This is a genomic window from Nocardioides nanhaiensis, from assembly GCF_039542785.1.
GTDB lineage: Bacteria > Actinomycetota > Actinomycetes > Propionibacteriales > Nocardioidaceae > Nocardioides > Nocardioides nanhaiensis.
In genome coordinates, this window is record NZ_BAABIM010000004.1 from 396,276 (window position 1) to 453,571 (window position 57,296).

At 74.5% G+C, this 57,296-nt stretch carries 50 protein-coding genes (2 of these 50 cut by a window edge); 19 read left to right on the forward strand and 31 right to left on the reverse strand.

Annotation, left to right across the window (positions count from 1 at the left end; translation table 11 throughout):
- Nucleotides 1-11, forward strand: the 3' end of a protein-coding gene (locus ABD948_RS18900) for a methyltransferase domain-containing protein (protein ID WP_345268954.1). 1,060 nt of this gene lie to the left of the window's left edge; only the last 11 of its 1,071 coding nucleotides appear in the window; the start codon falls outside the window, past its left edge; the stop codon is at nucleotides 9-11.
- Nucleotides 12-23: 12 nt separating this feature from the next.
- Here the strand turns inward: ABD948_RS18900 and ftsY are convergent, their stop codons facing one another.
- From ftsY to ABD948_RS19000, 20 genes are all read right to left on the reverse strand, one after another.
- Nucleotides 24-1,214 (reverse strand): signal recognition particle-docking protein FtsY, encoded by a 1,191-nt coding sequence (gene ftsY / locus ABD948_RS18905; protein WP_345268963.1) that lies wholly within the window; start codon nucleotides 1,212-1,214, stop codon nucleotides 24-26.
- 93 nt (nucleotides 1,215-1,307) lie between these two features.
- Complete coding sequence (locus ABD948_RS18910; protein ID WP_345268984.1) at nucleotides 1,308-2,669, reverse strand: TrpB-like pyridoxal phosphate-dependent enzyme; 1,362 nt, start codon at nucleotides 2,667-2,669, stop codon at nucleotides 1,308-1,310.
- Between the two features lie 100 nt (nucleotides 2,670-2,769).
- Complete coding sequence (locus ABD948_RS18915; protein WP_345269004.1) at nucleotides 2,770-2,973, reverse strand: hypothetical protein; 204 nt, start codon at nucleotides 2,971-2,973, stop codon at nucleotides 2,770-2,772.
- A gap of 153 nt (nucleotides 2,974-3,126) precedes the next feature.
- Nucleotides 3,127-4,158, reverse strand: a complete 1,032-nt coding sequence (locus ABD948_RS18920) for a class I SAM-dependent methyltransferase (protein ID WP_345269034.1) — start codon at nucleotides 4,156-4,158, stop codon at nucleotides 3,127-3,129.
- A 19-nt stretch (nucleotides 4,159-4,177) separates the two neighbouring features.
- Entirely contained in the window at nucleotides 4,178-4,645 is a 468-nt protein-coding gene (locus ABD948_RS18925) for an acyl-CoA thioesterase (RefSeq protein WP_345269046.1), read from the reverse strand.
- A complete protein-coding gene (gene smc, locus ABD948_RS18930) occupies nucleotides 4,642-8,211 on the reverse strand; it encodes a chromosome segregation protein SMC (protein ID WP_345269059.1) in 3,570 nt (1,189 codons plus the stop codon). The genes ABD948_RS18925 and smc overlap by 4 nt, the downstream gene beginning before the upstream one ends.
- Nucleotides 8,212-8,372: 161 nt before the next feature.
- Entirely contained in the window at nucleotides 8,373-10,025 is a 1,653-nt protein-coding gene (locus ABD948_RS18935) for a copper resistance CopC/CopD family protein (RefSeq protein ID WP_345269080.1), read from the reverse strand.
- Nucleotides 10,026-10,048: 23 nt separating this feature from the next.
- Nucleotides 10,049-10,795, reverse strand: a complete 747-nt coding sequence (locus ABD948_RS18940) for a YcnI family copper-binding membrane protein (RefSeq protein ID WP_345269083.1) — start codon at nucleotides 10,793-10,795, stop codon at nucleotides 10,049-10,051.
- Nucleotides 10,796-10,887: 92 nt separating this feature from the next.
- Entirely contained in the window at nucleotides 10,888-11,460 is a 573-nt protein-coding gene (locus ABD948_RS18945; protein ID WP_345269088.1) for a hypothetical protein, read from the reverse strand.
- Between the two features lie 43 nt (nucleotides 11,461-11,503).
- Nucleotides 11,504-12,709, reverse strand: a complete 1,206-nt coding sequence (rodA, locus tag ABD948_RS18950) for a rod shape-determining protein RodA (RefSeq protein WP_345269093.1) — start codon at nucleotides 12,707-12,709, stop codon at nucleotides 11,504-11,506.
- Nucleotides 12,709-14,868 carry a penicillin-binding protein 2 gene (gene mrdA / locus ABD948_RS18955; RefSeq protein ID WP_345269100.1) on the reverse strand — a complete coding sequence of 720 codons (2,160 nt, stop codon included), beginning with the start codon at nucleotides 14,866-14,868 and terminating at the stop codon, nucleotides 12,709-12,711. Before mrdA ends, rodA begins: the two co-directional genes overlap by 1 nt.
- A complete protein-coding gene (gene mreD, locus ABD948_RS18960) occupies nucleotides 14,865-15,407 on the reverse strand; it encodes a rod shape-determining protein MreD (RefSeq protein WP_345269110.1) in 543 nt (180 codons plus the stop codon). The genes mrdA and mreD overlap by 4 nt, the downstream gene beginning before the upstream one ends.
- Nucleotides 15,404-16,372, reverse strand: coding sequence for a rod shape-determining protein MreC (gene mreC / locus ABD948_RS18965; protein ID WP_345269121.1), 969 nt, complete (start codon nucleotides 16,370-16,372; stop codon nucleotides 15,404-15,406). The genes mreD and mreC overlap by 4 nt, the downstream gene beginning before the upstream one ends.
- Complete coding sequence (locus ABD948_RS18970) at nucleotides 16,372-17,400, reverse strand: rod shape-determining protein (protein WP_345269136.1); 1,029 nt, start codon at nucleotides 17,398-17,400, stop codon at nucleotides 16,372-16,374. Before ABD948_RS18970 ends, mreC begins: the two co-directional genes overlap by 1 nt.
- A 249-nt stretch (nucleotides 17,401-17,649) precedes the next feature.
- The gene (locus ABD948_RS18975) at nucleotides 17,650-18,099 is read right to left on the reverse strand and encodes a hypothetical protein (protein WP_345269158.1); all 450 of its coding nucleotides are present in this window, start codon (nucleotides 18,097-18,099) and stop codon (nucleotides 17,650-17,652) included.
- A 128-nt stretch (nucleotides 18,100-18,227) separates the two neighbouring features.
- On the reverse strand, nucleotides 18,228-19,991 hold the full coding sequence (locus ABD948_RS18980) for an alpha/beta hydrolase (RefSeq protein WP_345269164.1): 1,764 nt from the start codon (nucleotides 19,989-19,991) through the stop codon (nucleotides 18,228-18,230).
- Nucleotides 19,988-20,287 carry a hypothetical protein gene (locus ABD948_RS18985; RefSeq protein ID WP_345269171.1) on the reverse strand — a complete coding sequence of 100 codons (300 nt, stop codon included), beginning with the start codon at nucleotides 20,285-20,287 and terminating at the stop codon, nucleotides 19,988-19,990. Before ABD948_RS18985 ends, ABD948_RS18980 begins: the two co-directional genes overlap by 4 nt.
- Nucleotides 20,287-20,835, reverse strand: coding sequence for a hypothetical protein (locus ABD948_RS18990; RefSeq protein ID WP_345269176.1), 549 nt, complete (start codon nucleotides 20,833-20,835; stop codon nucleotides 20,287-20,289). The genes ABD948_RS18985 and ABD948_RS18990 overlap by 1 nt, the downstream gene beginning before the upstream one ends.
- A gap of 86 nt (nucleotides 20,836-20,921) precedes the next feature.
- Nucleotides 20,922-21,329: a nucleoside-diphosphate kinase gene (ndk, locus tag ABD948_RS18995; RefSeq protein ID WP_345269182.1), complete on the reverse strand. Its 408-nt coding sequence runs from the start codon at nucleotides 21,327-21,329 to the stop codon at nucleotides 20,922-20,924.
- Between the two features lie 10 nt (nucleotides 21,330-21,339).
- Nucleotides 21,340-22,050 carry a pyridoxamine 5'-phosphate oxidase family protein gene (locus ABD948_RS19000; RefSeq protein WP_345269188.1) on the reverse strand — a complete coding sequence of 237 codons (711 nt, stop codon included), beginning with the start codon at nucleotides 22,048-22,050 and terminating at the stop codon, nucleotides 21,340-21,342.
- Nucleotides 22,051-22,139: 89 nt separating this feature from the next.
- Between ABD948_RS19000 and ABD948_RS19005 the strand changes: the two genes are divergently transcribed.
- Nucleotides 22,140-23,513, forward strand: a complete 1,374-nt coding sequence (locus ABD948_RS19005) for an aminotransferase-like domain-containing protein (protein ID WP_345269196.1) — start codon at nucleotides 22,140-22,142, stop codon at nucleotides 23,511-23,513.
- Here ABD948_RS19005 and ABD948_RS19010 read toward each other — a convergent pair.
- From ABD948_RS19010 to folC, 5 genes are all read right to left on the reverse strand, one after another.
- Nucleotides 23,492-24,802: a hypothetical protein gene (locus ABD948_RS19010; RefSeq protein WP_345269204.1), complete on the reverse strand. Its 1,311-nt coding sequence runs from the start codon at nucleotides 24,800-24,802 to the stop codon at nucleotides 23,492-23,494. The genes ABD948_RS19005 and ABD948_RS19010 overlap by 22 nt on opposite strands.
- Nucleotides 24,799-25,320: a hypothetical protein gene (locus tag ABD948_RS19015; RefSeq protein WP_345269215.1), complete on the reverse strand. Its 522-nt coding sequence runs from the start codon at nucleotides 25,318-25,320 to the stop codon at nucleotides 24,799-24,801. The genes ABD948_RS19010 and ABD948_RS19015 overlap by 4 nt, the downstream gene beginning before the upstream one ends.
- 108 nt (nucleotides 25,321-25,428) lie before the next feature.
- Nucleotides 25,429-26,193, reverse strand: a complete 765-nt coding sequence (locus tag ABD948_RS19020; RefSeq protein ID WP_345269219.1) for a hypothetical protein — start codon at nucleotides 26,191-26,193, stop codon at nucleotides 25,429-25,431.
- Nucleotides 26,190-26,669 (reverse strand): DUF4233 domain-containing protein, encoded by a 480-nt coding sequence (locus tag ABD948_RS19025; RefSeq protein ID WP_345269226.1) that lies wholly within the window; start codon nucleotides 26,667-26,669, stop codon nucleotides 26,190-26,192. The genes ABD948_RS19020 and ABD948_RS19025 overlap by 4 nt, the downstream gene beginning before the upstream one ends.
- Nucleotides 26,666-28,051 carry a bifunctional tetrahydrofolate synthase/dihydrofolate synthase gene (gene folC / locus ABD948_RS19030; RefSeq protein ID WP_345269231.1) on the reverse strand — a complete coding sequence of 462 codons (1,386 nt, stop codon included), beginning with the start codon at nucleotides 28,049-28,051 and terminating at the stop codon, nucleotides 26,666-26,668. Before folC ends, ABD948_RS19025 begins: the two co-directional genes overlap by 4 nt.
- 139 nt (nucleotides 28,052-28,190) lie before the next feature.
- On the opposite strand from folC, the gene ABD948_RS19035 reads away from it, so the two are divergent.
- Together ABD948_RS19035 and valS are read left to right on the forward strand one after the other, a co-directional pair.
- Entirely contained in the window at nucleotides 28,191-29,288 is a 1,098-nt protein-coding gene (locus ABD948_RS19035; RefSeq protein ID WP_345269236.1) for an NAD(P)-dependent alcohol dehydrogenase, read from the forward strand.
- A 49-nt stretch (nucleotides 29,289-29,337) separates the two neighbouring features.
- Nucleotides 29,338-31,947: a valine--tRNA ligase gene (valS, locus tag ABD948_RS19040; protein WP_345269244.1), complete on the forward strand. Its 2,610-nt coding sequence runs from the start codon at nucleotides 29,338-29,340 to the stop codon at nucleotides 31,945-31,947.
- A 21-nt stretch (nucleotides 31,948-31,968) separates the two neighbouring features.
- Here the strand turns inward: valS and ABD948_RS19045 are convergent, their stop codons facing one another.
- The 5 genes from ABD948_RS19045 to ABD948_RS19065 all read right to left on the reverse strand — a co-directional run bounded on the left by ABD948_RS19045 (nucleotide 31,969) and on the right by ABD948_RS19065 (nucleotide 36,893).
- On the reverse strand, nucleotides 31,969-32,658 hold the full coding sequence (locus ABD948_RS19045) for an ICP22 family protein (RefSeq protein ID WP_345269249.1): 690 nt from the start codon (nucleotides 32,656-32,658) through the stop codon (nucleotides 31,969-31,971).
- Between the two features lie 205 nt (nucleotides 32,659-32,863).
- Nucleotides 32,864-34,156 (reverse strand): ATP-dependent Clp protease ATP-binding subunit ClpX, encoded by a 1,293-nt coding sequence (gene clpX, locus ABD948_RS19050; RefSeq protein ID WP_345269255.1) that lies wholly within the window; start codon nucleotides 34,154-34,156, stop codon nucleotides 32,864-32,866.
- 155 nt (nucleotides 34,157-34,311) lie between these two features.
- Entirely contained in the window at nucleotides 34,312-34,920 is a 609-nt protein-coding gene (locus tag ABD948_RS19055; protein WP_345269262.1) for an ATP-dependent Clp protease proteolytic subunit, read from the reverse strand.
- A gap of 7 nt (nucleotides 34,921-34,927) precedes the next feature.
- Nucleotides 34,928-35,536 (reverse strand): ATP-dependent Clp protease proteolytic subunit, encoded by a 609-nt coding sequence (locus ABD948_RS19060; protein ID WP_345270427.1) that lies wholly within the window; start codon nucleotides 35,534-35,536, stop codon nucleotides 34,928-34,930.
- A 133-nt stretch (nucleotides 35,537-35,669) separates the two neighbouring features.
- A complete protein-coding gene (locus tag ABD948_RS19065) occupies nucleotides 35,670-36,893 on the reverse strand; it encodes an esterase/lipase family protein (RefSeq protein ID WP_345269269.1) in 1,224 nt (407 codons plus the stop codon).
- A gap of 142 nt (nucleotides 36,894-37,035) precedes the next feature.
- On the opposite strand from ABD948_RS19065, the gene ABD948_RS19070 reads away from it, so the two are divergent.
- From ABD948_RS19070 to ABD948_RS19140, 15 genes are all read left to right on the forward strand, one after another.
- Complete coding sequence (locus tag ABD948_RS19070; protein WP_345269274.1) at nucleotides 37,036-37,878, forward strand: hypothetical protein; 843 nt, start codon at nucleotides 37,036-37,038, stop codon at nucleotides 37,876-37,878.
- A gap of 58 nt (nucleotides 37,879-37,936) precedes the next feature.
- Nucleotides 37,937-38,206, forward strand: coding sequence for a hypothetical protein (locus ABD948_RS19075; protein WP_345269279.1), 270 nt, complete (start codon nucleotides 37,937-37,939; stop codon nucleotides 38,204-38,206).
- Between the two features lie 254 nt (nucleotides 38,207-38,460).
- The gene (locus ABD948_RS19080; RefSeq protein WP_345269285.1) at nucleotides 38,461-40,176 is read left to right on the forward strand and encodes a peptidoglycan-binding domain-containing protein; all 1,716 of its coding nucleotides are present in this window, start codon (nucleotides 38,461-38,463) and stop codon (nucleotides 40,174-40,176) included.
- A 71-nt stretch (nucleotides 40,177-40,247) separates the two neighbouring features.
- Entirely contained in the window at nucleotides 40,248-40,511 is a 264-nt protein-coding gene (locus ABD948_RS19085) for a hypothetical protein (protein ID WP_345269291.1), read from the forward strand.
- Between the two features lie 140 nt (nucleotides 40,512-40,651).
- Complete coding sequence (locus tag ABD948_RS19090; RefSeq protein WP_345269304.1) at nucleotides 40,652-44,911, forward strand: type VII secretion EssC family protein; 4,260 nt, start codon at nucleotides 40,652-40,654, stop codon at nucleotides 44,909-44,911.
- A gap of 159 nt (nucleotides 44,912-45,070) precedes the next feature.
- Complete coding sequence (locus tag ABD948_RS19095) at nucleotides 45,071-47,647, forward strand: hypothetical protein (protein WP_345269314.1); 2,577 nt, start codon at nucleotides 45,071-45,073, stop codon at nucleotides 47,645-47,647.
- Nucleotides 47,648-47,667: 20 nt separating this feature from the next.
- Nucleotides 47,668-48,654, forward strand: a complete 987-nt coding sequence (locus ABD948_RS19100) for an AAA family ATPase (RefSeq protein WP_345269319.1) — start codon at nucleotides 47,668-47,670, stop codon at nucleotides 48,652-48,654.
- Between the two features lie 5 nt (nucleotides 48,655-48,659).
- Nucleotides 48,660-49,871 carry a DUF58 domain-containing protein gene (locus tag ABD948_RS19105; RefSeq protein ID WP_345269323.1) on the forward strand — a complete coding sequence of 404 codons (1,212 nt, stop codon included), beginning with the start codon at nucleotides 48,660-48,662 and terminating at the stop codon, nucleotides 49,869-49,871.
- On the forward strand, nucleotides 49,868-52,069 hold the full coding sequence (locus ABD948_RS19110) for a transglutaminase TgpA family protein (protein ID WP_345269332.1): 2,202 nt from the start codon (nucleotides 49,868-49,870) through the stop codon (nucleotides 52,067-52,069). Before ABD948_RS19105 ends, ABD948_RS19110 begins: the two co-directional genes overlap by 4 nt.
- Before the next feature lie 125 nt (nucleotides 52,070-52,194).
- The gene (locus ABD948_RS19115) at nucleotides 52,195-52,737 is read left to right on the forward strand and encodes a dihydrofolate reductase family protein (protein ID WP_425576645.1); all 543 of its coding nucleotides are present in this window, start codon (nucleotides 52,195-52,197) and stop codon (nucleotides 52,735-52,737) included.
- 19 nt (nucleotides 52,738-52,756) lie between these two features.
- On the forward strand, nucleotides 52,757-53,290 hold the full coding sequence (locus ABD948_RS19120; protein WP_345269348.1) for a maleylpyruvate isomerase N-terminal domain-containing protein: 534 nt from the start codon (nucleotides 52,757-52,759) through the stop codon (nucleotides 53,288-53,290).
- A gap of 95 nt (nucleotides 53,291-53,385) precedes the next feature.
- A complete protein-coding gene (locus tag ABD948_RS19125) occupies nucleotides 53,386-53,574 on the forward strand; it encodes a hypothetical protein (RefSeq protein WP_345269354.1) in 189 nt (62 codons plus the stop codon).
- A gap of 142 nt (nucleotides 53,575-53,716) precedes the next feature.
- A complete protein-coding gene (locus tag ABD948_RS19130; protein ID WP_345269359.1) occupies nucleotides 53,717-53,962 on the forward strand; it encodes a hypothetical protein in 246 nt (81 codons plus the stop codon).
- Nucleotides 53,963-54,459: 497 nt separating this feature from the next.
- A complete protein-coding gene (locus tag ABD948_RS19135; protein ID WP_345269364.1) occupies nucleotides 54,460-54,765 on the forward strand; it encodes a hypothetical protein in 306 nt (101 codons plus the stop codon).
- Nucleotides 54,766-55,020: 255 nt separating this feature from the next.
- Nucleotides 55,021-56,445: an HNH endonuclease gene (locus ABD948_RS19140; protein ID WP_345269372.1), complete on the forward strand. Its 1,425-nt coding sequence runs from the start codon at nucleotides 55,021-55,023 to the stop codon at nucleotides 56,443-56,445.
- A gap of 1 nt (nucleotide 56,446) precedes the next feature.
- Here the strand turns inward: ABD948_RS19140 and ABD948_RS19145 are convergent, their stop codons facing one another.
- On the reverse strand, nucleotides 56,447-57,296 hold the final stretch of the coding sequence (locus ABD948_RS19145) for a serine/threonine-protein kinase (RefSeq protein WP_345269383.1). It continues 869 nt past the right edge of the window; the window shows 850 of its 1,719 coding nt (coding positions 870-1,719); its start codon lies beyond the right edge, outside the window; its stop codon occupies nucleotides 56,447-56,449.

The window sequence follows — 57,296 nt, forward strand, 5'->3', positions numbered from 1 at the left end:
TGCGCCGGTAGCCCGGCGCGGGCTCAACCGAGCAGCGCGTCGACGAACGCCTCGGGCGTGAAGGGCGCCAGGTCGTCGGGCCCCTCGCCCAGGCCCACCAGCTTCACCGGCACGCCCAGCTCGCGCTGCACCGCCACCACGATGCCGCCCTTGGCGGAGCCGTCGAGCTTGGTGAGCACGATGCCGGTCACGTCGACGACCTCGCTGAAGACGCGCGCCTGGATCATCCCGTTCTGGCCGGTGGTGGCGTCGAGCACCAGCAGCACCTCGGTGACCGGGGCCTGCTTCTCGACGACGCGCTTGACCTTGCCGAGCTCGTCCATCAGCCCGGCCTTGTTCTGCAGGCGGCCGGCGGTGTCGACGATGACGGTGTCGACTCCCTGCTCGACCCCGGTGCGGACCGCCTCGAAGGCGACGCTGGCGGGGTCGGAGCCCTCGGCGCCGCGGACGACGTCGACCCCGACCCGCTCACCCCAGGTGGCCAGCTGGTCGACGGCGGCGGCGCGGAAGGTGTCGGCAGCGCCGAGCGTGACCGCCCGGTCCTCGGCCACCAGGATGCGGGCGATCTTGCCGACGGTGGTGGTCTTGCCGGCGCCGTTGACGCCCACCACGAGCACGACGCCCGGGGCGCCGTCGGCACCGCTGACCTGGAGGCGGCGGTCCATGCCGGCGTCGACCAGCGTCACCAGCTCCTCGCGCAGGACGCTGCGCACGTCGGCGCCGGCGCCCTCGACGCGCAGGCGGGTGCGCAGCTGCTCGACCAGCTCCTGGGTGGGCTTCACGCCCACGTCGGCGGCCAGCAGGGTGTCCTCGATGGACTCCCAGGTGTCCTCGTCGAGCCGGTCACGGCTCAGCAGGGCCAGGAGGCCCTTGCCCAGCCCACCCTGGGAGCCGGCCAGTCGCTGTCGCAGCCGCTGCAGGCGTGACGCCGTGCCCTCGGGCCGCTCCAGGGTCGGGGCGGCCGGCTCGGCCGGTGCGGTCGGCGCCTCGGGCTCCGGCGCTTGCGGGGCCGGGACGGGCGGCAGCGTCGTCGGCGGCGTCGTCGTGGGGGGCTCGAGCAGGTCGGTGCCCGCACCACCGGTGGGCGCATCCCGCTGCTCCACCTCGCCGACGGCGCCGCCGCGCTTGCCACGCAGCGTGCCCGCCACCAGTCCGACACCGCCCAGCACCACGAGCGCCGCGATGCCGATGACCAGGTACAACCACTCACCCATGGAGCCCATCCAACCAGGGCCCACCGCGCCCACCGAACCGGCGTCGACGCCTCCGGCTCAGCGGGCGCGGCCCCGAGGCCAGGTCGCTGCGGGTCAGAGCGTGGGGACGGCGTCCAGCGCGGTGCGCAGGTCCTCGTCGGAGAGCCCGAGGTCGGTCATGGTGCCGGCCAGGTAGGCCTCGTAGGCGCCCATGTCGAGGTGGCCGTGGCCGCACAGCGCCGTGAGGATCACCTTGGACTCGCCGGTCTCCTTGCACCGCTCGGCCTCGCGGATGGCAGCCGCGATGGCGTGGGTGGGCTCGGGCGCGGGGACGATGCCCTGGGTGCGGGCGAACATCAGGGCCGCACGGAAGCACTCGAGCTGCCCGATCGACTCGGCCTCGGCGTAGCCCTGCTCGTAGACGTGGGAGACCAGCGGCGCCATGCCGTGGTAGCGCAGCCCGCCCGCGTGGATCGGGTCGGGGATGAAGCCGTGGCCCAGGGTGTGCATCTTCATCAGCGGGGTCAGGCCCACGGTGTCGCCGAAGTCGTAGCGGTACTCACCGCGCGTCAGCGACGGCGCCGCGGCCGGCTCGACGCAGCGGATCGTGGGGTCCATCCGCCCCGCCAGCTTCTCGCGCAGGAACGGGAAGACCAGCCCGCCGAAGTTGGAGCCACCGCCCGTGCAGCCCACCAGCACGTCGGGCTGCACCTCGGCCATCTCCATCTGGCGCAGCGCCTCCTCGCCGATCACGGTCTGGTGCAGCAGCACGTGGTTGAGCACGCTGCCCAGCGCGTAGCGGGTGTCCTCGCGGGCGACGGCGGCCTCGACGGCCTCGGAGATCGCGATGCCCAGCGAGCCCGGTGAGTCGGGGTCGGCGGCCAGGATCCCGCGGCCCGCCTCGGTGAGGTCGGAGGGGCTCGGGTGCAGCGTGGCGCCGTAGATCTCCATCATCGTGCGCCGCGCTGGCTTCTGGTCGTAGCTGCTGCGCACCTGCCAGACCTCGCACTCCATCCCGTACTGGGCGGTGGCGAAGGCCAGCGAGGTGCCCCACTGCCCGGCACCGGTCTCCGTGGTGAGGCGCGTGATGCCCTCGGCGTGGTTGTACCAGGCCTGCGGCACCGCGGTGTTGGGCTTGTGCGAGCCGGCCGGGCTCACGCCCTCGTACTTGAAGAAGATCTTCGCCGGGGTGTCGAGCAGCTTCTCCAGCCGCCGCGCGCGCACCAGCGGCGAGGGACGCCAGATGCGGTAGACGTCGAGCACCCCGCCCGGGATGTCGATCCACCGCTCGGTGGTGACCTCCTGCTCGATGAGCGCCATCGGGAACAGCGGCGCGAGATCCTCGGGACCCACCGGCTGGTGGGTGCCGGGGTGCAGCGGCGGGGGCGGCGGCTCGGGCAGGTCGGCCACCACGTTGTACCACTGCGTCGGGACCTGGGTCTCGTCGAGCAGGAAGGTGGAGCGTTCCTCGGCCATCGGGTCTCCTCGCGGGCGCAGCGGTGACGACGCCGGACGGCGCCGTTGCCCCATCCTGCTGACCCGGGGGCGGCGTGGCTACGCCTCGCCCACCCTGCGGTCAGGCGTCGACGCGCTCCTGCTCCTCGCGCGGGTCCGCGTGGGTCTCGTCGAGGGTCTGGAAGCGCTGCGCGGCGCGACCGAGCGCCTCGCCGAGCCACGGGGCGCCGGGCGTCTGCTCGCCCCGGGCCGGGTAGGCCACGTAGACCGCGATGACGCCGCAGACGACAAGGATGAACAACATCGAGACGACCAGGAAGACCATGGCGAGACCCTCCGAGAGGCAGGCTGGAAGCGGGTGGAACGAGACGGGGTGACCGGCCGGGACCGGTGAATCACCACGGTGTCATACGCATCCAAAGCCACCAATTCCCGGCGGCCGCAAGGCTCTCGGTCACCCCGGGGGGGACCAGCCGGGTCAGCCGCTGCGCAGGCGCTGCCGCAGCTCGCGGCGCACCCGGCCGGCGACCCGGCGGTGCAGCGGACGCGGCGCGCCCGGCGGTGCCGGCACGGGGCCCACACCGGACCCGCGCAGCTGCTCCAGCTCACGCGCCAGCCGGCGCGCCTCGCGGCGGTGGGTCACCAGCTCCCCGCGCAGGAAGAGCATCTCCCCGAGCATCGCGTCCAGGGTGCGGGTGAGCGACGTCGGCGCCAGGTCGAGGGGGGCCGGCTGCGGCGCCCGCTCCCCGGCGGGCACCGCGCGCACGATCCACACCAGCTCGTCGGGGTTCGTGTGCAACCACGTGGCCATCGCCTCACCCAGCAGCGAGCGCGGGGTGACCCGCTGCAGCGCGAGGCCGCTCTCGGCCAGGCGGTCGTCGAAGTCGTCGCCGTAGAACCGCACGTGATCGGCCTGGCCGAAGCGCTCCAGGCGCACCTCGACGGGCGCGTCCGGGTCCTCGTCGGTAAGGGTGCCGGCGCGGTGCGGCACCTGCAGCAGCCCGAGGCCCCCCGGGCTCAGCACGCGCGCGATCTCGCGCATGGCGGCACGGTCGTCGGGGATGTGCTCGAGCACGTGGTAGCAGACCAGCAGGTCGACGGAGTCGTCCGGCAGCGGCACCTCGGTGAGGCTCCCGAGGACGTCGACCAACCGGTTGTCGGCGCCGAGGTCCAGGCGCAGGTGGCGCCGCGGCTCGAGCCCCGCCAGCAGCGGTGACGTCTCCGGCGAGGGCGCCACCTCCAGGAGCGTGCCGAGGTCCTCGAGCACCGGCTCGAGCACGCTCAGCAGGAGCGCGAAGAACCGGTGGCGCTCCAGGCTGCGGCACTTCGGGCACGACGCGTCGGGTCGCCCGCCCGGCCCGGGCTTGAACTCCTTGCGCACCACCTGGTGGCAGATGCTGCAGTACCGGCGCGGGTAGTCGCCCAGGGTCGGGTCGACCGCCGGCTGCTCGCCCTCGGCGGCGCTCGGGCCGGAGGTCTGCTCGGTGGACGGCGTGGCGGGGATCCTCATGGGCTCCTCAGTCAGTCTGTCAGTCGGTCTGCCCGGGGCGCAGCAGTGGCGTGAGCGCCGATCGAACCACATCCGGCACCGGGGTCACGGGGCGGGCAGGGTCGGTGTTGTCGACGTAGACGTGCACGAAGCGACCCTCCGCGGCTGCCTCCTCCCCCGCCTCGCCGGAGCCACCCTGGAACAGGCCGACCCGGTAGGTGACCGAGGAGGTGCCCAGCCGGTCGACCACCAGCCCGAGGTCGACGGGGCGCGGGTAGCCGATCTCGCGGAAGTAGCGGCACCCCACCTCGGCCACCACCCCGACGGCGGGCAGGGTGCGGATGTCGGTGCCGCAGGCCTCGGCCAGGTGGGCGTTGACGGCGGTGTCGATCAGCTCGAAGTAGACGGCGTTGTTCATGTGGCCGTACACGTCGTCGTCGGCCCAGCGGGTGGTGGCCTGGCGCCACACCACGTAGTCGGCGCGAGTGGGGCGCGGATCCCTGCTCATGCGGGCTGGGTCTCGCGCAGGCGCTGGCTGATGACGGCGCTCACGCCGTCGCCGCGCATGGTGACGCCGTAGAGCGCGTCCCCGACCTCCATCGTGCGCTTCTGGTGGGTGATCACGAGCAGCTGCGAGCTCTCGCGCAGCTCCTCGTAGATCTGCAGCAGCCGGCCCAGGTTGGTGTCGTCGAGCGCGGCCTCGACCTCGTCGAGGATGTAGAAGGGCGAGGGCCGTGCCTTGAACAGCGCCACCAGGAACGCGACGGCGACCAGCGACCGCTCGCCGCCCGAGAGCAGCGAGAGCCGCTTGACCTTCTTGCCCGGCGGGCGTGCCTCCACCTCGACGCCCGTGTTGAGCATGTCGCCGGGCTCGGTGAGCACCAGGCGGCCCTCACCTCCCGGGAAGAGCCGGGCGAAGGTGGCGTCGAAGGCGGCCGAGACGTCGGCGTAGGCCTCGGTGAAGACCTGCTCGACGCGGGTGTCGACCTCACGGACGATGTCGAGCAGGTCCTTGCGGGTGCGGCGCAGGTCCTCGAGCTGCTCGGTGAGAAACTTGTGCCGCTCCTCCATCGCCGAGAACTCCTCGAGCGCGAGCGGGTTGACCCGCCCCAGCTGGGCCAGCGCCCGCTCGGCGCGGCGCAGCCGCTTCTGCTGCTCCTCGCGCACGTAGGGCACCGGCGCGGGCTCCTCCTCGCCCTCGGCGACCGGCGCGGTGGAGGGCACCGGCTGGTCGGGTCCGTAGTCGGCCACCAGCCCGTCGGCGTCCAGGCCGAGCTCCTCGAGCGCCTTCTGCTCCAGCTGCTCGATGCGCATGCGCTGCTGCGCGCGGGCCAGCTCGTCGCGGTGGGCGCTGCCCACCAGCTCGTCGAGCTCGCGACCGAGGTCGCGCAGCCGGGCGCGGACGGCCATCAGCTCCTGCTCGCGGCCACGGCGTGAGGCCTCGACGGCCTCGCGGGCCTCGGTGGCGCGGTGGATGCTGACCTCGAGGCTGGCGAGCACGTGCCCGACCGCGGTCTCGACCGCCTCGGCGGCGCGCCCCTCGCGCAGCAGCCGCTCGCGCCGCTGCGCCGCCTGCGCGCGGGCGGTGCGCTCCTGGGCGGCGCTGCGACGCAGCTGGTCCACGCGCCCGTGCAGGGCGCGAGCGCGCTCCTCGCTGGTGCGCAGCGCCAGGCGCGCGTCGGTCTCGCCCTGCCGGGCCGCCTTGGCCTGGTCGGCCAGCTGCTCGCGGGCCGCAGTGTCGGGCTCCTCCTCGGGTGCCTGCTCGGCGCTGGCCAGCCGCTGCTCGAGCTCGGCCAGGCCGGCGAGCGCTTCGTCGCGCGCCGTCTCGGCGGCCGCGATCGCGGTGGTGAGCCTCTCGGCCTCGCCGCGCGCGGCGCGGGCCTGCGCGTGGTGCTGGCCCAGCTCCTCGGCGACGGCGGCCAGGGTGGCGTCGGACTCGTGCAGCTTGGCGAGCGCGACGTCGGCGCGCTGCTGGGCGGCCAGCCGCTCGGCCTCCAGGCGCGAGGTGTCGAAGGCCAGCCGCTCGCCCGCGGCCACCACCTCGGCGAGCGCCTGGGCGGCCTCGTCGACGGCGGCCTGGATCTCGATCAGGCTCTGCTGGGCGTTCGAGCCACCGGCGGCCGCGTGCGCACCGAGCACGTCGCCCTCGCGGGTGACGGCGGTCAGGCGTGGCTCGGCGGTGCTCACCGCGCGCGCCTGCGCGAGGTCCTCGACCAGGACGACGCCACCCAGGACCCGCGCCAGGGCGGGTCGCAGTGGCTCGGGGCACTCGACGACGTCGAGCGCGGTGCGCGCGCCCGGCACCGCGGCGGGCGGCGCGGGCCAGCCCAGGCCGGTCTCGGCGGGGTCGGGGGCGCCCGCCAGCAGCAGCCCGGCACGGCCGAGGTCGCCGGTCTTGAGGTGCTCGATGGCGCCGAGCGCGGCCTCGGTGCCCTGGACGGCGACCGCGTCGGCGGCGGAGCCCAGCGCCGCGGCCACCGCGGTCTCCCACCCCGGCTCGACGGCGACCAGCGCCGCCACGGAGCCGAGCAGGCCCGAGACCTCGTCGGAGGCGGCGAGCAGCGCGCCGGCGCCGTCCTTGCGGTTCAGACCCATCTCGAGGGCGTCCTTGCGAGCCCCCAGCGAGGAGCGCTCGCGGTCGAGCTGCTGGGCCTCCTCGCGTGCCTTGGCCAGGCGCTCCTCGAGGTCCTCCAGCGCCGCGGAGGCGGCCTCGTGCTCGGCGTCGAGGCCCTCCTCGCCGGCGTCGAGGCCGGCCACGGTGGTCTCGAGCGCGGTGAACTCGCGCTGGGCGCGGTCGGCGCGCGTGACGGCCTCCTCGCGGGCGACGGCGAGGCGCCCCAGCTCGTCCTCGGCCGCGCGGGAGCGGGAGCGCAGCGCGCCCACCTGGCCCTGCAGCCGGGCCAGTCCCTCGCGCCGGTCCGCGGCGGCCCGCAGCAGCGCGGCCACCCGGCGGTCCTCCTCGGCGGCGGCGTCCTCGGCGGCCCGGCGCCCGGCCACCGCCTGCTCCAGGGCGGTGCGCTGCGCCTCGACCTCGGCGGCGATCGCCTCCTCCTGCACGCGCACGCGCTCGGCCTGCGCCTCGAGCTCCTCGGGGTCGCGCCCCTGGGGAGCCTGGGCCTCGGCGACGCCGGCGGCGTTGCGCACCCGCTCGGCGGCCAGCCCGCGCGTGCCGCGCAGCCGCTCGCGCAGACCCCCCAGCGCGTACTGGGTGTCCTGGGCGCGGCTGAGCGCCGGGAGGTCCTCGCGCAGCGCGGCCTCGAGCCGCGACTCCTGCTCCCGTGCCTGCGCCAGCGCGGCCTCGACCTCGGCGCGGCGCTCCAGCAGCACCGACTCGTCGGCCAGCTCCTGCTCGAGCGCGGTGCGCGCGGTGACCAGGTCCTCGGCCAGGAGCCGGGCCCGGGCGTCGCGGACGTCGGCCTGCACGGTGGCCGCCTGCCGCGCCACCTCGGCCTGGCGCCCCAGCGGCTTGAGCTGGCGGCGGATCTCGGTGAGCAGGTCGTTGAGGCGGGTCAGGTTGCCCTCGCACGCGTCGAGCTTGCGCAGCGCCTTCTCCTTGCGCTTGCGGTGCTTGAGCACCCCGGCGGCCTCTTCGATGAAGCCGCGGCGGTCCTCGGGGGTGGCGTGCAGGATGGTGTCGAGCTGGCCCTGCCCGACGATCACGTGCATCTCGCGGCCGATGCCGGAGTCGCTCAGCAGCTCCTGCACGTCGAGCAGGCGGCAGGCGGTGCCGTTGATGGCGTACTCGGAGCCGCCGCTGCGGAACATGGTGCGGCTGATCGTGACCTCGGCGTACTCGATGGGCAGCGCGCCGTCGGAGTTGTCGATGGTGAGCAGCACCTCGGCGCGGCCCAGCGGCGGGCGGCCGGAGGTGCCGGCGAAGATGACGTCGTCCATCTTGCCGCCGCGCAGCGACTTGGCGCTCGCCTCGCCCATCACCCAGGCCAGCGCGTCGACCACGTTGGACTTGCCCGAGCCGTTCGGCCCCACGATGCAGGTGATGCCGGGCTCGAGCTGGAGCGTGGTGGCCGACGCGAAGGACTTGAAGCCCTTGAGGGTCAGGCTCTTGAGGTACACCGGGCGTCTCCCAACGAGGGTCTGCGACAACAGGCTGCCGACACGGGTCGACGGCGCCGGGGAGGCAGGCGCTCGGCGAGCGCCGGCCACGGGGAAGCCGAGCGCGGCTCACCCTACCGGGCGCCACCCCCGGGGCGGCGCACCCGCGGCATCCGCGCGCGCTACCGCGCCGTCAGGGTCAGGATGGTGACGGGGTTGTCGAACTCGGTGGCCCGCAGGCTCACCTGCGCCTCCCACTCCCCGGCGGTGGGCAGCACCAGCTCGGCGCTGTAGGTGCCGGCGCCCACGGGGCGCAGCGGCACCAGCCCGAGGTCGACCTCGCCGTTGCCCACCGAGACCTCCGGCGCGGAGAAGACCTCGAGCGGCTCGCCCGTGGCGTCCTGCACCTGGAGCAGGAGGGTGTTGGGGCCTTGGCGGCCGGGGCTCAGCGAGGCCAGCACCTGGTACTCCCCCGCCGTGGCCTGCTCGACGCCGGCGTCCGCGGGGGCCGCTGTGCCCGCCGCCGCCTCGGGGCGCGGCGAGGTGTTGACCAGGAAGCCGGTGAGCGCCACCGCGACGACCAGCAGCCCGGCCTCACCGCGGACGGCCGTGCGCACCACACCGGTGGCCCGCTGCTGCTCGGCGTGGCCGACGGCGGCGCGGGTGCGTGGCAGCAGCCGCCACCGGTTGAACCCCGCCAGCACCGCCACGAGCGCCACGACGCCCACCTTGACCAGCAGCACGCGGCCGTAGGCGGTGCCGGTGAGCGCCGACCAGGAGCCCAGGATCCGCCATCCCAGGAGCGAGCCCGTCACGGCCACGAGACCCAGGGCACCGGCGGCCCAGCCGGAGAAGCGGGCCAGCACCGCGGCGGCGTCGGCCGGACGGCCGGCCAGTGCGGGCAGCGTCAGCGCCAGCGCCACGAGGCCACCGAGCCAGGTCGCGCCCGCCGTCAGGTGGACCACGTCGGTCGCGACCAGGAGCGGCACCGGATCGAACGCCCGCGTGTGACCCACGAGTGCCGGCGCCGCGAGCGCCAGACCCGCTGCGGCCAGCCGCAGCGGTGCGGGCCGCGCCAGCAGCGCGACGAGCAGACCGGCGACCACGACCCCGGTCACGAGGAGGTCCTCGGCGAGCAGTCCGAGGTCGGGCGCCTCGCCCAGCAGGGCCAGCGGCCCGGCCCCCTGCTGGTAGGCCCCGACGACGGGCACCCGCAGCACCCAGGCCACGACCGCCACCGCGGTGGCCAGTCGCAGCACGCCGGCGAGCCGGCCGGACGCCGTCGCGGGGAGCCGCACCGACCCCAGCAGGCGGGTCGTGAACAGCACCAGCCCCGCGGCCAGCAGCAGCCCGAGGTAGGCGAGCCCGGAGACCACACCCAGCGCGACCGACGTCGAGGTGGGCGGCGAGGCGTCGAGGTCGACGCCGGGCGCCACCACCGTCTCGCTCGGCGCGCCCACGGAGAAGGAGAGCGATCCCGCGATGGGGTGCCCGTCGGCGGAGACCACGCGGTAGGTCACCACGTAGGTGCCGTCCTCGAGGTCGGGCAGGACCGCGACCAGCTCCTCACCCGACCCGGAGGCCTCGACCTCCACCGACTCGCCGGCGGCGTCGAACATCGCCACGGCGTCCGAGGTCAGCGACACGGCCTCGTCGAAGGTGAAGGTGACCTGCTCGGGCGCGGTGGGCAGCACCTCGCCCTCGGCGGGGTCGGTGCCGATCAGCGTGGCGTGCGCCGACGCCGGACCGGCGGCCACCGTGAGCAGGGTGAGCAGGGCCACCACCCCCGCCACGAGGGCGAGGGTGGTGGCCAGTGCGCGGCGGGCGTGGGGCACCAGTGGTTTCCGGCGGGTCCGGGTCAGGCGCGCCGGGTCCGGAGCAGCGCCATCATGGCCAGGACGAGCGCGGCCAGCCCCGCCACGAGACCGGCGATGCCCAGCACCACGCCGTTGTTGCCCTCCTCGTCGTCCACGGCGACCGGGCGTCCGGTCTGCCCGACCTGCTCCCCGGTCGACTCACTGGTCGCGGAGGTCGCGGCCGCGGTCTCGGCGCCGGCCTCGGTGACGGTCATGGTCGGGGCGGGACGCTCGAGCTCGTCGGGGTCCTGGCCCTCGGCCGCCAGCTCGGTCCAGCCGGTCTCGCCCTCGGTGCAGCGCTGCACCACCGGCCAGGCCAGGGTCTCGCCGGCCGCCTCCTCCGGCAGCTGGAGCGAGAGCTCCATCGCCGCGCGGTAGCCGTCGGGCACGGGGGTGTCGGCGGTGTAGACGATCTGGGCCACCCGCTCGGTGTACTCGCCGCCGTGGCCGTCGGAGACCGGCTCGGCCAGCTGCTCCATCTGCTTCTCGACCGTCCAGCCGGCCAGCTCGGTGGGAGCCACCGAGATGACGGGCTCGGGCACCTGGATGGCGAGCTCGCGGGTCGGCGAGCCCTCGCAACCGTGACCGAAGGCGAAGGTCAGGACCTCGTAGGAGCCGGCCTCGGTGCCGGAGGGGGTCACGGTCACGTGGGCGGAGGCCGGGCCGGCCACCACGGCGGAGAGTGCCGTCAGCGTGAGTGCGGCACCTGCCACGGGCAGGGTGCGCAGGGTCGTTCGTCGTGCGGTCATGGGTGTGTCCTCGTCTGTGCGTGTCTGTGTGTGCGCAGGGTGCGCAGGAGTACCCGGCGAGGTCGCCGGGATGGGTGGGTCGGCGTGCGTCGTCAGAGCGACGCGACCGCCACCGGTGGACCGCGCAGCGGGGAGACGAGCAGGGGACGCTGTTGGAGCCTGACGACGACCCGGCGTGCCGCGGGCGGCGCCGAGGGCACCGCCGGCGGGGGCAGCAGCGCGGCGTCGGCCACCTCGACGACGACCCGCACCACGCGGGCGCGCAGGTCCCAGGCCACGGCCGTGACGACGGCGCCGGCCAGGTGCGCGAGCAGCATCGGCAGGTCGAGGCCCGCGACCGCGCCCGACCCCGCGGCGTGCGTCGCGTGGGCAGCGTGGGCAGCGTGCTCGCCGGCCGCGAGCGTGTGCATCCAGGCGTGCAGCAGCAGCTGGGCCGCCACCAGCAGCGGCAGGGCCACCGCCAGTCGCACCCGGCCGCGCAGCACCGCGACGCCGCAGACCGTCATCAGCACGGCGACGGCGGCCAGCCACCCCGCCCCCGGCAGACTGCCGCCCGCCAGGGAGTGGGCCAGGACCACCACGAGCAAGGTCTCGGCCGTGCAGCGCGCCGAGCGCCACCACGCGCCGGGGCGCGCCAGCTCGCGCACCGAGACTCCCGAGACCACGGGCAGCACTATGCCAGGAGCGGACCCGAGAACCGCAACGACGTCAGCGACGCACCAGCACCCGCTCGGGGGCCAGCCGGGAGGCGGGGGCGGTCAGGCTGCGCAGGTGGATGTTCTGCAGCAGACCGACGGCGAGCAGGCCGGCGAACATCGAGCTGCCACCGTAGGAGACGAAGGGCAGCGGCACGCCGGTGACCGGCATGATGCCCAGGCACATGCCGATGTTCTGGAAGGCCTGGAAGCCGAACCAGCAGGCGATGCCGGCGGCGGCGACGCGGCCGAAGAGGTCGTCGGTGCGACTGGCGATGCGCAGCGCACGCCACAGCACCACGCCGAGCAGCGCGATCAGCAGCCCGGCTCCCACCAGGCCGAGCTCCTCGCCGGCCACGGTGAACACGAAGTCGGTGTGCTGCTCGGGCACGAAGCCCGACCGGGTCTGCGAGCCGTCGAAGAGCCCCTGGCCGAACCAGCCGCCGTTGCCGACGGCGATGCGGGCCTGCTCCACGTTGTAGCCCGCGCCGCGGGGGTCGAGGTCGGGGTTGGTGAAGGCCAGGAAGCGGTCCACCTGGTAGGCCTTGAGGAAGCCGCTGGCCACGGCGGCGCCCGCGGCGGCCACCCCGCCCCCGGCCAGCAGCAGCAACCAGCGCCGCGGTGTGCCGGCGGCGGCCAGCACACCGAAGACCGTGGCGGTGAGCACCAGCATCGTGCCGAGGTCGGGCTGCAGCAGGATCAAGGTGGCGGGCACGGCGGCGACCGCGAGCATCGAGACCACCTCGCCGGGGCCGACGTCGGTGCGCCAGCGCCCCTCGGAGCGCTCGGCCAGCACCAGCGCCATGCCGATCACCGCGGCCAGCTTGGCGAACTCCGAGGGCTGCAGCGAGAGCCCACCCAGCATCAGCCAGGAGCGCGAGCCGTTGACGGTCGTGCCCATCACCAGCACGAGCACGAGCCCGACCACGGACGCCACGTAGACGATCGGCGCGAGCAGGCGCACCCAGCGGTGGTCGGTGGCGAGCACCCCCACCAGCAGGCCGAGACCGAGACCCACGTTGACGACCTGCTTCCACAGGTACGCCTGCGGGTCCCCGCCGGTCAGGTCCTCCCGCGTGGACGTGGCCGACCAGACCAGCAGCGTGCCCAGCAGGCACAGGCCCAGCACGGCACCGAGCAGCAGCCAGTCCAGACGGCGCCAGTCGACGGCGGCGAGGCCCCCGGCGGGGCGTCGTCCGGGGGCACGGGTGGTGACCATCAGCGGTCCTCCTGCGACGACTCGTCCTCGGAGCGGGCCGGCGGCAGGATCGAGCCGTCGCGGCGGAACTGGGGCAGCTCGCGCGGCGGCGTCGTGCCGGGGATCGCGGCGGCGTCGGGCACGACCTGCTCACCCTCGATGCCGTACAGCGCCTCGTAGATCGCGCGGATGCCCGGGCCCGAGGTGCCCGAGCCGGTGCCGCCCTGGCTGACCATCATCACGACCACGTAGTCGTCGCTGTAGGAGGCCACCCACGAGGTCGACTGCTTGCCGTACACCTCGGCCGAGCCCGTCTTGCTGCGCACCCGCACCTGCTCGAGCGGGAAGCCACCCAGGCGCCACGACATCGTGCCGACACTGCTCACGTTCATCAGCGCGGAGTCGATGTAGTCGATGACCGACGCCGGCAGGTCGAGCGTGCCGCTGGCCTTCGGGGCGATCCGGCGGATCACGGTGCCGTCGGGCGCCACCACGGCCTTGCCGATGCGCGGCTCGTAGAGCGTGCCGCCGTTGGCGATCGCGCCGTAGGCGCGGGCCAGCTGCAGCGGGGTGACGATCGTGTCGCCCTGACCGATGGAGAAGTTGACGGCGTCGCCGGCGCGGTAGGCGAAGCCCTCGATGCAGAACTCGCCCGCGAAGGTGTAGACGAAGTCGCTCAGCCCGGCGTTGTCCGGGTGGTCGCGCGGCTTGTCGGCGATACCGCAGTAGTAGTCCTTCTGCGACTCGTAGTAGGCGCGCTTCCAGCGCCGGTCGGCGATCCGCCCCGGCGCCTCGCCGGGCAGGTCGATGCCGGTCTCGGAGCCGAAGCCGAACTCCTTGGCCTCGGCCACGAGCGGGTCGGGGGCGTCGACGTCGTCGACGTCGGAGCCCAGGCGCGACCAGAAGTCGTAGCCGATCCGGTAGAAGAAGGTGTTGCAGCTGACCTCGAGCGCCTTGGCGAAGGTGATGTAGCCGTAGGCGCCGGACTCGTAGTTCTTGAAGTCGCGGTTGCCCACCCGGAAGGCCGAGGAGCAGTCGAGCATCGTGTCGGTGCTGTAGCCGTGGGTGAGCGCCGCGGCGGTCATGAACGGCTTCCAGGTCGAGCCGGGAGCGAACTGCCCCTGGGTGGCACGACCGAGCAGCGGGGTGCCGGCGCGCTCGGAGTAGAGCCGGGCCAGCTCCTTCTCGCCGATGCCGCCGACCCACACCCCCGGGTCGTACGTGGGCTGGCTGGCCATCGCGACGACCCGCCCGGTGTCGGCCTCGAGCACCACCGCGGCGCCGGAGTCGGCCTCGTAGTTGCGGCCCGTGACGGTGTCGCGGGTGGCGCGGGCGGTCTCGATGGCCAGCGCCAGCTGCTCCTCGACGACGCTCTGCACGCGGGCGTCGATCGAGGTGACGAGCGTGTCGCCGGGCTGGCTGCGCACCTCGCCGTCGTCGCCGAGCACCCGACCCATGGAGTCGACGGCGACCTCGCGGTAGCCCGGCATGCCGCGCAACCACTGGTCGTACTGCTGCTCGACACCGGCACGCCCCACCACCGAGGCGCCGTTGACCGAGCGGTCCCCGGCCTCCTCGGCGCTGTCCAGCTCGGTCTCGGTGACCGGGCTGAGGTAGCCGAGCACGTGCGCGGCGTTGATGCCGAACGGCTGGGGGTAGGCGCGCACGCTGCGCCGGTCGACCACCACGGCCGGGAAGTCCTCGGGCTGCTCGAGGATGCGCAGCGCCACCGACTGGCGCACGTCCTGGGCCACCGGCACGGGCTGGAAGGGCGAGCCGTTCCAGCAGGTGCCGGCCACGCTCCCCTCCTCGCCGCAGGTGACCAGGCGTCGCTCGATGCGCGGCAGCCGGACCCCGACCTCCTCGGAGACCCGCTTCAGCAGGCGGGTGCGGTCACGGTCCTCGAGCCGGTCCAGGACGCCGCGGTCGACCGAGACCACCCACGAGAGGCGGTTGGTGACCAGCGGGCGGCCCTGGTCGTCGACGATCAGGCCGCGGTCGGGCTGGACGACGACCTCGCGCACCGACTGCGCGGCCGCGCGGGCCGCGTACTCCTCGCCGCTGGCGACCTGCAGGTAGTAGAGGCGCACCAGCAGCGTGGCGAACAGCGAGAAGACCAGGGCCTGCACCACCACGATCCGCAGCCGGCTGCGGCGCGCGGCCGCGCCGTCGGCGCTCATCCGGCCCGCTCCGGCTCGAGCCGCCCGAGCGCGCGCGTGACCAGCGGGATCACCAGGGGTGCGAGCAGCAGGTCCCACACGAGCGCCACCAGCACGACGGTCAGCAGGTCGGGCACCGCCATCGGCGGGTCGCGCAGCACGATGCCGCTGAGCGCGAACACCGAGGTGCCGAGGAAGGAGCAGGCCGCCACCGTGGCCAGCACCAGCAGGGTCGGGGTGCGCCCGTCGGGCCCGCGGCCCAGGTCGGGGGTGCGCGAGTCCTGCGCCACGCGGCCGGCCACGTAGCCCACCACCAGCAGCGCCAGGGCCCAGCGACCCGCGACGTGGTCGGCGGGCGGGGTGAGGTCGAGGAGCACGCCGCCGGCGAAGCCGACGACCATGCCCACCTGGGGGCCGCGGGCCAGGCCGGCGGCCACGGCCACGAGGAGGACGACGTCGGGCACGACGCCGCGCCAGGCCAGCTCGGGGAAGACCGAGACCTGCAGCACCACGGCCACCGCGAGGGCCAGGCCGAGCACCACGCCTCGCGCCGCCGTCATCGCAACTTCCCATCGGGCTCGATGACGGCGCGGTCGCTGGTGCTGCCCGAGGGCACCACCACGCCGACGATGTCGAGGGCGGTCATGTCGACGAAGGGCTCGACCTCGACCCGCTGGGTCTGGTCGCGCAGGCTGGTGAAGACCGCCGTCACGCGGCCCACCGGGATGTCGGCCACGTAGGGCGCACCGCCCTCGCTCCCCCACGTGACGACGTCGTCGCCGCGGCGGGGGCGGACGCCGCCGTCGACCAGCTCGAGGTCGAGTCCGGCCTGCTCGCCCGCGCCGCCGCGGCCGGTGAGCATGCCCACCTCCATGCTCTGCCCCATCCGGGCACCGACGGTGGAGTCGGCGTCGGTGATGAGCAGGACGGTGGCGGTGGTGCGGGTGACGCGCAGCACGCGGCCCACGAGGCCCTCGGGGGCGACGACGGTCTGGTCGGGGCTGAGGCCGGCGTCGGAGCCGGCGTCGATGGTGATCGTGGAGGAGAAGTCCTGGGCAGCACCCATCCCGACGACGCGCGCGGGCACCAGGGCGTAGCCGAGCGAGCCGGCCCGGGTCATCAGGTCCTCGTACTCGGCCAGCCGGTTGCGGTCGAGGTCGCTGGTGCGCTCCAGGGTGCGCAGCTCGGCGTTCTCGGCCTCGAGAGCGGTGATCTGCTCCTCGAGCGCGCTGCGGCTGCGGAAGAACTCGGGCACGGCGGCGACGGGGCGCACCAGCGCGGAGGCGCCGGCCTGGGCCGGGCCGAGCACCTCGCCCACCACGGCGCGGGCGGGGTCGAGCACGGGGTCGGTGGCGTCGTTGGCGTCGAGCGCCATCATCGTGGCGCAGGCCAGGACCAGGGCGGCCACCAGCCCGCGCGGGGGGCGACCGGGCGTGCGGTCCTCGGGGCCGGAGCCGAGAGGTCGCCGGCCGGGCCGGCCGGGTCGGGGATCACCGGTGCGGGGGGCGCGCTCGAGCAGGGCCATCAACGACCCCTCCGGTCGGTCACGAGCACCTGCTGCAGCGCCTCGAACTCCTCCACGCAGCGTCCGGCACCCTGGGCCACCGAGGTCAGCGGCGACTCGGCGACGTGCACGGGCATCCCGGTCTCGTGGCGCAGCCGCTCGTCGAGACCGCGCAGCAGGGCGCCGCCGCCGGTGAGCACGATGCCGCGGTCCATGATGTCGCCGGCGAGCTCGGGCGGGGTCTGGTCCAGCGTGCTGCGGACGGCGTCGACGATGGCGTGCAGCGGCTCCTCGAGCGCCTGGCGCACCTCGGCCGCGCTGACCTCGAGCGTGCGGGGCAGCCCGGAGACCAGGTCGCGGCCGCGCACCTCGGCGGTGGGCTCCTGCGCCGTCGGCCAGGCGCTGCCGAGGGTCATCTTGACCTCCTCGGCGGTGCGCTCGCCCAGCATCAGGGCGTGCTCCTTCTTCATCCACGCCACGATCGCGGCGTCCAGCTCGTCGCCGGCGGTGCGGATGGAGAGCGAGGTGACGATGCCGCCCAGGGAGATGACGGCGACCTCGGTGGTACCGCCCCCGACGTCGACCACCATGTTGCCGGTGGCGCGGTGCACGGGCAGGCCGGCGCCGATCGCGGCGGCCATGGGCTCCTCGACGATGTACACGCGGCGCGCGCCGGCCTGGTAGCCGGCCTCCTTGACCGCGCGCTGCTCCACCGGCGTGATGCCGCTGGGCACGCAGATGACCATGCGGGGCTTGGCCAGGTACCGGCGGCGGTGCACCCGCTGGATGAAGAAGCGCAGCATCTGCTCGGTGGCGTCGAAGTCGGCGATGACGCCGTCCTTGAGCGGCCGGATCGCGGAGATCCCGTCGGGGGTGCGCCCGATCATCCGCTTGGCCTCGTGCCCGACGGCCAGCACCTCACCGGTCGAGTCGTCGATGGCCACCACGCTCGGCTCGTCGAGGAGGACCCCGCGCCGGCGCACGTAGACCAGGGTGTTCGCGGTGCCCAGGTCGACCGCCATGTCACGGCCGATGACGCTGTTCGCCATGGGGTAGCCCTCGCGTGCTCGTGCTCGCGCGCTCGGGGAAGGGTGGTGCGGCACGACGCGCGCGCGAGGCCGCCGTGTGCTGGAAGGCTAGGTTCCAGCGGCCCCCGCACGGCGCAGGCACGCCGTGACGGGTGTGTCGGGTGTGGTTCGTGGGGTTTCTGGGATCTGCGGCGTTCCCCCGTACTCGTGGGAACACCCAACTTCGCGACCACACGCCTCACGCGGCCGTCCGCACCGAGGAGCGGCCCCTCAGCCGGTGCGGCCCTCCCAGGCGTCGCGGTCCTCGGCGGGCACCTCCACGCAGGGCCCGGCGAGGTCGAGCAGCAGGTAGCGGCCCTGGGCGGGCAGCTCGGAGAACCGGACGTCGACACCGCCCGACGTCGGACCGCCCAGGGTGCGGCCGCCCGGCCGCTCCCCCGGCTCCGCAGCCACGCCGGCCGCGTCGAGCACCGGCCCCACCGCGCCGAGCAGCGAGGCGGGCGCTGCGGCGCCGGCGTCGACGCGCACGGAGAGCACGTACCGGAAGTCGCGGTGCCCCTCGGGGAAGACGGCCGTGCACCCCTCGAAGCGACCGGCGGGCTCGCCCGCCGCGCCGTCGACGGCGCTGGCCGCGCCCGCCGCCAGCTCGACGCCGAGGGCGCGCACCGACTCCCGCTGCGACTCCAGCCTCACCCGGGCATCGGGCGCATCACTGCTCATCTCGCCACCTCCCCCACCATCCTCGCCCGCCGCGCCGCAGGCGACCAGGACAGCCGGCGCAGCCAGGACAGCCACGGCGGCCATGACGCAGAGCAGCCCCGCCACGCGACCCGGCCGGGCCATCGGCCTCACCGGGTGGTCGTCGTCGTGGGCTCGCGGTCGCGCTCGGGGTCCTGGACGCCGGAGTGCCACGGGTCGGTCCTGGGCTCGGCGAGCTGCACCTGGTCGTAGTTGCCGTTGACCACCTGGCTGATGTTGTGCAGCGACTCCGAGCCGTGCTCGAAGTACAGCGAGTGCTGGTCGAACCAGGGCACCGAGCCGCGGGAGGGGTCCTCGGCCTGGAAGCGCTGCCCGCCGAAGTCGTCCTCGGTCGGGTCGTCGCCCAGGCCCCCGCCGCCCAGGGTCTCCAGGTGCACCGCCCCGTGGTTGCCGAGCATCGCGATCGGGTCGCGGCTGTTGGCGCCGGCCCACACGTGGTCGGGGTCGATGCCGGTGTCGCTCACGTGGTCGGTGTCGCCGCCGACGCCGGGGCTGCCCACGAACACCAGGTCGTCGGTGTCGAGGTCGTGCCCCTCGGCGGCGTGGCCGGTGGTGGTGGAGCCGTAGCTGTGGCCCACCGTGGTCAGGTGCGCGGGGTCGTCCTCGCGGGTGGCGCGCAGCCCGTCCACGGTGTCGGCCAGCCGCTCGCCGCCCTCCTGTGCCGCCGCCTCGGTGGCCACCCCGGCGCCGTCCCAGCCCTCACCGGTCCACGGCAGGTTGTCGGGCGCGTCGTAGCCGATCCAGAACATCGTGGCGTTGCTCTGGCTGGGGTCCAGGTAGCGGCTGGACTCGTACAGGGTGGCGGCACGGTCGGCCTGGTAGGGCGCGCTCTGACCGTCGGTGCCGAAGCCGGGCACGACGACGGCCACGTTGTCGGCGGTGTCGAGGTCGCCGGCCGAGATCGCCACCGCCCCGTCGCCGTCGAAGGCACCGGGGTCGTAGAGGTAGAGCTGCGGCGTGATCGGCTCGCCGGTCACCGGATCGGTGCGCCCCCCGATCGCCTCCCGGGCCCGGTCGGCTGCCCGGGCGTTCTCAAGCAGCTGCCGCTCGGCGTCGGTCAGCAGCCCACGCTCCTCCAGCAGCGCCCCGTCGGCGAGGTCGCGGTCGAGCGCCACGGAGTTGGCGGCGTTCCGGTCGGCGGCGGGGATGCCGTCGCGGTTGCCGACGGCGCCGGGCGCGGCGACGAACAGTGCCAGCTGCTGCTCGCGGGTCAGGCCCTCCCACCAGTCGCTGACCCGCTCGGGGGACGCTCCGGAGGGCGGCATCGTCGAGAGCGCCACGTCTGCGGGATCCTCCGCGGCGCCCCAGGTCTGCTCCACCTGCTCGGCGGTCGTCGACGCCTCGAAGGCCGCCACCATCGCGCGCTCCTCGGCGGCGACGTCGCCGGTCCAGGCGGTGGCGTCCTCCTCCCAGGTGCGCACCGCGCGGCCGATCCGCTCGCAGTCCTGCGCCAACCGGTCGACCTCGGCCGGGTCGGTCGGCGGCGTCGCGGCCTGCTCGCGCAGCAGCGCCACCTGCATCACCAGGTGACGACGTCGCTCGTCGAGGTCGGTGCGCCGCTCGCGCAGCGCCTCGAGCTCCCCGGCGTGCTGCTCGACCCGACGACCGACCGACCGCAGCGCCAGGCTCATCGCGTCGGCCCGCTCTCCCTGCGGCGCCACCTCGGCGTGGTAGGCCACCGCCGTGTCGCCGGTCCAGCCCGGCAGCCGGGCGTCGCCGGCCGCGAAGCTGCCCAGGTCGTCGACCTGTGCGGAGGCGGCGAGCAGCTGCCCGGCGCACTCGCGCACACCACCGGGGTCGGCCACCAGCGCCGGCAGCGTCGCAGGCATCGGGGGCAGCAGGATCGTGGTCATCGCACCTCCTGCACGAAGGGCCGCAGGGCCTCGACGTCGCCGCGCGCGTCACCGTCGGCGGCCACCACGTCGGCGATCACGGCACGCAACCCGTCGGCGCGAGCCTCGGCGCCGCGACCCAGCGCGTCGCAGTGCTGCTCCCACGCCTCGGCGAAGCGTCGGGCGGCACCGCGGACGCCGGTGGCGAAGCCGGCCAGCGGCGCCCCGGCCACCTGGTCCGCCGCGGCCGCGAGGTCGAGGTGCTGCTCGTCCCAGCGGCGCGAGAGCCGGCCGACCTCCTCCGGCACGACCTCCATCAGCGCACCTCCCCCGCCACCCACCGGCGGGCGGCCTCAACCCCGACGGTGAGCGGCGGCCCGGTCAGCACGACCAGCACGAGGCCGCTCGCCGGAGGAGCCGCGTGGGTGAGGCTGAGGTCGACGTCGTCGAGCACGCCGGTCACCCGGCCGACGGCGCCCGGCTCGCCCGCCACCCGGGCAGCCCAGCCCAGACGGCTCAGCGCGCTGGCCAGTCGATGCACGAGGTCGGGCTCGGCCTCGCTCGTGCCCCGCAGCCGCACCAGCCCGCGCACCTGCGCCTCGGTGCCGCCGAAGGCGGGCGCGGCGGCCGCCACCGGCGCCAGGTCCGGCACCAGCGGAGCCAGGGCGGAGCGCACCCGCGCCTGCGCCAGCTCGACGGCGGCCAGGCGCGCCCGGACCTCGGCGTCGTCACCCTCGGTGGCCCGGTGGGTGGGCGCCGGCTCCTCGGGCGGCAGCAGCACGACGTCGACGTCGGGGTGCCGGCGTCGCAACGCCGCGAAGAGCGGGTCGGACGAGGTCTCGTCGTCGGTGCGCAGCAGCCTCATGACGAGAGAGCCTTGCCGGGCTCACGGGATCCGAAACCCGGGGCCTCACGGCCTGTGGAGGACGGCCCGTCAGGCCGCCCCCCACCTCACAGGTCGGGGAACCAGATGCCGATCTCGCGCTCGGCGGACTCCGTGGAGTCCGAGCCGTGCACCAGGTTCTCGCGGTTGGAGAGCGCCAGGTCGCCGCGGATGGTGCCGGGCGCGGCCTTGCGGCCGTCGGTGGCACCGTTGAGCGACCGCACGACCTCGATCGCCTCGTCACCCTCGAGCACCAGCGCCACCAGCGGCCCGCTGGTCACGAAGTCGCGCAGCGGCGGGTAGAAGTCGCGCTCGACGTGCTCGGCGTAGTGGGTGTCGGCCAGCTCCGCGTCCACGTGGCGCAGCTGCATCGCCACGAGCGTGAGTCCCTTGGCCTCGAAGCGCGCCAGCACCTGGCCCACCAGGCCGCGGCGGACGGTGTCGGGCTTGAGCAGGACCAGGGTGCGCTGGGTCATGGCGCGCACCCTACCCAGCCCGCTCCCCCGCCCTCGCGCGCAGGCGCTCCACGTGGGCGACGACGTCGTCCGGGACAGGAGCGACCGCGTCCGTCGCGGCCTCGACCTCCCCGACCATCCGGTGCAGCGGCACGGTGCCCGCCCAGCCGCCCGCTGCCACGTCCTCGGGCTCGTCGACCGGTCCGCCGGCGCGGGTCTTGAGCGAGGCCTCGGCCAGCGGCACCGCCAGCAGCGCCGTGGCCGCCAGCTCGCGCCGGGTGGGCGCGCGCAGCGTGGCGGCCCGCCCGGGCACCACGTGGTCGACGGTCAGGTCGAGGGCGTGCGCCCGCTCGCGCCCCTCGGTCACCGCCCGCGCCCGGCCGATCACCACGGCGCAGCGGTAGTTCATCGAGTGGTGGAAGCCCGAGCGCGCCAGGACCAGGCCGTCCACCTCGGTGACCGTGACGCACACCGTCGCTCCGGCGGCCGCGCCGAGCCAGCCGGCCGCCGCGGAGGCGTGCACGTAGAGCGTGCCGCCCTCGTCCGGACCCTCGGGGTCGACCGCGAACGCCACCGGCAGCACCACCGGGTGGTCGCCGACGACGACGCCGAGGTGGGCCACCGGCGCCTCGGTGAGCAGCTGCAGCAGCGCGGCACGGCCACCGGGACCGCCGTGCATCCGGTGGCGCGAGCGGGTGGCGGTGGTGCGGGGCGTGGGCGAGAGGGGGGCGTCGGTGGTCACGGCTCTACCCTGGTGGCCGAGTGGCCTGCCGGCACGGGCCACTTCGGCTTCACTTCACCCAGCCACTTTCGGACCGCCGAGGAGCCCTCGTGCCCACCCTGCCGCTGACGCTCCAGCGGGGAGCAGCGCCGCTGACCGCGCAGCTCGCCGACCAGGTCCGGGAGCTGTGCGCGTCGGGCGCGCTGTCCGCCGGGCACCGGATGCCGAGCACCCGCGCGCTCGCCGCCGAGCTCGGGGTCTCGCGCTCCGTCGTCGAGCAGGCCTACGACCAGCTGGTCGCGGAGGCCTGGCTCGAGGGTCGGCGCGGGGCCGGCACCTTCGTCGCAGCGACGGCGGGGATCCGGCCCCGCTCGAGCGGGCCGGGAGCGCCCCCGCGATCGGCCCGCACCGCCCCCGCGGGACCCGTCGTCCGGCTCGACGCCGGCACGCCCTGGATCGACCCCCGGCACGCCGCGGGCTGGCGCCGGGCCTGGCGTGAGGTCTCCACCGCCACCGCGCCGCGCGGCTACGACGACCCGCGCGGCCTCCCGGCGCTGCGCGTCGCGCTGGCCGACCGGCTGGCCCGCACCCGCGGGCTGGTGGTCGACCCCGAGGAGCTCGTGGTCACGTGCGGCACCACCGACGGGCTGCGCCACCTGCTCGGCGCCGTGCCGCCGGGCCCGGTGGGCGTCGAGGACCCCGGGTACCGCGCGGCGGTCGAGACCGCCCGCGCCCAGGGCCGACCGGTGCGCGACCTGCCGGCGACACTGCCGCTCGGCGAGGAGCAGCTGCACGGGCTGTCGGCGGTCTACACGACGCCGGCCCACCAGCACCCGCTCGGGCGCGTGATGGGCGCCGCCGAGCGGACGACGCTGCTCGGCGCCGCGGCGACCACGGGAGCCGTCGTCGTCGAGGACGACTACGACTCCGAGTTCCGCTACGACGTGGCCCCGGTGCCCGCGCTGGCGGCCCTGGACCGCGAGCACGTGGCGTACCTGGGCACGGCCGCCAAGTCGGTCGCGCCCAGCCTGCGGCTGGGCTGGCTGGTGCCGCCGCCCGCCCTCGGCCCGGCCGTCGAGCGCCGTCGGGCGATCACCCACGACGCCGCACCCTGGCCCGTGCAGCGCGCGTTCCTCGCGCTGCTGCGCGAGGGCTACCTGGACCGGGTGGTGCGCAGCGCACGCCGGGTCTACGCCGAGCGAGCACCGCGCGTGGCCGCGGCGCTGGCCCCTCACGCCGAGGCCGCGGGCCCGAGCGCCGGCATGTACTCCACCTGGCTGATGCCGCACGACCGGGCGGTCGCCGCCCGCGAGTCGGCGCTCGCGGGCGGCTACCAGGTCAACCTGCTGGCCGACTACTGCCGCAGCTCACCGCTGACCGGTCTGGTCGTCGGGTTCGGCGGCGTCACCGACACCGAGCTCGACACCGCCCTGGCGCTGCTGGTCCGGGGGCTCGAGCAGGCTCAGGCACCGAAGAGCAGGTAGAGGCCCCCGAAGGTGTAGAGCACCATCACCGCGAGCAGCCCCAGCTGCCCGGTCACGTGCAGCCGCGCGGGCAGCAGCCGCAGCGCCCGGTCGTGCGCCGCGATCACCCCCACCACGTGGCCCAGCACGATCGCCAGCACCTTGACCGTCGCCAGGAAGGTCGGGTGCTCGGAGAGCCAGTAGTTGATCTGCAGGTCCGCGGTGCCGAACAGGTTCGCCCCGGTGACCATCGGGTCGCTCATCTGGGCCAGCGTCCGCTGCCCCACCTCGACGAAGAAGGTGAGGTAGTGGGCCACCATGTAGCCCACGACGATCGGCACCACCGAGTGCGCCATCCGTCGCGGCACCAGCCGCCGGTCCTCCACCTCGCGCGGCAGGAACCCGGTCGCCAGCGTGAAGACCGCCCCCACGAGGACCGCGAACCCCAGCAGCATGCCGGTGTCCACCAGGGTGGGCTGCGAGATGGTCTGGCTGAACCGGACCCAGGTGGGTGACTCCCGGTAGGAGTCCCAGGCGGTGCTGCCCAGCAGCACCGCCACGGTGGCCACCAGCCCGGGGGCCGGCTCGATCCGGGTCAGGTTCCGCAGCGGGCTGGTCACGACCAGCCGGCCCTGCTCGTCGCGGCCCCAGACCGAGAGGTGCGCCAGCAGCGTGCTGTACACCTCGAACGGGTCGGCGCGCTCGAGCCATCGGTCGCCGAACAGGGCGCCCCCCACCAGCATCGCGGCGAGGTAGATCACGAACCACAGCCGCACCGGGCCCAGGTAGGTCGAGAGCGGGTAGACCAGCTCGAGCCAGACGAACGCGAAGAGCCCCACGGCCGCGGGCCAGTAGCCCACCCACCGCGGCAGCTCCAGGACGCCCCGGCCGGGGTCGGAGCCGGTCAGGCGCGCCACCACCAGGTGCAGGGTGCGTGCCGGGCTGATCGCCCGGTAGAACCGCCCGAACAGCAGCGAGGCGGGCACGATGCCCACCCACAGCCACACGTAGAACACCCCGAAGGTCGGGTTGCTCAGCAGGTCCGGGCCGAGCACCGCGGCGTAGGCGGTGTAGCCGAAGACGAGCAGCCCCAGCACCCGCAGGGTGATCGCGAACGCGGCGCCGTCGAGCACCGCGGCGAACCGCTCGGGGACGAGCGCCCGGCGGGTGCCGTCCTCGAGCACCGAGCGCCGCCACGCCAGCAGCAGCACCGCGAAGGAGACCACCAGGGCGGCGGTGCCGCCCAGGATCGCGAAGTTGGCCGGGATCGGCAGGTCGGACCCGCCGCCCAGCCCGTGGGCGTAGGTCACCGGACCGTCAGCAGCGCGATGACGGCGCCGCTCTCGTGCTCCTCGATCTCCACCGAGCCCGGGGTCTCGATGACCAGCTCGCTCTCGGTGTTGCCGGCCTCGAAGTCGACGTACTGCTCGGGCTTGGCGTGCACGTGCAGCTCACCGGCGCGGTCGGAGGAGATGTTGAGGGTCAGCGGCTGGCCCACCTCGACCTCGAGGGTCTCGGCGTTGGGGGTGACCTGGTCGCCCTCGACCGAGATGTCGATGCTCGGGCCGGCCGGCTCGGCGGGCTCGCTGGTGTCGGTCTCACCGGCCGACTCGCTGGTCGACTCACTGGCCGACCCGCTGGGGGTCGGACTGGCCGACTCACTGGCCGAGGCACTCGGCGAGCTCTCGGTCGCCGAGCCGGCGGTGTCGTCGTCGGAGCCGCAGGCGCTCAGCGCGAGCACGAGGGCGGCCACGGCAGCGGGGGCCGCCAGGCGGCGGGAACGGGTGGAGCTGGATCGGCTGGAACGGCTGGAACGGGTCGTGCGCATGGGTGGATCTCCCTCGTCGGGTCGGTCGGGTGGGGTCTGGTCGGGTGCGGCACCTGGCCGCTCGTGCCGACGCGCTGCCCGCACCCGGGTGGACCCGGGACGGGGGCGTCAGGCGAGCGCGACCACCGGCGGCCCGCGGCGCGCCAGCGCACCGAGCAGCGGCGCCGGGAGCGCCGCGCGGGGACGGGTGCGGGGGCGGGGCCGGTGCACCGGTACGAGCGCCGGGCGCCCGTGCAGGCGCGCGAACGCCACCAGCATCGCCAGCACCGCGACGGCGGTGGTGCCCAGCAGGCACACCAGCGACCACAGCGCGCGCTCACCGGCGGCCAGCCACAGGGCGACGCCGGCCGCGGCCACCAGGTGCGCGATCGCCATCAGGGCGTGCGGCCCGGTGAGGTCGGCCACCACGTGGCCCACCACGTCGTCGAGCCACGCCGGCGTGGCCGATGTGGTGGCGTCGCCGCCGGCCCCGGGAGTGGTGACCTCGTAGAGGTCGCGCAGCGAGCCGCGGCGGGCACCGGCGTCGGCGAGGGTCGAGGTCGGCAGCGCCGCTGCCGCCATGCCCTCGGACGCCGTGAGGGGGCCGCCCGTGCCCTGACCGCGGTGCCCGGCCAGCGCGGTGAGCACCACGTGCACCGCCGCCTGGCCGCCGGCCACCAGCAGCACCAGCCGCCTGGTCGAGGCGGGCCCGGCCAGCGCGGCGGCGTGCAGCAGGGTCAGTCCCGCCGCCAGCACGAGGAGCACCGCCGGCGCCGGGAGCAGGCCACCGGCGGCCACGTGGGTGCCGGCCCCGAAGCCGGCCACCACCGCGGTGAGCACGAGGGCGCGCAGCAGCCGGACGGCGGCGCCGGCGCGCAGCGGAGCGGTGGTCACGGCCTCACGTCCGCCTGGCCGCCCGCCTGGTCGGGCCCGTCGTCCGTCGCGGGCTGGGACTCGGGGTGGGGACCCTCCCCCGACTCGTAGGCCGCCCAGGCGGCGGCGCGTTCGCGCTCGATCTTGCGACCCAGGAAGTCGGCGGTGCCCCACAGCAGCGCGAAGATGCCGCCGAGCACGAACATGATCGGCAGCACCAGGCCCAGGCCGATCGCCCAGGCCTGCAGCAGCCACCCCAGCTGGTAACCCCACTCGGCGCGCAGCAGGCCGGCCACCAGCAGGCAGGCCACCATCAGCCCCAGACCGACGGCGAGGGCGGCACCGGTGCTCACCTCGGTGAGCGTGATCATCACCGGGGTGGTGAGACCGAGCGTGATCGCCTCGAGCGAGAGCACCGCGGCGCACATGCCGCGGCGCGGCGAGCGCTCGGCAGGGCGCGGGGCCGGGGCGGGGGGCGGGGCGGCGGCGTCGGTCATCGCCCGCCTCCCAGCAGGCCACGGGCCTCCCCGACGGTCACCACCGAGCCGGTCACGAGCACCGCTCCCGAGCCGAGCGGGTCCCCGTAGGCCTCGCCGGCCTCGGCCAGGCCGGTCGCCTCGTCGAGCGCGTCGGCCAGGCGGGGCGCGACGCTGACGCGGTCCTCGCCGTAGATCTCGCGGGCCACCTCGGCCAGCCGCTCGGCCGGCATCGCGCGCGTCGTCGAGCTCTGGGTGCAGACCACGTGGCGCAGGTGGGGCTCGAAGGCCGCGAGCACCCCGTCGGCGTCCTTGTCGCCCATCACCCCGATCACCCCGATCAGCGGGGAGAACTGGAAGGAGTCCTCCAGCGCGGCGGCGGTGGCGCGGGCGCCGGCGGGGTTGTGGGCGGCGTCGAGCACGATCGTCGGGCTGCGCCGCACCACCTCGAGGCGGCCCGGCGAGCTGGTCTCGGCGAAGGCGGCCCGCACCAGCTCGTCGTCGAGGGGCTGGTCGCCGGCGAAGGCCTCCACCGCGGCCAGTGCCACGGCGGCGTTCTGCGCCTGGTGGGCGCCGTAGAGCGGCAGGAACAGCTCCTCGTAGGTGGCGCGCAGCCCCTGCAGCGTGAGCACCTGACCCCCGACGGCGGCAGCGCGGCGCAGCACGCCGAACTCGACGCCCTCGCGGGCGACGGCGGCGCCGACCTCCTTGGCCCGCGCGGTCAGCACCGTGGCTGCTGCCGGCTCCTGGCTGGCCAGCACGGCGGTGCAGCCCGGCTTGAGGATGCCGGCCTTCTCGGCGGCGATCGCCTCGATGGTCTCGCCCAGGTAGACGGCGTGGTCGAGCGCCACGGGCAGCACCACCGCGACGGTGGCGTCGACGACGTTGGTGGCGTCCCAGGAGCCGCCCATCCCGACCTCGACGACGGCGACGTCGACGGGCGCGTCGGCGAAGGCCGCGTAGGCCATGCCCACGACCGTCTCGAAGAAGGACAGCGGGTGCTCGGAGGCGGCGTCGACCAGGTGGGTGTAGGGCGCGACGTCGTTGAAGGCCCGCACGAAGGCCTCGTCGTCCAGCGGCGCGCCGTCGATGCTGATCCGCTCGGTGATCGACTCCACGTGCGGGGAGGTGAAGCGACCGGTGCGCAGGTCGAGCGCGCGCAGCAGGGCGTCGATCATGCGCGCGGTGGAGGTCTTGCCGTTGGTGCCGGTGAGGTGGATGACGGGGTAGCTGCGCTGCGGGTCCCCGAGCACCTCGGTGAACGCGCGGATGCGGTCGAGCGAGGGCTCCAGGCGGGTCTCCGGCCAGCGCGAGAGCAGCGCGTCCTCCACCTCGGCCAGCGTCTGGGCCAGGCGGGGTGCGTCGGGCGCGCCGTTCTCGGGGCTCGCGGAGTTCTGGGTCATCACTCCCGAGTCTAGGGAGGTCGCGGCGTCGAGCCGACTCCGCGCGGGTGTGACGCGCACCCCGGCACGGGTCTGGAACGCGTTCTAGTTTACCTCTAGGGTCCGGGGATGGCACTCGTGAGCACCCGGTGAGGACCCGATGAGGACGCAGGCGGCCGTGGTGGAGCACCAGGGCGGCGACTTCGTGCTCACCGAGGTGGAGATGGAGCCGCCGCGCGAGGACGAGGTGCTCGTGCGGATGGTGGCCACCGGTCTGTGCCACACCGACCTGACGCTGCGCGGCTTCCTGCCCGAGGAGATGTTCCCGACCGTGCTCGGCCACGAGGGCGCGGGGGTCGTGGAGGCCGTCGGCGCGGCGGTCGGGGGGATCGCCGTCGGCGACCACGTGGTGATGAGCTTCCGCTCCTGCCGCGCCTGCTCCCGCTGCACCGCCGGCGAGGTGGGCTACTGCGAGTCCTCGCTGCTGCTCAACTACATGGGCATGCGCATGGACGGCTCCACCTACCTCAGCCGCGACGGCGCCCCGCTGTTCGGCAGCTTCTTCGGCCAGTCCAGCCTGGCCCGGCACGCCCTCGCCTACGCCGACAACTGCGTGGTGGTCGACCCCGCGCTCGACCTCGCGCTGCTGGCCCCGTTCGGCTGTGGCTACCAGACGGGGGTCGGCACCGTCCTCAACGTCCTCCGGCCCACCCCGACCGACTCGCTGGTGGTCTACGGCGCGGGCGCGGTGGGCCTCGCCGCCGTCGCCGCGGCGCAGTCGGTCGGCACCGGCACGCTCGTCGCCGTCGACCTGCAACCGTCACGGCTCGCCGAGGCCGAGCGCCTGGGGGCCGTGCCGCTGGACGTCACCGGGCTCGGTGCCGAGGAGGTCGTGCAGGCCGTCCGCGACCTGACCGCCGGCGGGGCCAGCTGCGCGATCGACACGACCGCCGTGCCGAGCGTCGTCCGGCAGGGCATGCAGGCGCTCGCGACGCGAGGCACCCTGGTGGCGCTCGGGCTCGGAGCGGAGGAGTACCCGGTCGACGCCACCGACCTGCTGCAGGGCGGCAAGCGGCTGATGAGCAGCCTCGAGGGCGACTCCGACCCGCAGACGATGGTGCCGCGGATGATCGAGATGCGCGCGCACGGCCTGCTCGACCTCGACCCGCTCGTGGCCACCTACGACGCCCTCGACATCGGCACCGCCGTCGCGGACGTGGAGGCCGCCCGGGCGATCAAGCCCGTCCTGGTCTGGTGACCGCGGAACTGGTGTGAGCGAGCACGGTCGCGACTCCTAGGATTCAGCCATGACCGAGACCACTTCGCAGGCCACCGACCCGACGAGCACGCCCGAGCGTGCCGTCGCGGTACCGGAGAAGCCCGCGCTCGAGGGTCTCGAGGCGACCTGGGCGCAGCGCTGGAAGGAGCAGGGCACCTACGCCTTCGACCGCAGCCGACCGCGGGCCGAGGTGTACTCCATCGACACCCCGCCGCCGACCGTCAGCGGCAGCCTGCACGTGGGCCACGTCTTCTCCTACACCCACACCGACCTGATCGCGCGCTTCCAGCGGATGCGTGGCAAGACCGTCTTCTACCCGATGGGCTGGGACGACAACGGCCTGCCGACCGAGCGTCGGGTGCAGAACTACTTCGGCGTCCGCTGCGACCCGAGCCTGCCCTACGACGCCGACTTCACCCCGCCGGAGAAGCCGGACCCCAAGAAGCAGGTGCCGATCAGCCGACCCAACTTCGTGGAGCTGTGCGAGCGGCTGGTCGAGGAGGACGAGCAGGTCTTCGAGTCGCTGTGGCGCACGCTGGGCCTCTCAGTCGACTGGAGCCAGACCTACACGACCATCGGTCCGAAGGCCCAGGCCGTCAGCCAGCGCGCCTTCCTGCGCAACGTCGCCCGCGGCGAGGCCTACCTGCAGGAGGCCCCCACCCTGTGGGACGTCACCTTCCAGACCGCCGTGGCCCAGGCCGAGCTGGAGGCGCGCGACTACCCCGGCGCCTACCACCGGGTCGCCTACCGTCGCGCCGACGGCACCGCGGTGCACGTCGAGACCACCCGCCCCGAGCTGATCGCCAGCGTGGTCGCGCTGATCGCGCACCCCGACGACGAGCGCTACCAGCCGCTCTTCGGGACCACCGTGAGCAGTCCGGTCTTCGGCGTCGAGGTGCCGGTGCTCGCGCACCCGGCCGCCGAGATGGACAAGGGCGCCGGCATCGCCATGTGCTGCACCTTCGGCGACCTGACCGACGTCACCTGGTGGCGCGAGCTCGACCTGCCGGTGCGCACCGTCATCGGCCGCGACGGCCGCTTCACCCGCGAGACGCCCGAGTGGCTGGCCGGCGAGCAGGCCGCGACCGCGTACGCCGAGCTGGCCGGCAAGACCGTCTTCTCGGCCCGCGAGGCCATGGTCGCCGCGCTGCGCGAGAGCGGTGATCTCGACGGCGAGCCGAAGGCCATCCAGCGCAAGGCCAACTTCTACGAGAAGGGCGACAAGCCGCTCGAGATCGTGGCCACGCGCCAGTGGTACATCCGCAACGGCGGCCGGGACACCGCGCTGCGCACCGAGATGCTCGAGCGCGGCGGCGAGATCCGCTGGCTGCCCGCCCACATGCGCCACCGCTACGACAACTGGGTCGGGGGCCTCAACGGTGACTGGCTGATCTCCCGCCAGCGCTTCTTCGGCATCCCGTTCCCGGCCTGGTACCCGCTCGACGACGACGGCGAGCCCGACTACGCCCACCCGCTGCTGCCCTCCGAGGTCGAGCTGCCCGTGGACCCCTCCACCCAGGCCCCCCGCGGCTACACCGAGGACCAGCGCGGCAAGCCGGGCGGCTTCCTGGGCGACCCCGACGTCATGGACACCTGGGCCACCTCCTCGCTGACCCCGCAGATCGCGGGCGGCTGGGAGACCGACGACGACCTGTGGCAGCGGGTCTTCCCGATGGACCTGGCCACCCAGGCCCACGACATCATCCGCACCTGGCTCTTCTCGCGCGTCGTGCGCGCGCACTACGAGAACGGCGTCGTGCCGTGGTCGCACGCGCTGATCTCGGGCTTCATCGTCGACCCCGACCGCAAGAAGATGTCGAAGTCCAAGGGCAACGTCGTCGTCCCCAACGAGATCCTCGACAAGTACGGCGCCGACGCCGTGCGCTGGCGCGCCGCCATCGCCCGCCCGGGCCTGGACTCCCCCTTCGACGAGACCCAGATGAAGGTGGGGCGCCGCCTCGCGCTCAAGGTGCTCAACGTCGCCAAGTTCGTGCTCGGCAACGTGGGCGCCACCCGGCCCGACGCCGTCGCCGTCAGCGCGCCGGTGGACTGCGCCCTGCTCGGCCGGCTGCGCGGCGTCATCGCCAAGTCCACCGACGCCTTCGAGGCCTACGACTACACCACCGCGCTCGAGACCACCGAGAAGTTCTTCTGGGAGTTCTGCGACGACTACGTGGAGCTGGTCAAGGAGCGCGCCTACGACCCCGAGGGCGGCGCCGGCACCGAGTCCGCCCAGGCGACGCTCGCGCTGACCCTCGACGTGCTCACCCGGCTGCTCGCGCCGTTCCTGCCCTACGCCACCGAGGAGGTCTGGTCGTGGTGGCACGAGGGCTCGGTGCACCGCGCCCCGTGGCCGCAGGTCACCGAGCTCGGCTCGGCCGCCGCTGCCGACCCCGCCGCCGTCGCAGCGGTGGCCACCGTGCTGACCCGGGTCCGAGGTGCGAAGTCCCAGGCCAAGGTCTCGATGCGCGCCGAGGTGGCGCAGGTCGAGGTCCGGGGGCCGCAGAAGCTGCTCGACGCCGTCGCCGACGCCGAGAGCGACCTGCGGTCCGCGGGCAAGATCGTGGGTGACCTCGTGCTCACGCCCGACGAGACCGTGGGCGAGCTCGCGGTGGAGACCCGGTTGGTCGAGGCCTGAGCCGGCCCGGGGCCCGGGCTGTCAGCGACAGGGCTGCAGCGCGCGTCGCGGCGGGTGCCGCCGCGCCCGCTCGCGGCACAGCGGCTCCGCCGACGGGGGCTGCGCGCCCGGCGTGAGGGGCGTGGCCGGCGGTGACGGAAGCGTCGACGTCGGGTCAGGGACCACCGGCACCGGGACGGGCGGGCTGACGGCGGTCAGGCCGCGCCCGGGCAGGTCGGGACGCTCACCCTGCTCGGGCTCGAGCCCCTCGTGGGTGCTGGGGCCCTGGGTCGGCGGCCCGCTCTCGGGCAGCGCCTCCGTGCCGTCACCGGCGGGGCCGTCGGGCTGCTCGCCGGAGGGCGCGGAGCCCCAGGCCAGCAGCGGCGCCGAGCCCGTGCCCGGCTGCGGCACGGCGGTGCCGTCGTCGGTGGAGGGCGAACCCGACGGGGACCCGGTGGCGGCCGACCCCGACGACGTGTCGAGCTCGTCGTCGCGGTCGACCGACGGGGCGGAGTCGTCCCGAGACGCGTCGACGTCGTGGGTGGCCCGCTCCTCGGGGGTCGTGGGCTGCGTGGAGCCGGGGGTCTCGCTACCTGCGACGCCGGGCGAGCGCGCGCCCAGCACGAGGTCGCGATCACCGGCGTCGACCCGCATGGAGTCCACCACGACCAGGGTGCAGATCATCGCGACCAGCACGAAGACCAGCAGGGGTGCTTTCTGGTTGCGGCTCACACGCTCACGGCGCCTCTCGTCGTCCGGCCCGGCCCCGAGCGGACCGACGTCCCGCCGCTGGAGGGCGTCGGTGCCGATGATTGTTCCGTCTCGCCCCCGCCGGGGCGACCGCCCGGTCGGAGAATGACTACCAAACGGCTCGTTGTGACTAGCCGTACTAGTCACCGTGCCGACAAGGGCACGGGTGACGCAGGACGAGCCTGGGTCAGGCGGACTTCTTCTTCTTGACCTCGGGCTCGCGCGGCACGAGCGTCGGGGCCACCTCGTGGAGCACGGTGTCGTCGGTGACGATGACCTTGGCGACGTCTCCGCGCGAGGGCACCTCGTACATCACGTGGAGGAGCACCTCCTCGATGATCGCGCGCAGGCCGCGGGCACCGGTGCCGCGCTCGAGCGCCTTCTCGGCGATCGCGTCGACGGCCTCGGGGGTGAACTCCAGCTCGACGCCGTCGAGCTCGAAGAGCTTCTGGTACTGCTTGACCAGCGCGTTGCGCGGCTCGGTGAGGATCGCGACCAGCGCCTCGCGGTCGAGCTTGCTCACGCTGGCGATCAGCGGCAGGCGACCGATGAACTCGGGGATCAGACCGAACTTGGTGAGGTCCTCGGGCCGCACCATGGCCAGCAGGTCCTGCTCGGCGCGCTCGGCCTCGCCACGCACCTCGGCGGTGAAGCCGAGGGTCTTCTTGCCGACGCGCTGCTCGACGATCTGCTCGAGACCGGCGAACGCGCCGCCCACCACGAACAGGATGTTGGTGGTGTCGATCTGGATGAACTCCTGGTGCGGGTGCTTGCGCCCGCCCTGCGGCGGCACCGAGGCGGAGGTGCCCTCGATGATCTTGAGCAGGGCCTGCTGGACACCCTCACCGGAGACGTCGCGGGTGATCGAGGGGTTCTCGGCCTTGCGGGCCACCTTGTCGATCTCGTCGATGTAGATGATCCCGGTCTCGGCCTTCTTGACGTCGTAGTCGGCCGCCTGGATCAACTTGAGCAGGATGTTCTCGACGTCCTCGCCGACGTAGCCGGCCTCGGTCAGCGCCGTCGCGTCGGCGATGGCGAACGGGACGTTGAGCATCCGGGCCAGGGTCTGGGCCAGGTAGGTCTTGCCGCAGCCGGTGGGGCCGATGACGAGGATGTTGGACTTGGCGACCTCGACGACCTCCTCCTTGCTGTGCTTGCCCGAGCCCGCGCTACCGGGCTGGAGACCGGCCTGCACCCGCTTGTAGTGGTTGTAGACCGCGACCGCGAGCGACTTCTTGGCCTGCTCCTGGCCGATCACGTAGGAGTTGAGGAAGTCGAAGATCTCGCGGGGCTTGGGCAGCTCGTCGAGGCTGACCTCGCCGCCCTCGCTCAGCTCCTCCTCGATGATCTCGTTGCACAGGTCGATGCACTCGTCGCAGATGTAGACGCCGGGGCCGGCGATCAGCTTCTTGACCTGCTTCTGGCTCTTGCCGCAGAACGAGCACTTGAGCAGGTCGCCTCCGTCACCGATGCGTGCCACCGAGGTTCCTCCTACTGATCGAGCGTGCAGTGCGTGCAGAGCAGGTCGAGCGGGTCGAGCGAGGGGTGCTGCGGGCGAGCCCCCCGACCGTACCCCGCGCCACCCCCGGCGCGGGGGTGGACACGGAGTCGGGTCGCAGAGTCTCGCCGAGGGCCTCAGGCCAGGGCGGGGACGGCCTTGCGCGACTCGATGACCGAGTCGATGAGCCCGTACTCGACCGCGGCCTCCGCGGTGAGGATCTTGTCGCGCTCGATGTCGCGGCTGACCTGCTCGAGGTCGCGGCCGCTGTGCTTGCTGATCATCTGCTCGAGCATCTCGCGCATGCGGATGATCTCGTTGGCCTGGATCTCGATGTCGGAGGTCTGGCCGAACGTGCCCTCGGTGTAGGGCTGGTGGATCAGGATCCGGCTGCTGGGCAGCGCCATCCGCTTGCCGGGCGTGCCGGCCGCCAGCAGGATCGCGGCCGCCGAGGCCGCCTGGCCCAGGCACACGGTCTGCACGTCGGGCTTGATGAAGTGCATCGTGTCGTAGATGGCGGTCAGCGCCGTGATGGAGCCGCCCGGGGAGTTGATGTAGATGCTGATGTCCTGGTCGGGGTTCATCGACTCCAGGCACATGAGCTGTGCCATGACGGCGTTGGCGACGTCGTCGGAGATCGGCGTGCCGAGGAAGATGATGCGCTCCTCGAAGAGCTTGCCGTAGGGGTCGATGCGGCGGAACCCGTAGGAGGTCCGCTCCTCCCACTGGGGGATGTAGTAGTTCATGGTGTCCTCAGCTGTCCTTGTTGTGGGCGGGGCGGCCCTCGTCGGCGGCCTCGCGGGCGCTCTTGACGACCTGGTCGACGAGGCCGTACTCGAGCGCCTCCTGGGCGGTGAACCAACGGTCGCGGTCGGCGTCGGCGGTGACCTGCTCGACGCTCTGGCCGGTGTGCTCGGAGATGAGCTCGAGCAGGACCTTCTTGATGTGCAGCGACTGCTGGGCCTGGATCTTGATGTCGGAGGCCGAGCCGCCCATGCCCGAGGAGGGCTGGTGCATCATGATCCGCGCGTGCGGCAGGGCGTAGCGCTTGCCCTTGGTGCCGGCACAGAGCAGGAACTGGCCCATCGAGGCGGCCAGGCCCATGCCCACCGTGGCCACGTCGTTGGGGATGTAGTTCATGGTGTCGTAGATCGCCATGCCGGCGTCGACCGAGCCACCGGGCGAGTTGATGTGCAGGAAGATGTCGGCCTCGGGGTCCTCGGCCGAGAGCAGCAGCAGCTGCGCGCAGATGGCGTTGGCGTTCTGGTCGCGCACCTCGGATCCCAGGAACACGATCCGCTCGCGCAGCAGACGCTGGTAGATGTGGTCGTCGAGGACGTTGAGCCCCGGCGCGCCGCTCATGCGCGGGAGGGCCTCGGACGGGTTGGTCTGGTTCACGTGCTCGACCCTAGCCCGTGGCACCGACGCATCCACGGGAGATCCCGGGGTGTTCGCCGACGGCGGAACGCGGGCAGCGGGCCGGGCGGGTGCGACGTCAGGCCAGCCACTGCGCGAGCGCCTCGTGGACGCGCGGGTGGTTGAGCAGCCCGAAGTGGTCGGTGCCACCGACGTGCAGCACGTCGGCGTCGGGGAAGAGCCGCCGCCCGCTGCGGTCGGTGCCGTAGGCCGAGCGCGGGCGCACCAGCAGGTCACCCACGAGGTTGCCTACGGGGTGGCGCCGCGCGGCGGTCAGCGTGGCGCACACCAGGTGGTAGCGCGCGTGCGGCAGCGGCGGCACGTCGTCGGTCAGCCCGGCGACCAGGTCGTGCACGCCCGCGCTGCGCCAGTCCAGGATCCGGCCGAAGGCCGCCGTCTCGGGCAGCAGGCCGAGACCCCGGCTGCCGTGGCCGATCCCCCAGGCGATGGGAGCGCCCAGGTGCGGGGTGCCCAGCGTGACGACGTCGCTGACCAGCGAGGTCCAGTCGGTCCACGAGGCGGGGGCGCCGGGCGGCGGCTCCGCGGCGACCGCGCCCGAGGCGCGCACGACCAGTCCACCCATGGAGTGCCCCACCAGCGCGACCCGCTCCACGGGCACCGGCCACGCCTCGGTGACCCGCTGCAGCAGCGAGGTGAGGGCGACGCCGTTCTCGCGCAGGCCCAGCCCGGTGTTCACGCGCAGCAGCACGGGCGTCCAGCCCAGCGCCTCCAGCGCCTCGGGGTAGGTGGTGCCGGTGCGCTCGCGGTGCAGCTGCCAGTAGGCCTCGTTCTCGCACAGGCCGTGCAGCAGGACGACCAGTCGGGGTGTGGCGGCGGGGAACGCCGCGCGCAGCCCCGCGGCGTCGGGCTCGACGTCGCGACCCCCGGCACGGACCGCCATCGGGATGGCCATCTGCGGCCGCTCGCGCAGCAGCTTGTCGCCGATCAGTCCGTTGACCGCGGAGCTGACGAACCGACCCCGCGGGTCGTCCTCCAGGCGGGGGCCGACGCCGGTGGCCGCCAGCCGGTCCAGGCCCGTGGACGCGGCCCGCAGACCGGTGCCGAGCCCGCCGTAGACCGCGGACGCGATGCCGCGGTGCACCGCGCCGGGCACCGCCGAGGTGCCGCCGGTGACGCGGTCGAGCAGACCGTGCACCCGGTCGGTGACGGCGAGATGGGTGTCGCGCACGCTGCGCACCCCCAGCTCGTCGGCCACCTGGCTCAGCAGCGAGAGCGCGTCGAGCACGGTGGGGCCGGGGGCCGGGTGGCTCGCGGTCGCGGTACCGGTCGGGCTGGCGGTCATGGCTGGATCCTACCGCTTCAGTGAACGCACGTGCACTCAATCCGTGCAGCAGCGCCCGGCACGGCCCTCGCGGACGGCCGACGGGGTGCCGCCCCGTGTGGTTGGATCGTTCCATGCCTCCCGGGGGATCACCGTGCTCCGGGTGACGCTGCGTGGGTCGGGGCTGCCGACCGTCACCCTGGGCTCCGGCGAGACGCTGCTCTTCGGCCGCTCGCCGCACACCTCGCTGCCCGAGGAGGGCGAGGCCGCCCTGCGGACCACGGCGATCGCCCTCCCCCGCTGCGCACCCCACGTGTCGCGACTCCTCGGCGAGCTCGTCGTCGGCGAGGAGATCGCCCGCCTGCGCTGGCACGGCTCGGGCGAGACCCAGGTCTCCAGCCTCTTCGACGCGCCCGGCGGCGCCCGGCGGGTCACCCTCGCCGAGGGCATGTCGCTGCTGCTCGACGAGGGCGAGAACCAGCTCGTCGTGATGCGCGGGCGCCAGACCGTCGCCGGCACCTACGACGACCTCGCGATCGTCGTCGACGTGCACGCCTCCACCCCGGACCCGGCGCCGCGCCGTCGGCCCGAGGAGGGCGAGGACGACGTCGACGCCACGGCCACCGCCCCCGCGCCGCACCTGCCCACCCAGTCGCGGGAGTGGTACGTGGCCCTCGCGCTGGCCGAGCCCTGGCTCACCGGCACCGACGACTACCCGCGCCCACCCTCGAACCGCGAGATCTACGAGCGGGTGCTGGGGTGGCACGGCTACGCCTGGAACCTCGAGCGCGCCCAGCGCGTCGACGACGCCATCCGCTCGATCTCCTCCCTGGCCTTCGGGCCGCGCGACGACCCCTTCCGGGCGGGCTCCGGCCGCGCGCAGAACGTCCGCTTCGCCATCGGCCGCCGCACCGCCGAGGTGCGTCTGGTCACCGTCGAGGACCTCGAGCGGGTCGAGCGGGCCGCCGCGGCCCGGAAGGTTCCGCCCGCCGCCCCCTCGTCCTGAGGCACTCGCCCGCCTAGCGTCGGAGCCGACCGGGAGCCGAGACACGAGGAGACTCCGCATGGGCAGCAACCTGCAGGGCATGGACACCGAGCACGCACGCGAGGTGTCGGGACAGATGGACAGCCACGCGGCGCAGGCCTCGAGCGTGTGCAGTGCTCTCTACAGCCGGCTCCAGGCCACGAAGTGGTACGGCCCCGACATGGAGCGCATGCGCGGCGACATGGAGGGCTCCTTCATCCCCGAGTCGACCAACTGCGCCGAGGCCCTGCGCGAGCAGGCGGGCGTCCTGGCGCGCCACGCCGACGCCCAGGACGCCGTCAGCTCCTGACCCCGCTCCCCCCACCGGACCACCGGACCACCGGGGCGCACGCCGCTGCTGCGCCCCGGAGCACGACGAAGGCCCACCGACCCGTCCCTGTCGGTGGGCCTTCGTGCTGCTCCGGGGCGCCCCGAGCGGGCACGACGGGCCGGAACCTTCCACCCGGCGACCCCTCGACCCGGCGCCCCACCGCTGCCTAGCGTCCTCGACGTCACCACCCGTCGGCCCGGTTCTCGGGGCCGGACCGCGAAGGAGATCAGCAGATGGCGTTCCTCGGCGCTGACACCGACGAGCTCCGCGAGGTCGGACAGCAGTTCCAGGAGGGTGCCGACACCGTCGACACCATCATCTCCTTCGTGCAGGCGCTGATCGCGCTCCTGCGCGCTGCCTCGTTCTTCACCGGTGGCGCCAGCGCCGCCTACGCCACCTACCTCGAGACCACCGTGCTCCCGTGGCTGAAGAAGATCTCGATGGCGCTCAAGGCCTTCGCGCAGGTCCTCAACCTCAACGCCGACGCCCAGGACGAGATCAGCAACGGCGGCTCGGTCGACCTCGGCGCCCTGCCGCAGTACCAGACGCCCGCCCTGCCCCCGCCCTCCCAGCCCTACGACGGCGGCGACATCGCCGGCGGCGTCCCCGCGGGCACCCCGGCCGGCGGCGCCCCGGCCACCGGCGAGCCCGGCACCACGCCGCTGGGCACCCTCGGCGTCGACGAGGACGGTCACCTGGTCCTCACGCCGACCGGCGAGACGGCGGGGTCCCCGGCCGGGTCCGCGGGCTCCACGCCCGGCGCAGGCTCGACGCCCGCAGCCGGCGAGCGTCCCGGAGACCAGCGCGTCTCGACCTTCGCGGGCATCCAGCCCTCGCCCGGCAGCGCCGACGGCGCCCTGGGAGGGCGCGGCAGCATCGACGGCGGCGGCGCGGGCAGTGGCGCGGGCGGCGGCTCGGGGGCCGGCAGCACCGGCGGCGGGTCGGCGGCCCAGCCCTTCGGTGCGGGCGGCGGCCTCGACGGAGTGTCCGGCGCGGGCTCCAGCGGCAGCCCGCTGGGCCACAGCACCGCCACCGCGGCCGACGGCGGGCTCGGCGGCGCCACGCCCGGCGCGGACGCCCTGACCGGCCACAGCGCCGGCGGGCTCACCTCGGCCGGGGAGCCGGCGTCGAAGACCGGCGAGGGCCCGAACGTCGCCGCGGCGGCCGGTGTCGCCGGCGGAGCTGCCGCCCTCGGTCTGGGCGGCGCCGCCCTGGCTGCCAAGGGAGCAGGTGGCGGCGACCCGAAGATCGACGCGCTCGCGGCCGGCAACGGCCGCGGCTCGCGCGGCGGCGAGGTGACCCAGCTGCAGGAGCGGCTCACCGCTGCCGGCTACGACACCCGCGGCGCCGACGGCGTCTGGGGCGCGAACACCCAGGCCGCCTACGACGCCTACCGCGCCGACCACCCGCTGCCTGTCCAGGCCGGCGAGGGCTACACCTCCCCCGGCGGCTACGACTACCAGCAGATCACCGGCGTCCGCGGCAACCCCAACGTCACCCCGGAGTTCCTGCGGCAGGTCGAGGGCATGAGCCAGCGCCTGGGCGCGCAGCCCGAGCACATGCTCGCGGCGATGAGCTTCGAGACCGGTGGCACCTTCGCCTCCGACGTCAAGAACCCCCGCAGCAGTGCCACCGGCCTGATCCAGTTCATGGACGCCACCGCCCGCGGCCTCGGCACCAGCACCTCGGAGCTGGCGCAGATGAGCCCGACCGAGCAGCTGGCCTACGTGGAGAGGTACTTCGAGCCCTACCGCGGCCGCCTCGGCGACCTCGAGAGCGTCTACACCTCGATCCTGGCCGGCTCGCCGCACTCGGGCGAGGAGGCGCTGTTCACCCAGGGCGAGAAGGCCTACGGGCCCAACCGCGAGCTCGACGCCGACCGCAACGGCGTCATCACGGCCGCCGAGGCCACCGCACACGTCCGGTCCCGCATGGGCTCCGGCAACTGAGCCTGACGCTCAGGCACCACCCACCCAGATAACCCAGCAACCCAGCACACCCACGCAAAGGAGCAGTACTCATGGCCATGAAGGGCATGGATGTCGAGGCCGGTCGTCAGGCGTCGCAGCAGATCACCCAGGGCTCCCAGGAGCTCGAGCAGCTGACCGGCCGGATGACCCAGGTCATCGACGGCTTCGAGTGGATCGGCCCCGACGCCGACCGCACCCGCGACAGCTGGAAGTCCGACTACGTGACCATGCTGACCCGCGTCAGCCAGTCGCTGCAGGAGTTCTCGACGCTGATCAACAACCAGGCGCAGGAGCAGGAGCAGGTCTCCAACTGACCTGACCCCGAGTCGCACCAGGCTCGACGACGGCCGCCGGGCACCCCTGCCGGGCGGCCGTCGTCGTCCCCGCCGCACCCTCTCCACCCACTCGCCACCCACCCGCTCGCCACCCATCCACCCGAGGCCAGGAGGCCCCCGTGCAGAGCTGGACCCTCTCCCTGCGCGCCGCCGCCGAGACCGGCCTGCCCTCGGTCGACGTCGCCGTGCAGGCGCGTCCCGACGCGACGGTCGCCGACCTGGCCCGGGCGCTCGGCCGCCACGTCGCCCCCGACCAGCCCCAGCTGCTGCTGGTGCCGCGTGAGGGCTCCCACCCGTGGCCGGCCGACAGGCTGGTGGCGGAGTGCGGGCTGCGCACCGGCGACCTGCTCGACGTCGTCACGGCACCGGCTGCCTGGCTGCAGCGCGCCAGCAGCGGCGCCCGCCCGCGTGCGGTCCTGCGCGTCGTCGAGGGCCCCGACCGCGGTCAGCGCGTCCAGGTGCGCGGCAGCTCCCTGACGATCGGCCGCGGCCACGCCAGCACCCTGCGGCTGACCGACCCGCTGGTGTCCCAGCGCCACGTGCGCGTGGTGCTGGGCACCCGCCCCACCGTCTACGACGAGGGCTCGGCCAACGGCACCCTGGTGGCGGGCGAGCGCATCACGACCGCGCGCGAGGTCGACTGGGGCACCTCGCTGCGGCTGGGCCGCACCACCGTCGTCGTCGACGCCGGCGAGGTGCCCACCGAGCCCGAGGCGGTCTCGGTCTTCCGGCCGCCCCGGTTCGGTGAGCCGTTGGCCGAGGGCGTGCTCGACGTGCCGTCGCCCCCGACGAAGAACCGGCCCTCGCCGCTGCCGTGGGCCATGCTCGCGCTGCCGATGATCATGGGCCTGGCGCTGTTCGCCCGCGCCCGCACCTCCTACGCGCTGGTCTACATGCTGGCCTGGCCCGTGCTCGGCTACCTGGGGTGGCGCCAGCAGCAGCGCGCCGCGGAGAAGCAGTTCGCCGAGGAGCTCGCCGACTGGCGCGAGGACGTCGACGGCTTCCTCACCAGCCTCGACGACGCCGCCGTCGCCCAGCGCCGGCGCCTGCACGACGACTACCCCGACCCCGAGACGGTGCGCAGCCGCGCCGCCGCCCGCGACCCCTACCTGTGGGCGCGCAGCGGCAGCCGCGACGGCTTCCTGGTCACGCGACTGGGCATGGGCACGGTGCCCGCGATGCTGCGCGGCGAGATCGCCGACGGCGGCGACCGCCGCACCCGCCGCGAGGTGGCGCGGGAGTTCGCCGAGCGCGACACCCTGCCCGACATGCCGGTGCTGGCCGACCTGACCGAGCACCCCGTCGTCGCGGTCACCGGCGAGCCCGGGCGGGTCGACGCGCTGGTGCGGGCGCTGATGCTGCGCCTGGCCTTCGACCACTCCCCCACCGACCTCTCGGTGGCCGGGTGCTTCGGTCGTGGCCGCAGCGGCCACGAGGCGTGGCTGCGGTGGCTGCCGCACGCCGCGACCCGGCTGGGCGGCGAGCCGCCGGTGGCCGTGGGCTCCCGGGCGGCGACGGCGCTGCTCGACCACCTCGTCAGCGAGGACGGCGGCCACGGCCACACGATCTGCTTCGTCGACGAGGAGGCCGGCATCGCCCGCCGCACCGTCGAGGCGGTGGCGGCCGTGGCGGCCGAGCGGCGGCTGCACCTGGTCTGGCTGGGCCGCAGCCGCGAGGAGGTGCCGGCCGCCACCTCGCTGCTGGTCGACCTGCCCAGCGGCGAGGTCGGCAAGGCCGACCGGCAGGGGCTGGCACACCTCGAGCACCCCGACGACGTCACGCTCGACCACGCCTGGCGGGCGGCCCGGCTGATGACGGGGTACGTCGACGAGGCGGCGGTGCTGCCGCCGAGCACCGCCATCCCCGCCGTCGTCCGGCTCCCGGAGGTGATCGGCGACCTGGAGGACCTCGACGACGTCGCGGCCGTGGCGCGCCGCTGGCAGGCGAGCGCCGGGCTGCGCGCGCAGATCGGGCGCGGCGTCGACGGCGTCACGACCCTCGACCTGCGCGAGGACGGCCCGCACGGGCTGGTGGCCGGCACCACCGGCTCGGGCAAGAGCGAGCTGCTGCAGTCGCTGCTGTGCTCGCTGGCGCTCAACAACCCACCGACGCGGATCAACTTCCTGCTCGTGGACTACAAGGGCGGCGCGGCCTTCCGCGAGTGCGCCGACCTGCCGCACACGGTCGGCTACATCACCGACCTGACGCCGGCGCTGGTGCAGCGCGCGCTCACCTCGATCGGTGCCGAGATCGCGGCCCGCGAGCACCTGCTGGGCCGCTACGGCGTCAAGGACCTGGTGCAGCTGGAGCGCGAGCGCCCCGAGGTGGCGCCGCCGAGCCTGCTGATCTGCGTCGACGAGTTCGCCGCGCTGACCTCCGAGGTGCCCGAGTTCGTGGACGGCATGGTCAACATCGCCCAGCGCGGCCGCTCGCTGGGCATGCACGTGCTGCTGGCCACGCAACGGCCGGCGGGCGTCGTCACGGGTGGCATCCGCGCCAACGCCGACCTGCGCATCTCGCTGCGCGTCTCCTCCGCGGACGACTCCCGCGACGTCATCGACAGCCCCGAGGCCGCCCGCATCTCTCGCCGCACGCCGGGCCGTGCGTGGATCCGCCGCACCGGTCACGGCACCGCCGAGCTGGTGCAGTCGGCGTGGACCGGTGCGCGCCAGCCGCTGGCCGGCACCGAGGCTCCGGTGCGGGTCGAGCCGTTCAGCGCCGCCACCCACCTCGCCGGCCCGGCTGCCGGGGCGAGCGCCGAGGCGCGCCTGGACCCGCGCACCGACCTGGAGCGCTGCGTCACCACCATCGGCCGTGCCTTCGAGGCATCCGGCCTGGCGGAGCCCAAGCGCCCGTGGCTGCCGGCTCTGCCCGCCGAGCTGCTGCTCGACGCCGCGCAGGTGCAGGCCCAGGCCGCCGGTCGACCCAGCGGGCACGTGCTGCTCGGCCGCATCGACGAGCCGGAGAACCAGACCCAGCCCGAGCTGGTGCTGGACCTGCCCAAGGTGGGTCACGTGCTGGTGCACGGCGCGTCCGGCTCGGGCAAGACCGAGCTGCTGCGCACCGTGGCGCTGACGGCGTCGCTGGGCGACGCCGCGGCGGGGCACCGCGTCGCGCCCTACGTCTACGGGATCGACCAGGCCGGCGGGGGCCTGGCCGCCATCGCCGGGCTGCCGACGGTGGAGGCGATCGTGCCCGGTGCCCAGCAGCCCCGCGTGATGCGTCTGATCCGGCTGCTGCGCCGCACGATGGACGAGCGGGCACAGGCCCTGGCCGACGCCGGCTGCGCGGACGTGGAGGACCTCGCCCGGATGGGCCGCGCGCTGCCACGCGTCTACGTGCTCATCGACAACCTGCCCAGCCTGGTGGAGCAGCTCGAGACCGGCGGCGGCGTCGCCCCCTCGCACGTGGAGAAGCTGCAGACCGTGCTGCAGACCGGTCGCCGGGTCGGCATCCACGTGATCGCCACCGCTCCGGGACGCACCGGGGTGCCGACCTCGCTGGGGTCGGCCTTCGGGCAGCGCATCGTGCTGCGGATGACCTCGCAGGACGACTACCTGATGCTGGGTGTGCCGGGCTCGGTGCTCGACGCCGACTCGGTGCCCGGCAGCGGTCTGCTCGGCAAGCGCAGCGTCCAGGTGCTCACCACCGGCGGTGCGGGCACGCCCGTGCAGGCCGAGCGCATCCGCGCGGTCGGGGCGCTGCTCGAGCCGGCCGTGGCCGGGCGCGGCGCCGCGCCCGTGCCCGCCATGCCCGGGCGGCTCGACCAGGCTCTGCTGCCCGCCCCCCGCGGCAGCCGGCTGGGGCTCGCCGTCGACGCCGACGCCGTCGCCGTGCTCGAGGTGGACCTGCTGGCGGGGCCCGTGCTGGTCACCGGCCGCGCCCGCACGGGCCGCAGCGCCGCCCTGCTCGGGCTCGAGGCCCTGCTGGCGCGCGGCGACCGGCCTCCCGTCGTCATCCGTGAACCCGACGCCGACGCCGCGGCACGGACCCTCGAGGCGTGGGCCGCCGGCGCGACCGGCGAGGACTGGTCGGTGGTGCTGGTCGACGACGCCCACGCCTGGGACGCCGCCGCCTCCCCGGAGGCCAAGGCGGGGCGTGAGCGGCTGCTGGCCGCCCTCGCCGTGCCGGGCCGCCGCACCACGCTGGTGGCCACCGCGGAGACCACGGCCGCCAAGCGCCCGCAGCCCGACACCCTGGTGGAGCTGGCCCGCCGCGGCCGGCGCGGCTTCCTGCTGGCGCCCGAGTGGGCCGACGGCGACATCCTCGGTGTCTCGGTGCCCACCAAGACCCCCGAGCCGCTCACCGGCCTCGGACGCGGCGTCTGGTGCGACGGCGGCACCGCCTGGGTGGCCCAGCTGCTGATGCACCAGGCCTGAGCCGGCTGCCCGGCCCGGCGGCACCTGCTGGTCACGGAAGGTTCCTCCCTGGGACGCCGACCCGTAGAGACCGCGGCGGAAGTTTGTTTGAATCTGACCGGTGACCGCCGGCAACCGCCGGCGACCGTCGTGGACGTGGCCAGGACAGGGGTACTCAGCATGCGATCGCCGTCTCGGGTGGGCCGCGTCCGTGCTGCCGCCGGCACCCTCCGCTCCCGGGTCTCCGCCGCGGTGCCCGAGCGGGTGCGCCGTCGCGGCGCCCGCGGCACCGCCGAGCTGTCGGTGGTGATGGTCGTCGGCGCCATGGTGGCCGGCGTCTTCTTCGGCCAGGGCATCACCCGCACCGCCGTCGAGATCGCCGACGGGCTCACCTGGCTGTCGGACTCCCCCAGCGGCCGCGTCATCCAGGTCAACCCCGCCACCGGCCGGCCCGAGCTGGCCCTGCAGGTGGGCGAGGAGGGCGACGAGCTGGAGCTGGTGCAGTACGACGGCCGGATGTACGTGCTCAACCGCACCACCGGCGCGCTGACCGCCTACGACCTGACCAGCATCCTGCGCTCGGGCCAGCGCCGCATCACCGAGGGCGGTGCCGTGCACACCCTCCGCGTGCCCGGTCCCGACGGCGCGCTGCTGCTCGTCGACGACGAGTCCTCCACCATCTCGGCCATCGACCCCGTCTCCACGGCCTCGATCGGCACCACCTGGGTCTCGGCCACCGGCCTGGCCGACGCCGCCGTCGACGACACCGGCGCGGTGTGGGCGCTCGAGGACGACGGCTCGCTGCACGAGCTCTCCTGGGACGCCGAGCGCCTGGAGCTGCGCACCGAGGCCACCTCGGTGGTGGAGCGCTCCGGCGCCGGCTCGGTGCTGGTGGCCCACCCCGACGGCATCACGGTCTTCGGCCCCGACCAGGGCATGGTGGCGCAGGTCGGCACCGGCGAGGACACCACCGCCGAGGCCCCCAAGCTGGTGGGCGAGCTGCTCGCCCCCGAGCGGACGCCGGCCGAGCTGGTGCCCGTCTCCTCGCCCGAGAGCTCCACGGTCGCGCTGCTCTCCCCCGGCGAGCTGCGCGAGGTCAACCTCGCCACCGTCGGCTGCGCGGAGCCCGCCACGCCCGAGGTCTTCCACGACGTCGTCTACGTGCCCTGCGGCGACGGCGAGAAGGTCGTGCGGCTGGGTGCCGACGGCCAGCGGGTGGGCGAGGACATCCCCACCCCGGGCGCCTCCCCCGAGCTCGTGCTCGACGACGACATGCTGATCATCAACACCCCCGGCACCCCCGAGGCCGTCGTGGTCAACGGCGACGGCACCACCGACACCATCGTGCGCGACGACCCCGCCCTGGTGACGACCCCCGGCCTGCCGCAGTCCGGCCCGCCCGACCTGCAGGACACCCTCGACCAGCTGCTCCAGCCCATCCTGGGCGGCGGGGACCGACCCGACCAGCGCCCCGAGGGCGACGACGGCGGGGACCTTCCCGAGATCCGTCCCGGGGCCCCCACCGGCAGGCCGTCGGGCGAGCCCTCCGGCAACCCGACCGGCAACCCGACCGGCTCGCCGGGCACCGACCCCTCGGGCGGCCCCACCGGAAACCCGGGGGGCAACCCCTGCCGGGGTCGGGAGCGCTGCGGCCAGGGCCCCGGGTCCACGCCGTCGGGCACACCGAGCGGCTCGCCCTCGGGCGGTCCCTCCGGCTCCCCGACCGGCGGGCCCTCCGGTGGGCCCGGCACCGGGACCCCCTCGCCCAGCGAACCGGGCGAGCCCGGCGGGATGGTGCTCGCCGCCCCCACCGGCGTCACCGCGCAGGCCAGCGCCGAGGGCCGGGTGACGGTCTCGTGGAGCCACGCCGGCAAGCCGGCGGAGTCCTTCGTCGTGGCGTTCGACGGCGGGCAGGAGATCACCCGCCAGGCCGGCGACGTCCGGCAGGTGCAGCTGACCGTGCCGCCGGGCCAGTCGGTGGCCTTCGTCGTCACGGCCGTGGCCGACGGGCGCAAGGCGGCCTCGGCGCCCTCCAACATCGTCACCACCAACGGGGTGCCCGGCGAGCCGACGCAGGTCACCGGCGGCGCGGAGTACCAGCCCACCGAGACGCTGCAGCGCTACGTCGTCACGGTGCGCTGGGGCGCGGCCGCCGCCAACGGCTCCGAGGTCACCCGCTACGACGTCTCGGTCACCACGCCCGACGGCACCCAGAACGTCTCGGTCGGCGGCGGCGAGCGGTCCGCCACGGTCGAGTGGTCGTGCGACCTCACCGCCGACGCCGCCTGCCAGGTGGGCGGCGACGCCACCGCGTCGGTCACCGCGGTCAACGCCGTCGGTGCGGGCCGCACCGTGAGCACCCAGATCACCGGCCCCCAGCAGCCGGCACCGCCGCTGCCCAGGGCCGGCTCCGCCATCGCCACCCGCGCCTCGCACAGCTGGAGCGGGATCAGCGTCGAGGGCTTCGGCCAGACGACCCTCGCCCTGCAGCCGCCGGCCGACTGGGCGGGCTTCAGCGGCACCTGCGAGTGGCGCCACACCGGGAACACCACCGGCGTCGCGTCGGGCCCGGTCGACTGCGACGCCACCTCGCTCACCGTGCAGATCCAGAACGGCTACCTCCGCGAGCCGAACGACGGCGTGGTCGAGCACTCGATCGTCTTCACCGCCTCCAACTCCGGGGGCTCGGTGCAGAGCCGCACCTTCACCTGGACCACCCGCCAGCAGGTGCTGTGCCGCACCTGCGAGAAGCCCTGACCGACGCGAGGAACCCCGACGTGCCCGACGTGAGCCCCACGCCACCCACCGAGCAGGACATCGCGGACTTCCGGTCCCTGCACGAGCGCCTCGGCGACGCCGTCGAGCAGGCCGTGCACGGCAAGCGCGCCGTCGTCGACCTGGTGCTGGTGGCCACCGTGGCGCAGGGCCACGTGCTCCTCGAGGACGTGCCCGGCACCGGCAAGACCACGCTCGCGCGCGCGGTGGCGCAGGCGCTCGGCGGCGGCATCGGGCGGATCCAGTTCACGCCCGACCTGCTGCCCAGCGACGTCACCGGCACCACGGTCTTCGACCCGCGCGACGGCGAGATCCGCTTCCGCCCGGGCCCGGTCTTCGCCCACGTGGTGCTGGCCGACGAGATCAACCGCGCGGCCGCCAAGACCCAGTCGGCGCTGCTCGAGGTGATGGCCGAGCGCACGGTGACCGTCGACGGCGAGGGCCACCGCGTGCCCGAGCCGTTCGTCGTGATCGCCACCCAGAACCCCGTCGACCTCGACGGCACCTACCGGCTGCCCGAGGCGCAGCTGGACCGCTTCCTGCTGCGCACCTCGCTGGGCTACCCCGACGCCGAGCACGAGATCGAGGTGCTGCGCCCCGGCAGCACCGCCGGCCTGGTCGAGGACGTCAAGCAGGTGGCCACGCCCGAGGAGGTGGCCGCGGCCAGCGCCCGGCTGGCGCACCTGCACGTGGCCGAGCCGATCCTGCGCTACGTGCGCGAGATCGGCGTGGCCGTGCGCACCGACCCGCGCGTGCGGCTCGGCGTCAGCACCCGCGGCCTGCGCGCCCTGGTGCGCTGCCTGCAGGTCTACGCCGCGGCCCGCGGCCGCCACTACGTGGTGCCCAGCGACGTGCAGCGGCTGGCCGAGCCGGTGCTGGCACACCGCACGGTGCTCGCGCGCGACGCCCTGCTGGCCGGGCACACCTCGGCCACCGTGGTGCACGAGGCGCTGGAGTCGGTGCAGCCGCCCCAGCCCGACGGCGCCTGAGCCCGGTGTCGCGTCCGATGGGCGGCGTCGGCATGCTCGTGGGAGCCGTCACCGGGCGCGGTCGGGCCACCCTCGTGCTCGGCCTGGCCCTGCTGGTGGGCGGGGTGGTGTGGCGCTACCCGGTGCTCGCCGCGCTGGGCGCCTGCCTGGTGCTGCTGGTGGTGGCCGAGCTGGTCTCGGTGCTGGGCGGCACGGGCCTGCGCGTGCAGCGTGAGGTGGCACCGCGCGTGGTCGAGCGCCACGGCGCGTGCCACGGCCGGGTGCGCGTGCACGGCCGACGCCGGCGCGGGCTGGTGCGCCTGGACGCCGCCGACCTGGTGGCCGGACGCCTGGTGCGGGTGCCGCTGCCCGGCCCCGGAGCCGACGCGGCACCCGCGGGCGCCGAGCGCGTCTCGGAGACCTACGCCATCCCGACGCCCCGCCGCGGCGTGCTCGTGGTTGGTCCCCTGCAGCTGCGCAGCTACGGGCTCACCGGCATGGCCGCGCGCTCGACGACCGCGGGCGGCACCGACCTCGTGCGGGTGCTGCCGCGCACCGTGCCGATCGCGGGACTGGTGCCCGGCCACCGCCGTGCCGCGGCCGGCGGCGACGACAGCCTCGAGCACGGGGGCACCGACCTGGTGGGCCTGCACGAGTACGCGATGGGCGACGACCTGCGCCGGCTGCACTGGGCCACCAGCGCGCGCACCGGGCTGCTGATGGTGCGCGAGGACGCCGAGCCCTCCGAGCCGCACGTGTGCGTGGTGCTCGACGACCGCGCCCCCAGCTACCCCGACAGCGCCGGCGCCGCCGAGCAGTTCGAGGAGGCCGTCGAGCTGGCGGCGGGCCTGTGCCGGGCCACGGTCGACGCCGGCCACCCGCTGCGCTTCCGCACCGCGAGCGGCCGCACCGAGGTGGTGGTGCCCGGCTCGGCCACCCGGCAGCCCCGCGCGGAGTCGCAGGAGCTGGACCTGCTCTTCGCCGAGATCGACACCGTGCCCCACGACCGGGCGGCCGAGCTGGGCACCCGCGACCTCGACGTCGTCGTGGTGGTCACCGGCGCGGCCAGCGACGTGCGGGCGTGGTCGCTGGCCCTCGACGCCGCCGACAGCCGCATCGTGGCCGCCGTCGAGACAGCGCCGCTCGTGGCGGTCCAGCAGCAGCAGGGGCTGCTGGTGCTGCGGGGCGGCACCGCGGTCTCCCTGGCACAGCTGTGGGAGCGGGCGACCGGCCGATGACCACCACCGCTCCCCCGCCACCCGCGCCGCTCACCCGCCAGGACTCCCCGGAGCCCGCCACCCCCTCGCGCGCCCGGCGCGCGCTGCTGCTCACCTGGCCCACCGCGCTGCTGCTGCTCGGCAGCGTGCCGCTGGCGGCGGCCTGGAGCAGCTGGACGGTCGTGCTGCTGACGGCGCTGGCGGCGGTCCTGCCCCTGCTGGTGCTGCGCGGCGTGCTGAGCCTGGGCGTCTCGCGGTGGGCCGCGGCGTCGGTGCTGGCGCTGCTGCTGGTGCTGGCCGCCTACCTGATGACCTCCGCGGCCGACCTCGGGCTGAGCCAGACCGTGCGCGACGTCGTCCCCCGGCTGCTCACCTCGCCGCGGCCCTACGCGCTCGCGCCCGACCTGCTGGCCGGGCCACTGCTGCTCACCGCCCTGGTCTCGCTGCTGGTCGGTCTGCGTGTCGAGAGCCGGCACCGGGTCGAGCCGCTGGCCGGCGCGGCCCTGCTCTACACCGCCGGCCTGCTGCTGGCCGGTGGTCGGGCCGACGGCCTGGGCCTGGTGGCGGTGCTGCTGCTCGTGGTGGCGCTGCTGGGCTGGGTGCTGCTCGACGAGCACAGCGAGCCGGTACGCCCGCGCCTCGTGGTTGCCGCACCGCTCGCGGTCGCCGGCGTCGGTCTGCTCGCAGCGAGCGCGACGCTCGCGGTCCAGCGCCCCTTCGAGCCGCGCGACCTGGTGGACCCGCCGGTGCTCGAGGTGGCGGCCAGCAACCCGCTCACCGGGCTGGGTGCCTGGGCCGAGAACCCCGACGCTCCCCTGCTGCGGGTGCGCGGGCCGGAGGTGCCGCTGCGCCTGGTCACCCTCGACACCTACGACGGGCGCCAGTGGACCGCCGCCACCCGCGTCGCGCCGCTCGGCACCGGCGCCCCGCCCGGCGCGGTGCTGCCCGAGGGCACCCAGCGCCGGCAGGCCGCCGTCGAGGTGGAGCTCGACGGACTGGGCGGCAACTGGCTGCCCACCCCCGGGTCGCCCAGCTCCGTCAGCGACCGCGAGGCGCTGGTCGACCCCGGCACCGGCAGCATGTACCGCCCCGACGCCGACGACGGCCTCGTCTACGAGGTGGAGGGGTCCTTCGACGCACCCGACGAGGACCGCCTCGCCAGCGCCGCCGTCCCGCCCCTGGAGGAGGTCGCGCGCTGGACGCGGCTGCCCGAGCGGCTGCCCGAGGGGCTGGTGGCCTACGCCCGCCAAGTGGCCTCGGGCGCCACGACGCCGTACGAGCAGGCGGTCGAGATCGAGCAGCAGATCCGCAGCGACTACGCCCTCTCGGCCCGCGCCATCTCGGGGTCCGCGCTGTGGCGGCTGGAGACCTTCCTGGTCGGCCAGCCGGGCGAGAGCGGTGCTCGCATCGGCACCTCCGAGCAGTTCGCCAGCGCCTTCGCGGTGGTGGCCCGCTACCAGGGCCTGCCCACCCGCGTGGTCGTCGGCTTCCGCCCCGGAGAGCCGCAGGAGGACGGCAGCCGGATGGTCACCGGCCGCGACGCGTTCGCCTGGCCCGAGGTGTACTTCGACCAGCTCGGCTGGGTGCCGTTCTCGCCCACCCCCGACGACGACACCTTCCGCCGCGACCCTCCGCAGGGCGCCGAGCAGCAGCCCGACACCCAGCCGCCCGACCAGCCCACCGACGCCCCCACACCCACGCCTGCGGACGGCGCGGGTGACGACGGCGACGGCGACCCGGGCGCCGCGGGTGGTGCGAGCGCCGCCGGCTCCGGCGGCGGCGTCGACCTGCCCCCCACCTGGGTGCTGGCCACCGCCGGCCCGGCACTCGCCCTGGCCGTCGTCGCGCTGCTGCTGCTCGCGCTGCGCGCCCTCCGTCGGGCTCGCCAGCGCCGCCGCGGCGCCGTCGGCGCCTGGGCGCAGGTGCGCGACGGGCTGGTGCTCGCCGGGGTGCGCGTGGCCCCGCACGAGACCGCCACGGCCGTGGGTCACCTGCTCGACACGCGGTTGGGCGGCGTGGGCGCCGTCCGGCTCGCGAGCCGGGCCGAGCGGCAGGCCTTCGCGCCGGGTGGCGGTGCTGGGGACGGTGCTGGGGATGCGGGTGCCGACTCCGAGCTGCGGGCCGAGACCAGCGGCGTGCTGCGCGGTCTGCGCGGCCTCGTGCCGCCCTGGCGCCGGTGGTGGTGGCACCTGGACCCGCGGGTGCTGGTGCGACGCTGACTCTTTCGGCCCATGGGCGACGGCGATCGGCGATGAGTCCCAGTCCCGGCGCCGGTCATCATGGGCACCCGGACATCCGGACCATCCGCAGGAGGAGTCGAGACGTGGGCACCCTGACGTACGCCATGAACGTGAGCCTGGACGGCTACGTCGCCGGCCCCGAGGGCGACCTGGCCTGGAGCGAGCCGAGCGACGAGCTGTTCCAGTGGTGGTCGGACCGGGTCGGCGCAACGGGGTGCGCGCTCTACGGGCGCAGGGTGTGGGGGGCGATGAGCTCCCACTGGCCCACCGCCGACCAGCAGCCCGGCGTCACCCCCGCCCACGCCGAGTACGCCCGGCGCTGGCGCGAGATGCCGAAGGTGGTCGTCTCCTCGACCCCGCAGGAGGTCGGGTGGAACGCCCGGTGCGTGGTCGGCGACCCCGTGCCCGAGATCGAGCGGCTGACCTCGCTCGACGACGGCCCCGTCGACGTCGTCGGCGCCACGCTGGCCGCGACCGCGATGCGTGCGGGGCTGGTCGACGAGTACGTCCTCGTGACGCACCCGGTGCTGATCGGTGCGGGCCTCCCGTTCTTCACCGGGCTCGACAACCGGGTGAGCCTGGAGCTGGTCGAGACACGGCCGTTCCCCCGCGGGGTGCTGCTCACCCGGTACCGGAGGCGGCGGTGAGAGGGTCGCCAGCGAATCCGTGACCCCACGGCGACTGGCCGACTTCCTCGAGCGTCTCGCCAAGGACCAGCCGGCCACGCGGAGCCTGTGCGACGCCCGGACGGTGCGCGAGGTGCTGGGTCACCTGGTGATGCCCTTCGCCGGCAGCCTCCCCAGCCTGCTCGTGCGGGTGGTGCGTGCGCGCGGATCGATCGACGCCGCCAGCGCGGGGTTCGCCCGCGACCTCGCTCAGCGACCCGTGCCCGAGCTGACGGCACTGCTCCGCGAGCGGGCCGACGAGGTCGTCCGGGCACCGGGAGTCGGCCCCAGGGGCCAGCTGGCTGACGGCTGTGTCCATCTGCGCGACTGCGCCAGACCCCTCGGACTCCCCGACGACGTCGGCCTCGAGCAGTGGCGGGCTCTGCTGGACTGGTTCTCGGGGGGCGTGCGCGGGCTGGTGCCGGCACCACGCCTGGAGGCCCGGGCGATGCCCTGGCGATGGCCGTCGCCGGGCGTCCCGCGGCGCTCGATGACCTGCACGGCAGCGGTTGCGACCACCTGCGCTCGAGGCTGACCGACGCCCGGTGACACACCGGTGGTCCCACGACCCGCCCTAGCTCGACCTCACCCCGGACCATCGAGCCGACCCCGTCGACTACGGTCTGCGCCATGGCATCCCCCGAGGCGAAGTTCGCACCCGTCGGCGCCCTGCGAGGCGGCCTGGCCCTGATCATCGTCGGCGCTTTCCTGGCCTGGGGTCCGGTGGACGACGTGGCGGAGTGGATCTGGCTGACCTGCCTGGCGGTGGGGGCGCTGCTCCTGGCCGTCGCGCTGGGCATCCGGACGTTGCGCACCTGACGCACCTATGCCCTGCGGTGGGCGAGCTGATGGTCGGGCGGAGCCCGGTGTGCGGGGCGGATGTGCTGGATATCTGTCGGGTGGCCAGCTCGGTGCGGCAATCTCGGGCGGATGGGCCTCTCGAGCGACGTAGGTTGTCGAGGTGATCAACCGAGGTCTTGCCCTTGTCCTAGGGCTTGTCGGCTTGGCGGTTACTCTCATCGCGGTCGTTGCGTTCGACTACAACCGACTTTCACGTGGGTACATCGTTGACGATCCGCTCCTCCTCGACGGCTACGGCCCAGCGATGGTCATGGGTCTCGTCGGCACGGCATCCCTTGTGGGTTCCGTCGCGATCCTCCTTGCTGTGCGCCGCCGTGAGCGCCAGCGCCGTCCTGACGACCTCTGACCCTGCGTACCCAAGCCCGCGCCGTGATGATGATCGGGCGGATGCCCGCTGTGCGGGCGCGGTCGGGCGGGTCCCCGCTGTGCGGCCATGGTCGGGCGGATGCCCGCTGTGCGGCATGAGCGTGCGGTTCACAGTGCACACTGCCGCCATGTACGAGTGTCCGGTGTGCGGCTCCGCCGAGTTGGCGAGGAAGCCGTATGCGACGTGGCCACCGCCCGACATTGCGACTCTGGCTCCGCCCTATGAGGACTCGCTCGGTGCGCCGTCCTACGAGGTCTGCCCGAACTGCGGGTTCGAGTGCGGGAACGACGACAACCCGGGCACCGCGCCGCCCTCTTCGTTCGAGCAGTACCGCGCCGAGTGGCAGGCCGACGGGGCAAGGCGCTTCGACGCTCAGTAAGTGCACGCACATCGGCACGAGCGCACGGTTCGCGGCATGGTCGGGCGGATGCCCGCTGTGCGGCGTGGTCGAGCGGTCCGGCTGTCAGTATTGGTACATGCGGCCCGAGGTGAAGAATCGAGTCACGATGGCTGGAGAAGCCGTGGTCGCTGAGATATCGCACGAACACGACCCACACCGCACTTGGCTTTGGCTTGGTCCCATAGACGGCGTGGTAGAACTCCGGCGCGTGCGGCAGAGCAGGGACGTAGACCCCGAAGACTGGTCGCAGATCGACGACGACGCCCAAGTGGTGGAGCGGCGGCGGTTCGACGACCTCGACGCGGCGCTCAATGAACTCGCAGGGATGGGCGTCGACACAATGGACTTCGACGCAACCTGGAAGTCCTCGAACCCTTTCTGACCCCGCCCGACTCTCGGCATGACCGGGCGGATCCACACCCGCAATGCCAAGGCCTCCACCACGCGTTTGGCATGCGCGATCCCGAAACCGGATCCCTGCATGGCCGCACGCTCGAACGCGCTCTCCCGGGTGCGATCCCTCGCGACGGGTCGGCTCTTCGTGCGCTGACCGGGGGGCAGCGTCGTCATCTACTGGTGCACTCCCACCTTCGAACAATTGCTCGACATCCGTATGCATGCTCGGTAAGATGCATCCATGTCAGAACTCCTCGAGCGCATCAGCGGCCTCCGCGCCGCCGTGCTCGAGAGCCCTGCGCCCGCAGGCGACGACCCCAGCACCGACCGCGAGCGCGTCGAGCTGATCACCCAGATCGAGCTCCTCAAGTCCGCGCTCTGCGCCACCCAGGCCGACCTCGCCGTCGGACTCGACACCTCCGTCCGCACCCAACGCGAGACCGCCGGTGTGCCGCGCGAGCGCGCAGGTCGTGGCGTGGCCTCCCAGATCGGACTCGCCCGCCAGGAGTCACCCCACCGGGGTCAGCAGCTCCTCGGGTTCGCGAAGGACCTGGCCCGTGACCTGCCCGCCACCCGGCAGGCGCTGCGCGAAGGCCGGATCAACGAGTACCGCGCCACCCTCATCGCCCGCGAGACCGGGTGCCTCGACACCGACGACCGCCGCCGGGTCGACACCGAGATCTGCGACCCGGCCGTCCTCGACGGACTCGGCAACCAACAGCTCACCGCCCAGGTCCGCCGCCGCGTCGCTCAGCTCGACCCCGCCGCCGTCCTGCGACGCCACCAACGCGCGGTCGGCGACCGCACCGTCACCGTGCGACCCGCACCCGACGGGATGGCCTACCTCACCGGATTCCTGCCCCTCACCCAAGCCGTCGCCGCCTACGCCGCACTCAAGAAGACCGCCGACACGATGATCGGCACCGGCGACAACACCGACCCCGCCGACCCCGCCGGCAAACCCCGCTCCCGAGGGCAGCTGATGGCCGACCTCATGGTCGAGTGGCTCACCGGCCAGAAGCACGCCGACAGCATCCCGATCACCCTCACCCTCGTGATGTCGGACGCCACTCTCCTCGGCGCCGGCCACGAACCCGCCACCATCCCGGGCCACGGCCCCGTCCCCGCCCAAGTCGCCCGGGAAGCCGTCGCCCGCGCCACCGAGACCACCCAAGCCTGGATCCGCAAGCTCTACACCAACGCCAGCGGCGACCTCGTCGCCCTCACCACCCAGCAACGCCTCGCCACCGACGGACTCGCCGCCTACCTCGCCGCCCGCGACCAAGGCATCTGCCGCACCCCCTGGTGCGACGCCCCCACCCGCCACCTCGACCACGTCCTGCCCCACGAGCACAACGGCACCACCGACGTCGAGAACCTCCAAGGCCTCTGCGAAGCCTGCAACCACGCCAAACAAGCACCAGGCTGGCGACAACGCACCATCCACGGCGAGACCCAGCTCTACGGGCAGCGCCACACCGTGCACAGCACGACGCCCACCGGGCACACCTACAGCAGCCGCGCGCCCGCCCCACCCGGCGTCGCCGAACCACCCCTGTCGGAGTCACCCTGGACCGAGGCCACCCACTACCTGGCACCCGAGGTCGACGCCGCGCTGCAGGCCGCCCTCGACGACATCCTCGTCCGGCTGCCCGCCGCGAGCTGACTCAGCCGCCCGGCAGCTCCCGGGTCAGGCACTTCTCGTCGGAGATGCCGAAGCCGTCGGTGACCGTCACGACCGTCATGTAGTAGCAGCTGCGGCCCAGCGGCACCGGGTGCACCATCTCGCCCTCGACCGTGCCGGTCGGGAACTCGCCCAGCAGGTCCTCCTCCGGCCTGACCTGGTGCAGCACGAACAGGCCCTCGCCGCCGGTCGGGTCGGTCCACGCGGCGCGGACCGCGGTGCCACCGTCGGCCTCCACGCGACGTAGCACGAACGAGAGCTCGGGGTTGGGCTGACCGACGTCGGTCTGCACGTCGGTGGGCTCTTCGGTCAGCGAGGGCAGCGGCTGACCCACCGTCGCGTCCTGCGTGGGGATGTCGGGCGCGGCGGCCCCGTCGTCGTCCCCGCCGCGCAGCAGCGTCGCCGTCAGACCCAGCACCAGACCCACCGCCAGCGCGGCCGCGCCCAGCAGCAGCGGCAGCCTGCTGCGTCGTGGTTCCTCCTGCTCCGGCACCCGCGGGCCACCTCCGGGAAAACCCCCGGCCGTCGTCACGATCGGGTGTCCGGTGGAGTCAGGCAGACCCGTGCCCGTGGGCTCGGCGTCGCGCAGCGGCTCCACGACCACGTGCCCCGCAGCCGAGAGCGCCACCGGGGCAGGCTCCTGGTGCACGGACCCTGCCGGCGTCGGCCGCGCCGCCGGAGCCGGTGGCACCGGGACAGCGCTGATCGGCGGCGCCGCCTCGACGGCGCTCGGCGCTCCGGTGGGTCCGGTGACCTCCGGGCCACCGCTCGGCGTGGGGGCTGCCGGTGGCGGCGACGGCGCGGAGGTGTCCTGCGCACCCGGCTCCCACGCC

Coding starts and splice junctions, on each gene's coding strand:
- ABD948_RS19110 (WP_345269332.1), top strand. CDS start 49,868: ATGACCACCACCGCTCCCCCGCCACCCGCGCCGCTCACCCGCCAGGAC.
- ABD948_RS18915 (WP_345269004.1), bottom strand. CDS start 2,973: ATGGTCTTCCTGGTCGTCTCGATGTTGTTCATCCTTGTCGTCTGCGGC.
- ABD948_RS18980 (WP_345269164.1), bottom strand. CDS start 19,991: ATGACCACGATCCTGCTGCCCCCGATGCCTGCGACGCTGCCGGCGCTG.
- mreC (WP_345269121.1), bottom strand. CDS start 16,372: ATGGCCCTGCTCGAGCGCGCCCCCCGCACCGGTGATCCCCGACCCGGC.
- ABD948_RS18985 (WP_345269171.1), bottom strand. CDS start 20,287: ATGGAGGTCGTGCCGGAGGAGGTCGGCCGGCTCTCGCGCCGCTGGGAC.
- ABD948_RS19095 (WP_345269314.1), top strand. CDS start 45,071: ATGCGATCGCCGTCTCGGGTGGGCCGCGTCCGTGCTGCCGCCGGCACC.
- mrdA (WP_345269100.1), bottom strand. CDS start 14,868: ATGAGCGCCGACGGCGCGGCCGCGCGCCGCAGCCGGCTGCGGATCGTG.
- ABD948_RS19135 (WP_345269364.1), top strand. CDS start 54,460: ATGCGGCCCGAGGTGAAGAATCGAGTCACGATGGCTGGAGAAGCCGTG.
- ABD948_RS18990 (WP_345269176.1), bottom strand. CDS start 20,835: ATGAGGCTGCTGCGCACCGACGACGAGACCTCGTCCGACCCGCTCTTC.
- ftsY (WP_345268963.1), bottom strand. CDS start 1,214: ATGGGTGAGTGGTTGTACCTGGTCATCGGCATCGCGGCGCTCGTGGTG.
- ABD948_RS19115 (WP_425576645.1), top strand. CDS start 52,195: ATGAACGTGAGCCTGGACGGCTACGTCGCCGGCCCCGAGGGCGACCTG.
- ABD948_RS19075 (WP_345269279.1), top strand. CDS start 37,937: ATGGGCAGCAACCTGCAGGGCATGGACACCGAGCACGCACGCGAGGTG.
- ABD948_RS19060 (WP_345270427.1), bottom strand. CDS start 35,536: ATGAGCGGCGCGCCGGGGCTCAACGTCCTCGACGACCACATCTACCAG.
- valS (WP_345269244.1), top strand. CDS start 29,338: ATGACCGAGACCACTTCGCAGGCCACCGACCCGACGAGCACGCCCGAG.
- ndk (WP_345269182.1), bottom strand. CDS start 21,329: ATGACCCAGCGCACCCTGGTCCTGCTCAAGCCCGACACCGTCCGCCGC.
- ABD948_RS18970 (WP_345269136.1), bottom strand. CDS start 17,400: ATGGCGAACAGCGTCATCGGCCGTGACATGGCGGTCGACCTGGGCACC.
- mreD (WP_345269110.1), bottom strand. CDS start 15,407: ATGACGGCGGCGCGAGGCGTGGTGCTCGGCCTGGCCCTCGCGGTGGCC.
- folC (WP_345269231.1), bottom strand. CDS start 28,051: ATGACCCAGAACTCCGCGAGCCCCGAGAACGGCGCGCCCGACGCACCC.
- ABD948_RS18920 (WP_345269034.1), bottom strand. CDS start 4,158: ATGAGGATCCCCGCCACGCCGTCCACCGAGCAGACCTCCGGCCCGAGC.
- ABD948_RS19065 (WP_345269269.1), bottom strand. CDS start 36,893: ATGACCGCCAGCCCGACCGGTACCGCGACCGCGAGCCACCCGGCCCCC.
- ABD948_RS19015 (WP_345269215.1), bottom strand. CDS start 25,320: ATGCGCACGACCCGTTCCAGCCGTTCCAGCCGATCCAGCTCCACCCGT.
- ABD948_RS19140 (WP_345269372.1), top strand. CDS start 55,021: ATGTCAGAACTCCTCGAGCGCATCAGCGGCCTCCGCGCCGCCGTGCTC.
- ABD948_RS19080 (WP_345269285.1), top strand. CDS start 38,461: ATGGCGTTCCTCGGCGCTGACACCGACGAGCTCCGCGAGGTCGGACAG.
- ABD948_RS18910 (WP_345268984.1), bottom strand. CDS start 2,669: ATGGCCGAGGAACGCTCCACCTTCCTGCTCGACGAGACCCAGGTCCCG.
- ABD948_RS19035 (WP_345269236.1), top strand. CDS start 28,191: ATGAGGACGCAGGCGGCCGTGGTGGAGCACCAGGGCGGCGACTTCGTG.
- ABD948_RS18940 (WP_345269083.1), bottom strand. CDS start 10,795: ATGACCGCACGACGAACGACCCTGCGCACCCTGCCCGTGGCAGGTGCC.
- ABD948_RS19085 (WP_345269291.1), top strand. CDS start 40,248: ATGGCCATGAAGGGCATGGATGTCGAGGCCGGTCGTCAGGCGTCGCAG.
- ABD948_RS18925 (WP_345269046.1), bottom strand. CDS start 4,645: ATGAGCAGGGATCCGCGCCCCACTCGCGCCGACTACGTGGTGTGGCGC.
- ABD948_RS18975 (WP_345269158.1), bottom strand. CDS start 18,099: ATGAGCAGTGATGCGCCCGATGCCCGGGTGAGGCTGGAGTCGCAGCGG.
- rodA (WP_345269093.1), bottom strand. CDS start 12,709: ATGGTCACCACCCGTGCCCCCGGACGACGCCCCGCCGGGGGCCTCGCC.
- ABD948_RS19025 (WP_345269226.1), bottom strand. CDS start 26,669: ATGACCGACGCCGCCGCCCCGCCCCCCGCCCCGGCCCCGCGCCCTGCC.
- ABD948_RS19055 (WP_345269262.1), bottom strand. CDS start 34,920: ATGAACTACTACATCCCCCAGTGGGAGGAGCGGACCTCCTACGGGTTC.
- ABD948_RS19125 (WP_345269354.1), top strand. CDS start 53,386: ATGGCATCCCCCGAGGCGAAGTTCGCACCCGTCGGCGCCCTGCGAGGC.